This is a genomic window from Ruegeria arenilitoris (assembly GCF_013031355.1).
Lineage (GTDB): Bacteria > Pseudomonadota > Alphaproteobacteria > Rhodobacterales > Rhodobacteraceae > Ruegeria > Ruegeria arenilitoris_C.
This window is the reverse complement of record NZ_WPZO01000009.1, coordinates 57,672-114,764: the sequence shown is the minus strand read 5'-3', so window position 1 is coordinate 114,764 and position 57,093 is coordinate 57,672. Positions and strand designations below refer to the sequence as shown.

Annotated in this window: 54 protein-coding genes (2 of these 54 running past the window's edge); 28 read left to right on the top strand and 26 right to left on the bottom strand. The window is 58.2% G+C overall.

What is annotated here, in order from left to right; translation table 11 throughout:
• Positions 1–716, top strand: partial view of an FAD-dependent tricarballylate dehydrogenase TcuA gene (tcuA, locus tag GOX63_RS18350; RefSeq protein WP_170327641.1) — the 3' portion only. It extends 679 nt beyond the left edge of the window; only the last 716 of its 1,395 coding nucleotides appear in the window; its start codon lies beyond the left edge, outside the window; the stop codon is at positions 714–716.
• Positions 706–1,773: a tricarballylate utilization 4Fe-4S protein TcuB gene (gene tcuB / locus GOX63_RS18345; protein WP_170327642.1), complete on the top strand. Its 1,068-nt coding sequence runs from the start codon at positions 706–708 to the stop codon at positions 1,771–1,773. Before tcuA ends, tcuB begins: the two co-directional genes overlap by 11 nt.
• Before the next feature lie 311 nt (positions 1,774–2,084).
• Here tcuB and GOX63_RS18340 read toward each other — a convergent pair whose 3' ends face one another.
• From GOX63_RS18340 to GOX63_RS18330, 3 genes are all read right to left on the bottom strand, one after another.
• A complete protein-coding gene (locus tag GOX63_RS18340; RefSeq protein ID WP_170546719.1) occupies positions 2,085–3,083 on the bottom strand; it encodes an isopenicillin N synthase family dioxygenase in 999 nt (332 codons plus the stop codon).
• Between the two features lie 343 nt (positions 3,084–3,426).
• A complete protein-coding gene (locus tag GOX63_RS18335; protein ID WP_170327644.1) occupies positions 3,427–5,565 on the bottom strand; it encodes an ATP-binding protein in 2,139 nt (712 codons plus the stop codon).
• Entirely contained in the window at positions 5,562–6,269 is a 708-nt protein-coding gene (locus GOX63_RS18330) for a response regulator transcription factor (protein ID WP_170327645.1), read from the bottom strand. The genes GOX63_RS18335 and GOX63_RS18330 overlap by 4 nt, the downstream gene beginning before the upstream one ends.
• A gap of 321 nt (positions 6,270–6,590) precedes the next feature.
• On the opposite strand from GOX63_RS18330, the gene GOX63_RS18325 reads away from it, so the two are divergent.
• Entirely contained in the window at positions 6,591–7,217 is a 627-nt protein-coding gene (locus GOX63_RS18325; RefSeq protein WP_170327646.1) for an adenylate/guanylate cyclase domain-containing protein, read from the top strand.
• A gap of 133 nt (positions 7,218–7,350) precedes the next feature.
• Here the strand turns inward: GOX63_RS18325 and GOX63_RS18320 are convergent, their stop codons facing one another.
• Positions 7,351–8,118, bottom strand: coding sequence for a DUF5765 domain-containing protein (locus GOX63_RS18320; RefSeq protein WP_170327647.1), 768 nt, complete (start codon positions 8,116–8,118; stop codon positions 7,351–7,353).
• A 73-nt stretch (positions 8,119–8,191) separates the two neighbouring features.
• Between GOX63_RS18320 and GOX63_RS18315 the strand changes: the two genes are divergently transcribed.
• Both GOX63_RS18315 and GOX63_RS18310 read left to right on the top strand, forming a co-directional pair.
• On the top strand, positions 8,192–9,013 hold the full coding sequence (locus tag GOX63_RS18315) for a class I SAM-dependent methyltransferase (protein WP_170327648.1): 822 nt from the start codon (positions 8,192–8,194) through the stop codon (positions 9,011–9,013).
• Between the two features lie 129 nt (positions 9,014–9,142).
• Positions 9,143–10,153 carry a fatty acid desaturase gene (locus tag GOX63_RS18310; RefSeq protein ID WP_170327649.1) on the top strand — a complete coding sequence of 337 codons (1,011 nt, stop codon included), beginning with the start codon at positions 9,143–9,145 and terminating at the stop codon, positions 10,151–10,153.
• A gap of 121 nt (positions 10,154–10,274) precedes the next feature.
• Here GOX63_RS18310 and GOX63_RS24240 read toward each other — a convergent pair whose 3' ends face one another.
• Genes GOX63_RS24240 through GOX63_RS18295 form a run of 3 tightly spaced genes read right to left on the bottom strand, consistent with a single transcriptional unit; the run spans position 10,275 to position 10,859 of the window.
• Positions 10,275–10,496: a TetR/AcrR family transcriptional regulator C-terminal domain-containing protein gene (locus GOX63_RS24240; RefSeq protein ID WP_170327650.1), complete on the bottom strand. Its 222-nt coding sequence runs from the start codon at positions 10,494–10,496 to the stop codon at positions 10,275–10,277.
• Positions 10,497–10,625 (bottom strand): hypothetical protein, encoded by a 129-nt coding sequence (locus GOX63_RS24235; protein WP_170327651.1) that lies wholly within the window; start codon positions 10,623–10,625, stop codon positions 10,497–10,499. It abuts the gene before it with no gap.
• 6 nt (positions 10,626–10,631) lie between these two features.
• On the bottom strand, positions 10,632–10,859 hold the full coding sequence (locus GOX63_RS18295; protein WP_170327652.1) for a TetR/AcrR family transcriptional regulator: 228 nt from the start codon (positions 10,857–10,859) through the stop codon (positions 10,632–10,634).
• A gap of 411 nt (positions 10,860–11,270) precedes the next feature.
• Here GOX63_RS18295 and GOX63_RS18290 point away from each other — a divergent pair, with 411 nt between their 5' ends.
• Positions 11,271–12,215 carry an SDR family oxidoreductase gene (locus GOX63_RS18290; RefSeq protein WP_170546717.1) on the top strand — a complete coding sequence of 315 codons (945 nt, stop codon included), beginning with the start codon at positions 11,271–11,273 and terminating at the stop codon, positions 12,213–12,215.
• Positions 12,216–12,288: 73 nt separating this feature from the next.
• Here the strand turns inward: GOX63_RS18290 and GOX63_RS18285 are convergent, their stop codons facing one another.
• The 5 genes from GOX63_RS18285 to GOX63_RS18265 all read right to left on the bottom strand — a co-directional run bounded on the left by GOX63_RS18285 (position 12,289) and on the right by GOX63_RS18265 (position 16,803).
• The gene (locus GOX63_RS18285; RefSeq protein ID WP_170327654.1) at positions 12,289–12,543 is read right to left on the bottom strand and encodes a DUF6525 family protein; all 255 of its coding nucleotides are present in this window, start codon (positions 12,541–12,543) and stop codon (positions 12,289–12,291) included.
• On the bottom strand, positions 12,543–13,178 hold the full coding sequence (locus GOX63_RS18280) for a DUF1826 domain-containing protein (RefSeq protein ID WP_170546714.1): 636 nt from the start codon (positions 13,176–13,178) through the stop codon (positions 12,543–12,545). The genes GOX63_RS18285 and GOX63_RS18280 overlap by 1 nt, the downstream gene beginning before the upstream one ends.
• Positions 13,175–14,389, bottom strand: a complete 1,215-nt coding sequence (locus GOX63_RS18275; RefSeq protein ID WP_170546712.1) for a GTP-binding protein — start codon at positions 14,387–14,389, stop codon at positions 13,175–13,177. The genes GOX63_RS18280 and GOX63_RS18275 overlap by 4 nt, the downstream gene beginning before the upstream one ends.
• Positions 14,382–15,500: a CobW family GTP-binding protein gene (locus GOX63_RS18270; RefSeq protein WP_367647214.1), complete on the bottom strand. Its 1,119-nt coding sequence runs from the start codon at positions 15,498–15,500 to the stop codon at positions 14,382–14,384. The genes GOX63_RS18275 and GOX63_RS18270 overlap by 8 nt, the downstream gene beginning before the upstream one ends.
• 184 nt (positions 15,501–15,684) lie before the next feature.
• A complete protein-coding gene (locus tag GOX63_RS18265) occupies positions 15,685–16,803 on the bottom strand; it encodes a zinc ABC transporter substrate-binding protein (RefSeq protein WP_170546709.1) in 1,119 nt (372 codons plus the stop codon).
• A 56-nt stretch (positions 16,804–16,859) separates the two neighbouring features.
• Here GOX63_RS18265 and GOX63_RS18260 point away from each other — a divergent pair, with 56 nt between their 5' ends.
• From GOX63_RS18260 to GOX63_RS18245, 4 genes are all read left to right on the top strand, one after another.
• A complete protein-coding gene (locus tag GOX63_RS18260; protein WP_170327658.1) occupies positions 16,860–17,372 on the top strand; it encodes a Fur family transcriptional regulator in 513 nt (170 codons plus the stop codon).
• Between the two features lie 2 nt (positions 17,373–17,374).
• A complete protein-coding gene (locus GOX63_RS18255) occupies positions 17,375–18,115 on the top strand; it encodes a metal ABC transporter ATP-binding protein (RefSeq protein WP_170327659.1) in 741 nt (246 codons plus the stop codon).
• A complete protein-coding gene (locus tag GOX63_RS18250; RefSeq protein ID WP_170327660.1) occupies positions 18,115–18,912 on the top strand; it encodes an iron chelate uptake ABC transporter family permease subunit in 798 nt (265 codons plus the stop codon). The genes GOX63_RS18255 and GOX63_RS18250 overlap by 1 nt, the downstream gene beginning before the upstream one ends.
• A gap of 281 nt (positions 18,913–19,193) precedes the next feature.
• A complete protein-coding gene (locus tag GOX63_RS18245) occupies positions 19,194–19,946 on the top strand; it encodes a MipA/OmpV family protein (protein ID WP_170327661.1) in 753 nt (250 codons plus the stop codon).
• Between the two features lie 118 nt (positions 19,947–20,064).
• On the opposite strand, the gene GOX63_RS18240 is transcribed toward GOX63_RS18245, so the two are convergent.
• From GOX63_RS18240 to GOX63_RS18230, 3 genes are all read right to left on the bottom strand, one after another.
• Entirely contained in the window at positions 20,065–21,141 is a 1,077-nt protein-coding gene (locus tag GOX63_RS18240; RefSeq protein WP_170327662.1) for a hypothetical protein, read from the bottom strand.
• Positions 21,142–21,305: 164 nt separating this feature from the next.
• Positions 21,306–23,270: an FAD-dependent oxidoreductase gene (locus GOX63_RS18235; protein ID WP_170327663.1), complete on the bottom strand. Its 1,965-nt coding sequence runs from the start codon at positions 23,268–23,270 to the stop codon at positions 21,306–21,308.
• Between the two features lie 23 nt (positions 23,271–23,293).
• Positions 23,294–23,908, bottom strand: a complete 615-nt coding sequence (locus GOX63_RS18230; protein WP_170327664.1) for a helix-turn-helix domain-containing protein — start codon at positions 23,906–23,908, stop codon at positions 23,294–23,296.
• A gap of 361 nt (positions 23,909–24,269) precedes the next feature.
• Between GOX63_RS18230 and GOX63_RS18225 the strand changes: the two genes are divergently transcribed.
• The 7 genes from GOX63_RS18225 to GOX63_RS18195 all read left to right on the top strand — a co-directional run bounded on the left by GOX63_RS18225 (position 24,270) and on the right by GOX63_RS18195 (position 31,821).
• Positions 24,270–25,280: an AraC family transcriptional regulator gene (locus GOX63_RS18225; RefSeq protein ID WP_170327665.1), complete on the top strand. Its 1,011-nt coding sequence runs from the start codon at positions 24,270–24,272 to the stop codon at positions 25,278–25,280.
• An 18-nt stretch (positions 25,281–25,298) separates the two neighbouring features.
• Positions 25,299–26,219: an alpha/beta hydrolase family protein gene (locus GOX63_RS18220; RefSeq protein WP_170327666.1), complete on the top strand. Its 921-nt coding sequence runs from the start codon at positions 25,299–25,301 to the stop codon at positions 26,217–26,219.
• A 139-nt stretch (positions 26,220–26,358) separates the two neighbouring features.
• A complete protein-coding gene (locus GOX63_RS18215; protein ID WP_170327667.1) occupies positions 26,359–27,030 on the top strand; it encodes a Crp/Fnr family transcriptional regulator in 672 nt (223 codons plus the stop codon).
• A 103-nt stretch (positions 27,031–27,133) separates the two neighbouring features.
• Positions 27,134–27,346, top strand: a complete 213-nt coding sequence (locus GOX63_RS18210; protein WP_170327668.1) for a YgaP family membrane protein — start codon at positions 27,134–27,136, stop codon at positions 27,344–27,346.
• Between the two features lie 46 nt (positions 27,347–27,392).
• Entirely contained in the window at positions 27,393–28,277 is an 885-nt protein-coding gene (locus GOX63_RS18205) for an MBL fold metallo-hydrolase (protein WP_170327669.1), read from the top strand.
• A gap of 21 nt (positions 28,278–28,298) precedes the next feature.
• Entirely contained in the window at positions 28,299–29,978 is a 1,680-nt protein-coding gene (locus GOX63_RS18200) for a bifunctional protein tyrosine phosphatase family protein/NAD(P)/FAD-dependent oxidoreductase (protein WP_170327670.1), read from the top strand.
• An 82-nt stretch (positions 29,979–30,060) separates the two neighbouring features.
• Entirely contained in the window at positions 30,061–31,821 is a 1,761-nt protein-coding gene (locus GOX63_RS18195) for a SulP family inorganic anion transporter (protein ID WP_174826832.1), read from the top strand.
• A 21-nt stretch (positions 31,822–31,842) separates the two neighbouring features.
• Here GOX63_RS18195 and betI read toward each other — a convergent pair whose 3' ends face one another.
• Positions 31,843–32,457 (bottom strand): transcriptional regulator BetI, encoded by a 615-nt coding sequence (gene betI, locus GOX63_RS18190; RefSeq protein WP_170327671.1) that lies wholly within the window; start codon positions 32,455–32,457, stop codon positions 31,843–31,845.
• Positions 32,458–32,600: 143 nt separating this feature from the next.
• Between betI and GOX63_RS18185 the strand changes: the two genes are divergently transcribed.
• Together GOX63_RS18185 and betA are read left to right on the top strand one after the other, a co-directional pair.
• Positions 32,601–32,960: a cupin domain-containing protein gene (locus GOX63_RS18185; RefSeq protein ID WP_170327672.1), complete on the top strand. Its 360-nt coding sequence runs from the start codon at positions 32,601–32,603 to the stop codon at positions 32,958–32,960.
• 5 nt (positions 32,961–32,965) lie between these two features.
• Complete coding sequence (gene betA / locus GOX63_RS18180; protein ID WP_170546771.1) at positions 32,966–34,702, top strand: choline dehydrogenase; 1,737 nt, start codon at positions 32,966–32,968, stop codon at positions 34,700–34,702.
• A 59-nt stretch (positions 34,703–34,761) separates the two neighbouring features.
• Here betA and GOX63_RS18175 read toward each other — a convergent pair whose 3' ends face one another.
• Positions 34,762–37,224 carry a CoA transferase gene (locus GOX63_RS18175; protein ID WP_170327673.1) on the bottom strand — a complete coding sequence of 821 codons (2,463 nt, stop codon included), beginning with the start codon at positions 37,222–37,224 and terminating at the stop codon, positions 34,762–34,764.
• Positions 37,225–37,344: 120 nt separating this feature from the next.
• Between GOX63_RS18175 and GOX63_RS18170 the strand changes: the two genes are divergently transcribed.
• The gene (locus GOX63_RS18170) at positions 37,345–38,265 is read left to right on the top strand and encodes a LysR family transcriptional regulator (RefSeq protein ID WP_170327674.1); all 921 of its coding nucleotides are present in this window, start codon (positions 37,345–37,347) and stop codon (positions 38,263–38,265) included.
• Between the two features lie 37 nt (positions 38,266–38,302).
• Here the strand turns inward: GOX63_RS18170 and GOX63_RS18165 are convergent, their stop codons facing one another.
• Positions 38,303–38,674 carry a winged helix-turn-helix transcriptional regulator gene (locus GOX63_RS18165; RefSeq protein WP_170327675.1) on the bottom strand — a complete coding sequence of 124 codons (372 nt, stop codon included), beginning with the start codon at positions 38,672–38,674 and terminating at the stop codon, positions 38,303–38,305.
• Between the two features lie 132 nt (positions 38,675–38,806).
• On the opposite strand from GOX63_RS18165, the gene GOX63_RS18160 reads away from it, so the two are divergent.
• From GOX63_RS18160 to GOX63_RS18150, 3 genes are all read left to right on the top strand, one after another.
• Complete coding sequence (locus GOX63_RS18160) at positions 38,807–39,415, top strand: NAD(P)H-dependent oxidoreductase (RefSeq protein ID WP_170546707.1); 609 nt, start codon at positions 38,807–38,809, stop codon at positions 39,413–39,415.
• Complete coding sequence (locus tag GOX63_RS18155; protein WP_170327677.1) at positions 39,402–40,121, top strand: glutathione S-transferase family protein; 720 nt, start codon at positions 39,402–39,404, stop codon at positions 40,119–40,121. The genes GOX63_RS18160 and GOX63_RS18155 overlap by 14 nt, the downstream gene beginning before the upstream one ends.
• 251 nt (positions 40,122–40,372) lie before the next feature.
• Complete coding sequence (locus tag GOX63_RS18150) at positions 40,373–41,341, top strand: ion transporter (protein WP_170327678.1); 969 nt, start codon at positions 40,373–40,375, stop codon at positions 41,339–41,341.
• Between the two features lie 35 nt (positions 41,342–41,376).
• Here GOX63_RS18150 and uxaC read toward each other — a convergent pair whose 3' ends face one another.
• From uxaC to GOX63_RS18125, 5 genes are read right to left on the bottom strand one after another with little or no spacing between them, the layout of a single operon-like run.
• Positions 41,377–42,780 (bottom strand): glucuronate isomerase, encoded by a 1,404-nt coding sequence (gene uxaC / locus GOX63_RS18145; protein WP_170546704.1) that lies wholly within the window; start codon positions 42,778–42,780, stop codon positions 41,377–41,379.
• Positions 42,777–44,240 (bottom strand): mannitol dehydrogenase family protein, encoded by a 1,464-nt coding sequence (locus GOX63_RS18140; protein ID WP_170327680.1) that lies wholly within the window; start codon positions 44,238–44,240, stop codon positions 42,777–42,779. The genes uxaC and GOX63_RS18140 overlap by 4 nt, the downstream gene beginning before the upstream one ends.
• A gap of 17 nt (positions 44,241–44,257) precedes the next feature.
• Positions 44,258–46,642 (bottom strand): glycoside hydrolase family 31 protein, encoded by a 2,385-nt coding sequence (locus GOX63_RS18135; RefSeq protein WP_170327681.1) that lies wholly within the window; start codon positions 46,640–46,642, stop codon positions 44,258–44,260.
• A 9-nt stretch (positions 46,643–46,651) separates the two neighbouring features.
• Complete coding sequence (locus GOX63_RS18130) at positions 46,652–47,953, bottom strand: TRAP transporter large permease (protein ID WP_170327682.1); 1,302 nt, start codon at positions 47,951–47,953, stop codon at positions 46,652–46,654.
• A 9-nt stretch (positions 47,954–47,962) separates the two neighbouring features.
• Complete coding sequence (locus GOX63_RS18125) at positions 47,963–48,487, bottom strand: TRAP transporter small permease (protein WP_170327683.1); 525 nt, start codon at positions 48,485–48,487, stop codon at positions 47,963–47,965.
• 230 nt (positions 48,488–48,717) lie between these two features.
• Here GOX63_RS18125 and GOX63_RS18120 point away from each other — a divergent pair, with 230 nt between their 5' ends.
• The 5 genes from GOX63_RS18120 to GOX63_RS18100 are packed head-to-tail and all read left to right on the top strand — an operon-like array spanning position 48,718 to position 54,358.
• Positions 48,718–49,698 (top strand): TRAP transporter substrate-binding protein, encoded by a 981-nt coding sequence (locus GOX63_RS18120; protein WP_170327684.1) that lies wholly within the window; start codon positions 48,718–48,720, stop codon positions 49,696–49,698.
• A gap of 15 nt (positions 49,699–49,713) precedes the next feature.
• A complete protein-coding gene (locus GOX63_RS18115) occupies positions 49,714–51,534 on the top strand; it encodes a glycoside hydrolase family 2 protein (RefSeq protein WP_170327685.1) in 1,821 nt (606 codons plus the stop codon).
• On the top strand, positions 51,531–52,265 hold the full coding sequence (locus GOX63_RS18110) for an FCD domain-containing protein (protein WP_170327686.1): 735 nt from the start codon (positions 51,531–51,533) through the stop codon (positions 52,263–52,265). The genes GOX63_RS18115 and GOX63_RS18110 overlap by 4 nt, the downstream gene beginning before the upstream one ends.
• Positions 52,266–52,287: 22 nt before the next feature.
• On the top strand, positions 52,288–53,451 hold the full coding sequence (gene uxuA, locus GOX63_RS18105; RefSeq protein ID WP_170327687.1) for a mannonate dehydratase: 1,164 nt from the start codon (positions 52,288–52,290) through the stop codon (positions 53,449–53,451).
• Position 53,452: 1 nt separating this feature from the next.
• On the top strand, positions 53,453–54,358 hold the full coding sequence (locus tag GOX63_RS18100) for a sugar kinase (protein WP_170327688.1): 906 nt from the start codon (positions 53,453–53,455) through the stop codon (positions 54,356–54,358).
• Between the two features lie 668 nt (positions 54,359–55,026).
• Here GOX63_RS18100 and GOX63_RS18095 read toward each other — a convergent pair.
• The 3 genes in view from GOX63_RS18095 to GOX63_RS18085 are tightly spaced (at most 57 nt apart) and all read right to left on the bottom strand, a layout consistent with a single transcriptional unit that may run on beyond the window.
• On the bottom strand, positions 55,027–56,031 hold the full coding sequence (locus tag GOX63_RS18095; RefSeq protein WP_254436005.1) for a HupE/UreJ family protein: 1,005 nt from the start codon (positions 56,029–56,031) through the stop codon (positions 55,027–55,029).
• A complete protein-coding gene (locus GOX63_RS18090) occupies positions 56,031–56,873 on the bottom strand; it encodes a peptidyl-prolyl cis-trans isomerase (protein WP_170546701.1) in 843 nt (280 codons plus the stop codon). Before GOX63_RS18090 ends, GOX63_RS18095 begins: the two co-directional genes overlap by 1 nt.
• A 57-nt stretch (positions 56,874–56,930) precedes the next feature.
• Positions 56,931–57,093, bottom strand: the 3' portion of a protein-coding gene (locus GOX63_RS18085) for a DUF3604 domain-containing protein (RefSeq protein WP_170327690.1). 1,742 nt of this gene lie beyond the right edge of the window; only the last 163 of its 1,905 coding nucleotides appear in the window; the start codon falls outside the window, past its right edge — the gene reads right to left on this strand; the stop codon is at positions 56,931–56,933.

Genomic DNA, 57,093 nt, shown 5'->3' with positions numbered 1-57,093 from the left:
TTTTGGATCAAGGCGTCGAAAGCGTTGGCGACCCGACCCAATGCCACGCGGTCGCCATCGACGGGCGCGCGCCGAAATTCGATGGCGGCATCGTCACCCGTCTGGATTGTGTGCCGTTTTCAATCGTCGTGAACAAGAATGCCGAGCGGTTCTATGACGAGGGCGAGGATGTTTGGCCCAAGCGGTATGCGATCTGGGGTCGTCTGGTCGCTGCCCAGCCAGAACAGGTGGGCTATGTGATCATTGATGCCAAGTCGCTGAACCTGTTCATGCCCTCCGTATTCCCGCCGCTGAAGGCAGATACGTTGGAAGAATTGGCAGAGATGATGGGTCTGCCTGCGGACAAGCTGACCGCAACGGTCAGCGAGTTCAATGCGGCCTGCGGCGACACCAGTGGCTTTCACCCGACTGAACTGGACGCGGTCGCGACCTCGGGCATCACGCCGCCCAAGACCAACTGGGCCCGCCCAATCACCGAACCGCCCTTCTATGGCTACTCGCTGCGCACCGGTGTGACCTTCACCTACCTCGGGCTGAAAGTTGACGACACAGCGCAGTGCTCGACCCCTAACGGCAAGATCAAGAACCTATGGGCGGCCGGCGAGACCATGGCCGGGTCGATCCTGGGGCAAGGCTACCTGGCCGGTTTCGGCATGACCATTGGAACCGTTTTTGGACGCATCGCAGGACGTGAGGCCGCCGCTTATGCAAACTGATCTTATTCAAGAAGCCCGCCGTCAGGCAGAGATCTGCAACGCCTGCCGGTATTGCGAGGGCTATTGCTCGGTCTTTCCGTCGTTGCACGCCGAACGCGCGTTTTCCGATGGGGACATCACGCAATTGGCTAACCTGTGCCACAACTGCCGGGGTTGCTATTACGCCTGTCAGTATACGGCTCCGCACGAGTTTGACCTCAACTTTCCGAAAGCTCTGGCCGAGGTGCGGCGGGACAGTTGGGAAAGTTTCGCATGGCCGCAGCCGCTGGCGCGCCGGTTCCACACTCAAGGTGGAGCTATAGCGCTGGCGCTTGTGATCGGATTTGCACTGCTGTTCTGGGCAATACGCGCCGTCGGTTCCAGCGGAGGGGAGGGGTTCTACGCCGTTCTGTCGCACAATGCGATGGTCGCGATCTTTGCTCCGGCATTCTTACTGCCGCTCTTTAGCATAGCCATCAGCCTAAGGCGTTATTGGGTCGAAGTTGGCGGCAAACCCATCCGAAAGGCTGATCTGGTGACAGCCTTCAACCGCGCCGGCAGGATGCAGGATCTCGCCGCAGGCCATGGCGAGGGTTGCAATTTCGAGGATGAAGATCGGTTCAGTCAGGGTCGACGTCACATTCATCAGGCCATCATGTATGGGTTCCTGCTGTGCTTTGCGTCCACATCGGTAGCGACGATCATGCATTATGGTTTCGGGATGCACGCACCTTACGGGTTTTGGTCTTTGCCCAAACTGTTCGGAATTTCCGGTGGCATTCTGTTGACGGTCGGATGCGGTGCGATGGCTATGCTTAAACAAAAGTCCGACCGCGACCTCGGCGACCCGTCGGCATGGGGCGGGGATATCGGCTTCATCCTGTTGCTTGGCTTTGTTGGGCTAAGCGGGTTGATCCTTTATGCCCTCGGATCAACGGCCCTGATGCCTGCGCTTCTTGCCGTCCATCTTGGTTCGGTTCTGACATTCTTCCTGCTGATGCCGTATACTAAAATGGCGCATGGGTTTTATCGTATGGCCGCTCTTGTCCGGGATGCTCAAAGGAAGCGGGGCGCTTAGGTTAATTGCGACACCGTTGAATGGCTTGCAATCGATGCCTCAAAGGGCGTCGATTGTTTGTTTCCAGCTCAGCCCTTGCAAAAAGCCCAATCGTGACAGACACCGCAACCTTGCGAAGCTCCTCGGCCGTGGGTGATTGGGATCGTCCCCGAAAAGTTACGATCCCAAGTTTTCGGCGAATTGTGGGCTTGGAAGTCGGGATGACCGCCAGTTCAAGGTCTGTTCGCGAAAAACGGACCAGGGAACGGATGACTGCGTTACCGATGCCTTTCCGCCCCTTTGCTCTACCGCTGTTGTTCGAAACCTGTCGTTTAGACGGCTGCTTTCAGATGCGCGTAGCTGGCCGCGAAGCGTCCGAACTTATGTGCCCCGCATGTGACGCCCTCATAGCGGCGCGGATTTTCGTCCGAGATACATGTGTCCAGGGGCGTGAACACCGCATCATAGTCTGCATCAATGAAGAACGGGATCGAATAGCGTTCGCGACCCGATGTGTTGATGACCCGATGCATGTTGGCCAGATAGACATCATTGGTCAGACGTTGGATTAGGTCTCCGATATTGATCACGAAAGTTCCGGGGATCGGAGATCCCTCGACCCAGTTGCCTTCGCGGTTCATCACCTGAAGACCACCGACGTCGTCCTGAGCCAGAATGGTCAGGTTTCCATAATCGGTGTGTGCACCGATACCGATAATCTTTTCGTCAATCATGCCGTTTTGCGGTGGGTAGTGCAGCAGGCGTTGGATGCTGATCGGGTTTTGCATCAGGCTTTCGAAGTGGGTTTCCGGCAGGTCCAGGCTCAAGGCGATACCGCCCAGCAACTGTTTCGACAACGCGACCATCTTCTGGTGATAGCCGTAAATCAATTCCTGAAATTTAGGCAGTGCATCCGTCCATTGATTGGGGCCGAAGAACGGGCCCTCTAATGTTTCACGCTCGGGCCCAATGTCGAAACACTCTTTCAGGTCTTTGGTCTTGGTCGGGTCGGTGTTTTCTCCGTAGGGTTCGATATAGCCGCGAAGCGCCACGTCCGAGTTGCTGACATGCAGCTTCATCTTGTCTTCCAGCGGCAGGTCGAAAAAGCGGCGCGTGACGTCGAAGACCTGATCGACGAAGTCCTGCGCAATGCCGTGGTTCTTCACATACATGAAGCCGGCGTTCGACAGTGCCCAGCGAATTTCCTTCGCTACCTTGTGTTTGTCGCTGCCGTCCAGCAACGGAGCGATGTCGATCACAGGGAGTTTGTCGAAGGATTCACGCTTTGCACGCAGCTTGTCATCCAGTTGAGCAACGAGATCTTGTGCCATTGGGGTTCTCTTTTCCATCCTGAGAGAGGCCTGATTGCACGTGCAATCTGACAGGGGTCGGCCCTTTTTCAATATTTCAAAATTTCGAAGTGAGATGAATAGAATTCATCCTAATGTTCGTGCCCCGCTTCCTGTTATTGTTCCAAGGGCACATAAAAGGCTCTAAAACTGTCAATAAAATATACAATAACTAGCAAAGTTTGAGGATTTTCTTTTCTGAGGTGCGCGCTCACGATTGTAGTACGCTTTAGTATACAACACCTAATGTGGCGACCCTAAGGCTGAGCGCGCCTTGTCGCGCTCTAACTCCGACCGGAAGGGGCGACTATCGAGACCCAACCGGTCAAGCCGTTCGTTTTTTGAGGCTCTTCAACACGGTGCCACAAGAATCAATCAGCTCTTTCAACTCGGCGCCATAGTTTTCAGTGCCAGACTGCAAAAGTGCTTCGACAGATTTTGCCATGTTGGCAAGTTCATTTTCGCCAAAGCTCGAAACGCTGCCGGATACTCGATGTACAAGGAACTCGATCCGATCCCGATCCCCCTGCTTCTGCGCTTTCTTCAGCTGCGTGTGGCAATCTTCCAGTGAGTCTCTGAAGGCCAGAAAGACCTGTTCCATTTCTTCGCCACTCAGGAACTTGCTCAGGCGCGCCTTGGTGGCTTCTGACCCTTTGGACACGAATGGCTTGTCCGAGGGGTGTTTATCTATCGACGCCCGGATCGCGCCGTACAGAACACGTTCGTCCAGCGGCTTGGAGACGACGGCGTCGAACCCTGCTGCCGTATACTCATCAAGGTCTTCGGGCATCACGTTTGCTGTCACGGCGATGGTCGCGATGGTCTTTTCGGGGCGCTTGGCCTTGGCAATCCCTTTGAGGTCGCGCGCGAGTTGAACGCCCGTCGTATCGGGAAGGCGGATATCTGTCAGAATGCAATCAACGTCATCTGGTCGGAACAGTTCTTTTGCATCACGGCCGTTGGCTGCGGCGGTGACCTCATGCCCATCCCGCTCCAACAGGCTTTTGAGAATCTCCATGCTGGTGGGATCGTCTTCGACAATCAGAACGTTCTGTTGCTTGCCCACAGTAACGGCCAGTCCTGCGGCATCGGATTGGGGCGACGGCGCCGGGGCGGCCTGGAACGGGACTACCACCCGGAAAACCGTGCCTTCACCCAGGCTGCTTTTGACGGACACTTGCCCTTCCAGTGAGGTCACAAGCCCGCGCACGATCGAAAGCCCCAGCCCGGTTCCCCCTATTTTGCGGGAGTCAATGTTCGATGCCTGCGTGAAGGGTTCGAATATGCTGGCTACCTGATCCTCGGGCACCCCGATCCCGGTGTCGCTGACCGTGAAGGCAACGGACTGTTTCGATTGCTCGAACGACAAGGTCACCGAGCCCTCATGGGTGAATTTCACCGCATTGCCCAGAAGGTTCAGCAAGATGTGCCTCAGATGTCCGCTATTGCCGCTGAGGTAAACCCCATCGTCGAACTGAGGGATGATTAGTTGCAGGTTTTTCGAACGGGCCAGCGGGCGCAGAACGGCCTCAAGGTCCTGAAGGATTTCGGACAGGTTGAAGGTCTGAAATTCGTGATCTTCGGCCTTTTCTTCCAGCCTTGCGATGTTCAGAACGTCGTCGATGAGATTTCTCATCGCCAGGCTCGAGCGTTCGATTTCGTCCAGCCGCTGATCCAGCGACGCGCGGTCTTGCGGCATCAGCTTGATCAGCCGGATGTTCCCGACGATGCCGTTCAGCGGTGTGCGAAGCTCATGGCTCGCGGTTGCCAGAAACTGCGATTTTGCTTCATTTGCTTTTTCCGCGTCATTGCGCGCTTTTTCAAGATAGACGCTTTGCACAAAGTTTGCCCGCAACGTCCTTTCCGAGAAAAACTTGGCATAAAGGCCAATCAGAACAGTCGAGCACAGGACAAAGGAAGGGCCGATCCAGGTGTCGATACCGCTGCCGGAATTATCAAACACCAGATAGTAGGAGACCGGGATGAAAAGCATAAGTTGCAGCGCTGCCGAGTGAGAAAACACAAAAGGCAGAAAAACTGTTCCCGCCAAACTGATCAAAGCAAAGCGGTACAGGAAATCTTTGGACGCATGGTCGCCCGAAAACGCAAACGCGGCCCAGATCGCCAGGTACATCATGGTCCAACCAACCGAAATGATGATGGGCAGCGTGCGAGCCGGAAGCTTGTGAGAGAAAAAGAAAAGTCCAAAGATAAACGAGATGATGAACAGTCTGGCCCCCCAGACAGCCAAATCCTGTCCCGAGAATGATCGCCCGTTCAGTACAAAGACTTCAAGAAAGGCGTAAACGACATAGAAGGACGCCCCGAACAACAAAGCCGTCCTGAATTGGCCGCGCGTGGATTCGAAATACCACTCGCGGTATTTGCCCTCGACGGTCTTATCAACGAAGTTCTGGGTGACCGCATTGATGGGTTCGTCATATATGTAGGCGCGGGCTTTCAACTTCGCACTAGCCCCAGCCGATAGCCGACGCCATGGACAGTTGAGATGATCTTGGGTCCATCTTGTCCGCTGGACAGCTTTTTACGGATTTTCGCGACCAATGCGTCGATTGTGCGCTCGCCGGCGTCATGATCCGGCGACAGGGCAACCGCGTCCAACAGAACCGCGCGGGACAACACCCGCCCGTTCGCATTGACGATCGCCATCAACACATCGAATTCAGCGCGTGTAAATGGTGTTGTTTCCAGCCGTTCGTTCCAAACTTGCCTTGTGTCGAGGTCAATTTCCACTTCGCCAAGGCGCACCCGGGTCTCCCGGCGCGGGGCCGACGCATGGGCGTTCGTCCGCCGCAAAACCGCGTTGATGCGGGACAAAAGCTCATCAGGATCAAAAGGTTTGGTGAGGTAGTCGTCGCCCCCAATGTCCAACCCGCTGATCTTGTCGCTGGCGCTATCTCTGGAGGACACAAAAATGATGGGGGGATGGGCCGATTTGGCACGCATCGAACGGGCCAGAACCAGCCCGTCTTCGTCTGGCAGACCCAGATCGAGCAGAGCAATATCAACAGGTTTTGAGGCAAGGACCGCGCGGGCCTCTGCCACGTTCGAGGCCTGCAGGACACTGAAATGAGGTCTGAGAAGTGCGGACGTCAAAGCAAGCAGTGACGGGTCATCTTCTACCAACAGTACATTCAGCTTTTTCAAGTTCCAGTCCCCGACACTGTATTTCGATACGCGATTTCACATGAATGGACGTCGCGGCTCACTGTGCTCTAACCCCTTTTTGGAATATGTATCCCGTAAGGCACAAGCCTAGCGTGCGCTAAACCAGCCGCTGTTAATATCTCATTAACATTTGCGTTGCGGCTTGTTGACAATATGCAAGTAGCCTGCGGTGCAAATACCTTATTTGGTGGTGCACAAATGCTGAACACATCGTTTTCAATTATTGAACCTGTTGATTATCCCGAAATGCCTGAACCGCTGAGCCCCTGGAAGAACCTTGGTTCTATGGGTGTTCTCGACATGACCAGAGACGATCCGGCGGTTGTAAAGAGATTCCCGACCCGGCCTGCCAAGGCCCAGTCGGATCAGGGCAACCTGATCGACCAGACCTTCCAAGAGAACATTTCGCGCAACGCAGACGACAGTGAAAACGACAGTCTTCTGATCACGATCATGATGACTGACGTTGTGAACTCGACCGAAATAATCGCACGCCTTGGCGACGCGAAATGGCGGGACATCATGGATTGTCTTGATGCAGCCGCGATCCGGACGGTTGCCAGGCACGATGGCTCGCTTATCAAGCTGATGGGCGATGGGCTGCTGGCAGCATTCCCAAGACCCAGCGCCGCAATCGCATGTGCCCGCGAGTTTCAGGCCGAGGCCAAAAAATCGGGCCTCAAGATCCGCACCGGGGTTCACGCGGGCGAATGCCTGCGAACTGTGAACGACGTAACAGGGATTGCGATTGCAATTGCGGCCCGTGTTCTCAGCCTCACACCGGGCGGGCATGTCTGGGTGTCCAGCACTGTCCGCGACCTGGTTCTTGGGTCAGGTCTGGAATTTTCCAAAGTAGGGCCAAAGACATTGAAGGGGCTGTCAGAAGAATGGGTTCTTTACCAACTGGCTGAGGAAGACACGGCTTAGGGCGAGTGTCGGTTTGGGTTTTCGCCTTTCAAATGCTCGAGGGGGGTCTGAATGTTCAAAGTTGAACGCCTTCAGATCGCAAGTGCGATGAGAGGAGAAATGGTGATGCGCGGGTGAACGGGTTGTTCGGGTCCTAGAGTGTTCTTTTATGTCTACCGTTCACCCTGCGCAGCACGTTCCATAGTGGCCAGGACTTCACGAACAGGAATTCCCGCAGCGGCGTGAAGACGATTATCATCACGATCCCCAGCGAGAACAGGCACCAGATCGCGGGCATTTCCGTGGGGCTGGAAGCCGTGGCCCAGGCCAAGGTCGGTCCGACCAACAGCTGAAAGCCCGCCACTTTCCAAGCTCCAAACAGGGCCGGAAGTATGAACATCACGGTAAAGTAGACTGGGAAATTCAGATCGTATTGTCGTCCGAATATCGTGGCGGGCAGCCGTTCTCCCAGATCATTCAAGGGTAAGTGCCAGCCGATATGCCAACTTTCCTTCTTCACGCACAAATGGTCGCTGCACAACAGCCGACCGGGTCTGCACGCACCGGCCCACTCGAAGGGGTAGATTTGTATCAACAGATACGCTCCGGTCAGCGCCCCGACGATCAAAACGACCGGCATGATTATTCGGCGCACATCGCTGGGGATGAAGTAAAGCGCAAGGATACAGGTAAACAACGGCTGGAACGCGATGTGTATATAGGCCAGCAAGGCTGCGACCTGGTTCTGGGGCAGGGCGCACTGGCCTTCGACCGAGTAGGAGTATCCCTGCAGCACTTCGATGGCCGTGAAATATACCAGCGGCGACCAGAGCAAAGCGCTGTCGCCCTGACGTATTGCTTTTACGGTGGCGACGACCCCGACTGCGGCGATAGTATATGAAGCTGGTCCACTCCAACACATTGTTCTATCAATTTCCGAAACTTACCATGCCGGGGTCAGTATGCATTCGTTGAACCGCCAAGAAAGGCCTTTTTTGATTGATGAGGTTCTGGACGATTTCGCAAGGTTCGATTTTCCGCTGAAAGACATCTGGCTCAGCGCGGCCCGGTTCCATTATCACAATCTGGCCCCTGAAATTTCGGCGTTGCCGTCGGGTGCCCGCGCGCTTGAAATCGGCTGCGGTGCCGGAATCCTGTTGACTTTGCTGGGGCAAGAGAACCCAAATATCAACCTGGAAGGGATCGAACCCTTTGCCGAAGGGTTCGAGACGATGGAAGGCGTTTTGCAACATGCCCAGGGGCTGGGGACGCGAATTCATCGGTCCACCTACGAGGATTATGCCCCCTCACAGGCCTACGATTTGGTCTATCTGGTCAATGTGCTCGAGCATCTTCCGGATTGGCGGCACTTTCTGGATACGCTTCCACGGTTCCTGAAACCGAAAGGGCGGTGTCTGGTGCTGTGCCCCAACTATGGCTTTCCCTATGAGCCGCATTTCAACATTCCCGTTGTTGGTTCAAAGGCAACGACCGGCCGAATGTTCAGACGTCGCATTGACTGGGTCGAGAACACCTATGAGGTGCACGGCCTTTGGAACAGCCTGAACTTTGTCCGCCTGTCTCAGATCAAGCAGCACCTGTCGGGGTCGCAGCTGAAATTGCGTGTGCGTCACGAGATAACGGATCGGATGATCGACCGGTTCAACACTGATCCCGTGTTCCAGAAGCATATCGGAGTGTTCAACAAGGTTGGGCGCGCCGCAAAGACCCTTGGCCTTACACAAGTGTTTCGCCTCGGGCCTTGCGAGAACCTTCAGCCTTACGTGTTTTTAGAGTTTTGCCGCGCGTCCGAGTGACAATCGGGGATGTTATGGCGCCAAGGTGGGTGGGATTCCAATTGACCATAAGCTGGCTGACCCTTGCTAAGGTCAGGCTGTTGATGACAAAGTGCCTTCAAATTAGCAGATTTCGACAAGCGATTAAGAATGAACTCGATCAAAGTTCCGCGTGAATTTGCACGAGCAGACGATTGGTTGGCCTGCAAAGCCCTTGCGATCAGTGTGGTCATCGTCGCGCTTGGGCTGGGCGTTCCCGCCGCCTTTCCCGGATCCTGGCTGGCACTGTTTGGTGGTGCGTTGCTTTTTGGCTCCGGGATTCTGAGGCTTTATTCAATCCAGCATGATTGTGGGCATTACAGCTATTTTTCGGATCGCAAGTTGAACAATCTACTCGGCAACTGCTTGTCCATTTTTTCAGGCATTGCGCACAGCGTTCTGAGGTACAATCACAATCTGCACCACCTGCATCTCGGGGACCTCAAGCACCGGGATGTCCATGAGGTTTTTGTTTTGACACGGCGTGAATACGAAGCTGCGCCCATTTCCAAAAAGCTGTTTTATCGCATCTACAGGCATCCGATCACATTGTTCCTTCTTGGGCCTCTGCTGGTCTATTTCGTGCAATACCGCTGGCCGAGAAACACGTTGAAAGTCAGTGTCCGGGACGTGCTTCTACAGAACATTGCAATGCTTGGCTTCTGGTTTCTGGTGGTCACATTCCTAGGGTGGTGGTCATTTTTTGCCCTGATCCTCGGAAGCGTCTTTGCCGGCAGTTTTGGTATTTTCGTTGTCTATGTCGGCCACAATTTTGAGGAAACCTATTGGCGGGACACGGGTGAAAAAAACGCTCATGCTGCGGCATTGAACGGCGCAAGCTCACTGCGACTGGGAGTTCTCGTCGACTTTGTGCTCTTGAATTTCGGGTTTCATGATCTTCACCACTACAACGCTAAAATCCCGTGCTATCGCCTGAAGGAATGTAATGCGGCAATCGCCCAGGATTGGAACAGCGCGGCCATTGGGTTCAAAGAGTCCATTGAATGTTTGCGGTGGCGGCTTTGGGATGAAGAGGCGAACAGAATGATTCCGTTCCCCCAGTCTTTCCGAAACGATATCCGTTCTGGTTGGACCACTTCACCGCGATCACGTGAGTTGTAATCTCACCGAATGCGTAGGGTGGTCATCAAAGCCACAAAACCTGTTGTTCCGGCGCCCGCGGCACAAAGCGCGTGCAAGCCCCTAAAGCTGTGTAAGGCACAAGCTGGGTGATCCGCGCGTCTTAATCGCGTGCTCCAAATTTGACGAGAAACATATCGACGCAATCTTTCAACACAATTGACGTGTCGCCCAGGCTGTCCTGTCCAACAAGAAACTTTGGCCAGAAGAAGACCGCCTTTGCGCCTGTGGTCAACAACGCGGTTGCATAGTCGGGATCAACCTTCCGAAGGTCTCCGGTTTCGATAGCGCCGGAAATGATGCTTTGCACAGGATTGTTGTTCATTTATGCGCGCGCAAACACGCGACGTGTCAATTTAACGTCGCGTAGGAATTCGGTCATCACGATCCGGTTCAGGCCCATGTAATCGTCATCCGTGACCGCATCCAAGAAATCGGTCAGCGCAGCGATCAACTGGTTTCAAAGCGGCTTTGCTGGGTCGTAGGGTTTGCTGGGGATTGCGCCCGTTTCGGCGACGTTAATCTCGACGAATTCGTCGAGTTGTGCGTCTTTCGTCGGGAAGTGACTATGAAGCGTGCGGGACGAAACATTTGCAGATTTTGCAATTCGCGTCGTGCGTGCGCCCTCAAACTCGTGAAGCCTGAACTCCTCTTCAGCTGCGTCGATAATGTTTTTTGCGAGGTACACGGCTTCCACTTAAAATGTAAGATTAAGTGTTTACTTTTGTCGTCGCCATCAATAAGTAAACAGTGCGATTTACTTTAGCGAAATCAAGCGACGGTCAACCCTGAAGGTTAATTCCGATGTTAAAAACTGCTTCGCAGCAGGCGTCAACAAGGTCAGCTCCAATAGCAAAGGTATCAACGTCTTTAGGAACCTTTTTCTTCCGGCATAATCGTTGGGTCAGAGCCTGACACGGCAATCAGTGCCAAGGCGTGTTTTGACCGTGTGACCGCGGAAAAAGAGCTCCACAAGAATATCGCCCAGGTGGTCGAGATCGTGGATGCCATCTTCAAAAAGCACCTTAACGCAATCGCTTTACTGAAACGCGTTGGTAGGTGTACCTGCCGGCCCTCCCGAAATCGAAAGAGCATGACAATGGCGAAGACAAATCCCTTCGGCCCGAAGGGCTGGACCCCCGAGCGTGTCGGCGATCTGACCGGCAAAACTTATGTGATCACCGGTGCCAACGCCGGCGCAGGTTTTGAAGCGGCCAAGATCCTTTTGTCCAAGGGCGCGGCCGTTGTGATGCTGAACCGCAGCGCACCCAAATCCGAGGCTGCTATCGCAAAGCTGAAACAGGACGTAGGTGCCGATGCGGATGTCCGGTTCATCCTGATGGACCTGGCCGATCTGGCTTCGGTCCGGCAGGCTGCAGAGCAGCTTCTCACCGAGGTGCCCCAGATCGATGCTTTCATCGAAAACGCCGCGATTGCTCAAGTTGCAACGCAGAAGCTCACCAAGGATGGCTTTGAGAGCCAGCTTGGCACCAACCACTATGGCCATTTCCTGTTGATCCGGTTGGTCTTTGACCGGCTGGTGGAAAGCAAGGCCCGTATCATCATCGTCGGCAGCGGCGGCCACAAGATGGGCCTGAAACGTCTGCAACTGTACGACATGAACTTTGACAAGAACTACAACCCGCATGTCACCTACTGCCACAGCAAGTTTGCGCAGATGATGTTTGCCTATGACCTGGAGCGCCGGGTAAAGTCCGCAAACCTGCCGGTGTCGGTGCATGTGTGCCACCCGGGAATGGCCAAGACCACGCTGGCGCAAGAGGAGTCGGCAGGGTTCATCAAGTTCATGCTGACCATCTCCGCGCCATTTGCCCAATCCGCCGAGCGCGGCGCCTGGCCCGAAATCCTGTGCGCGACCGAAGAGAACCTGAAGCCGTTCGCCTATTACGGTCCAACCAAGCGCAATGAGATGGGTGGCCCTGTTGGTGAATGCGTTCTTGAGGCAAGCGTTCTGGATGCTGAGCAAGCGCAAAAGCTGTGGACCTTGTCCGAGAAAGAAACCGGGGTCACCTGGGCGCTGTAACTCCCGTTCCGGTCTGTCGCCAAGGCTGCCCGAAGGCAAATTGGCGGCAGGCTACACCACTCACCGGTCGAGATCACATGACCATTGCTCTGGCGTCTTTCGCCAATTGCACAGACTCGAGGCGTCTAAGCTCATCCAGTGCGTGCCTTTGGTCACCCGTTCGGGCCAGTGCATTGTTATAGGCGCGAAGAACCGAGCGTGGACGCCAGGGCAGGGCGGCTTGCGCCACCCATGCGCGCAAAACTGGGGGAAGGCGGTCAAATTCGCGCATCGGATCCTCTCGGCGGCGCCGTTTCCGCAGATTTGTCTGACCGAGATTGCGGCCCATCAGTCGGTCTCTTCGATGTCAAAAACCGGGTCCAAAACAAGAACCAGACGCGTTTCTCCCGTACCCGCGATTGGTGGTGAGCGGTGTACCAGACCCGCTGGCGGGTCCTGCGGCCAATGCGTGCCGCGCATGACCATCGGCGCGCCGGTCGGGACGGTGAAAACCCTCTTTGGGTCTTTGCCATCTGTCGAAATTCCGTATTGCGTACCGGTGCCCCGATAGGTGCAGATCAGGCGCGCATAGATGGCATCAATGTGGAACTTCCGACATGCGTTGGTGTTGATCGCGTCCAGCCGGAGGCGCAGATAAGGCGCGCGCATCATCTTGGCAAATTGTGCTGCCATATCGGAGATATCGCTTTCGAACCAGCGGCGTTCTGCCGTGTCTTCCATGCCTGCGATGTCGCACAGATGCTTTATGGCACTTGGGATGGCCCCGGGGCGCAGAACAAGCCGCGCAGTTGGCAACTGTGATGGATCAAGCGCGTCGACCCATGCCTGAAACTCTGAACTCAGCTGACGCCGCCAGATAGTTGCTGCACATCCCGGCATTTCAATCTTTGCCAACCCGTCCAATGTGTCGACAACACCGACACCCACCGATGCGTTCCTCAATTCTGCCGGAGCCAATTTCATGCGGCATCCTCCACCCTGCGCCAGATCGGGAACGGGTCCGGCAGGTCCGTGGGCAGAGCGTCTGGGCTGGGCGCGACGGTCTCGGGCAGCAAGCAGGCATCGAGCCGCGATTTCAGAACAGGCCAATCAATGCCTGCACCGATAAAGACAATCTCTTGCCGCCGATCGCCCCATGGCTCTGCCCAGTGCTGTTTGATGTAGTCCAGCACCGAGGGGTGTTCAGGCCACCGTGTTTCGGGCACGGAGGCCCACCATGTCCCGATCGGCTGAACGCTTGACAGCGCACCGGCCAGCGAAAACTCGGCAACCCAATGGGGGCGTGTTGCAATCCAGAAATGCCCCTTTGCCCGGATCACGCCGGGCAAGTCGCCGTTCAGCAGGGCCAGAATCTTTTCGGGCTCAAACGGCTGGCGCGCGCGGTAAACAAAAGACGCAACGCCGTATTCTTCAGTTTCCGGCACGTGATCGGCAAAGCCGTACAGCTCCTTCGCCCACATCGGATGTTCGTGGGCCGCTTCGAAATCGAACAAGCCGGTGTCCAGAATGGCGTCGCTGACAACCTCGGAATGGTTTGTTTCTATGATCTTTGCGTCTGCGTTCAGGCTGCGGATGATTTTGCGGGCGGCATCGGTGCGTTCCGGCCCGGCAACGTCGATTTTGTTGAGGATAATCACGTCGGCAAATTCGATCTGGTCTGTCAGCAGGTGAACCAGCGTGCGTTCATCGCCTTCTCCCATCGTTTCGCCGCGATCGTGCAGGAAGTCATGGCTTGAAAAGTCCTTGAGTAGGTTCACCGCATCGACGACCGTGACCATCGTATCAAGGCGGGCAACGTCCGACAGGCTCTGCCCGTCTTCGTCGCGAAAGTCGAAAGTTGCTGCGACCGGCAGGGGTTCCGAGATACCTGTGGACTCGATCAGCAGATAGTCGAACCGGCTTTCCGCTGCCAGCCGCCGCACTTCGTCCAGCAGGTCGTCGCGCAGAGTGCAGCAGATGCAGCCGTTCGACATCTCAACCAGCGTCTCATCGGTGCGGCTCAGCTCGGTTTCGGCGCGCACCAGGTCGGCATCGATATTCACTTCGGACATATCGTTGACGATGACGGCAACACGCCGACCTTCGCGATTGTTCAGAATGCGATTCAGCAGTGTGGTTTTGCCAGCCCCGAGAAAGCCGGACAGGACGGTGACGGGAAGACGGGTATCAGTCATGGGTCAGAAATTCTTCTTTCATGGCGGACTTGGGTTGATGCGCCCGCAGCATGTCGAGGCTGCGCCGCAGTTCGGGACGGCTGAGATCACGGGCGATGACCACGATGCGCGAGCGGCGGTCGTCCCCGATCCAGTTTTTCAACGGCACGGGCGAGTCGAAAATGTGCTGCACGCCGTGAAACACGAACGGTACGTCGATGCCCTGAAGAAATACGATGCCTTTGACGCGCAGAATGTCCGGACCCTTGAGCGCGATCAGTGAGTCCAGCCAATAGTCAAAGGTGGAGTCCTTGATGGGCGCGTCTAGCACAATGGACTCGGAACTGATCCGCGTGTCATGCGGTGTCACCGCACGGGGTGTGGCCTTTGGCTTGGAAAATCCGGACAGGTTGGCCAGCGGGTCGACTTCGGGCGGGGCAGGGGTCGTCCAGGTAATGGCATCGCTTTGGTCAACATCCTTCCGCAGGCCGCTCAAACCCCAGAGCTTAGTTGGATCAAATTGCGCGGCCACGGGCCGCTCGATCCGGGCGGTGGGGTTCAGGTCGCTTAGCCGCTGAGCAAGGGCGTCTGCCTCGGGCTTGGTGACCAGATCGGTTTTGCTGAGAAGGATCAGGTCCGCCATTGCGACCTGCGAGACGGCCTCGAACTGAGCATCCAGGGTCCGGGCGCCGTTGGCCGCATCGACAAGCGTAACCAAACCGTCCATGCGGGTATTGCGCGCCAATTCGGGGTCGACCAACAGCGTTTGCAAAATCGGGGCAGGGTCCGCAAGTCCGGTGGTTTCGATGACGATCCGCTCGAACTGTAGAAACCCGTCGTCTCGTCGCTCGATCAGATCTGCAATAGTCCCTGCCAAGTCGCCCCTGATGGAGCAGCATAGGCAGCCGGATTGCATCAGGACGATCTCATCCTCGACGGACTCGATCAGATCGTGATCCAACCCGGCCTCACCGAACTCATTCACGATGACAGCGATTTTGCCTGCAGAAGTGCCTGAGAGAACTGCGTTCAGCAGCGTCGTTTTTCCGGCGCCGAGAAAGCCGGTCAGAACAGTGACCGGTACGCGTCGGTCTTTGGTGTGGTCGGTACCATTGGCTGTGTGAGGAATCACTGCTCTCTCCCATTTTTAATTATGAGATAACATAACAAAACGAGAGAGAAGAACACAAGCTGCCCAAGTCATTACTATGGCCTGTTCGGAAAGTTGTCGGAGTTAAGCCGGCCAGAGACGTCAGCGTCTCAAGCAGGGATCGGCCCGGTCGATGTTTCAATTTCGACCGAGCCGATCGTGAGGATTAAAGGCAATCGGCCAGTGTCTTGGCCATGTTGCGGATGACTTGCGGGTACAGCGCCGCGCCGGGTTCAAGATCGGACCCTAGCGGATCAATCACGCCGGTTTTGGCTTCGGTCCCGTCCAGCACGGTGTCCACAATTCCAGGGTTGAACTGCGGTTCTGCCAAGACACAATTGACACCCTCTTCGCGGATGCGGCCCTGAATCTCAGCGATGCGTGCCGGGCTTGGGTCGGCCGCGTCACCGATTGAAATTGCGCCTGAGGCCGGGAAGTCGAACGCGTTCTCGAAATATTGGTAGGCGTCGTGGAACACGATGAAACTGCCGCCACGAACCGGCTCCAGTGTCTCGGAAACTTCGGCGGACAGCGCTGCCATCTCCTCGCGCGCGGCGGCAGCGTTTGCAAAATACGCGCCCGCGTTGTCCGGGTCTGCGGCCGACAGTTGCGCCGCGATCGTATTCAGCCAGGTTTCTGCGTTTGCCGGAGACAGCCAAGCGTGGGGATCATGGTCGCCATGTTCATGTCCTTCATGGTCATCATGCCCATCATGATCGGCGTGATCTTCGTGGCCATGATCGTCATGCTTTTCGTGATCCTCTTCTTCATGCGCGTGCTCTTCGTCATGACCGTGATCTTCATGATCGTGGTCGTCATGATCCTTGTCTTCGGCATGTTCCTCATGACCATGATCGTCATGGTCCTCGCCTTCAGCATGTTCATCATGCCCATGGTCGTCTTCGTCACCATGTTCATGCGCCTCGAACAGGGCGTTTTCACGGAAGTCCAGACGAACCGTTCCGTCCGATTCCAGCAATGAGGTGACGATTGCGCCGCTGGCCAGCGTATCTATTGCACCGTCCATCCACGGCGTCAGGTCTTCACCGATCCAGAACACCAGATCAGCCTCTTGCAATGCAGCGGCTTCCGAGGGGCGCAGGTTGTATTCATGCGGCGAGGCGCCGGGCGGAACAATCAGATTAGGTGTCCCAACACCTTCCATGACTCGGACCACCAGCGAATGAACCGGTGCGATATCGACCGCGACGTTCGGAACTTCCGCCATGGCCGTTCCACCCAAAAGTGCGGCCGAAATCGATACTGGGAGAAGCTTTCTGGACATCAGGCCCTCTGTGTGATTTTATAACGTTACGAGCCGCATACATGATATGGAATAACATGACAAGTGACACGCACCCCATACCGGTCGACGAGACGGCCCCGGTCGGGTTCCAGAAACATGACCACGAACATTGCGTCGAAACTGCGCTGGCGACAGCGGAAGCTCGCTGCAAAGAGGAAGGGCTGCGTCTGACCCCGGTTCGGCGCAAGGTTCTGGAGATGTTGCTACAGGAACATCGGGCACTTGGCGCCTATGCCATCCTTGATCGTTTGCGGGATGAAGGGTTTGGATCTCAACCTCCGGTCGCCTATCGCGCGCTCGATTTCCTTGTCCAGAACGGGTTCGTGCACAAGATCGAACGTTTGAACGCGTTTGTCGCCTGCTCTCATCCCGGTGCTGCGCATTCCCCGGCCTTCATGATCTGCAGAAAGTGTGATGCGGTGGCCGAGGCTCAGTCCGCTCCGGCGAAAGGTGTTTTGGGCGCGGCGGCGCGTGCGGCGGGTTTCGAGATCGAGCGAACGGTTGTAGAAGCCGAGGGAATCTGCCCCGACTGCACCAAAAAGGCGTAGAGATGACCCTGATCACCGTTGAGAACCTCAGCGTGCGCTATGGCGCAAATACCGTTCTGAGTCATGTGGACATGGCCATCGAGCCCGGAGAGATCGTGACCATCGTCGGCCCGAACGGTTCCGGCAAGACCAGCCTGTTGCGGGCGATCATCGGTGCAACCAAGCCATCCGTCGGGAAAGTGTCCCGCAAGCCCGGACTGAAGATCGGATATGTTCCGCAAAAACTGCATATTGATCCGACCCTGCCAATTTCGGTCGAGCGCTTCATGGGGCTGACTCATCGTGTTTCACGCAAGAGCTGCGCCGAGGCGCTTGAAACGGCTGGGGTGCCTGATCTTTTGCAGCGCCAGATGTCACAATTGTCCGGCGGGCAGTTTCAGAGGGCGCTTTTGGCGCGCGCGCTGATCAATCGGCCTGAGGTTCTGCTTTTGGACGAGGCGACACAGGGGCTCGATCAACCGGGATCGGCAGCGTTTTATCGCCAGATCGAAGATGTGTGTCGCGAAACCGGATGTGCCATTCTGATGATCAGCCACGAATTGCATGTGGTCATGAGTGCCTCGGACCGGGTGATCTGCCTGAACGGCCACGTGTGCTGCGAAGGGTCCCCCGCCGTTGTGGCCTCGGCTCCGGAATACCGTGCGCTGTTCGGCACCGGTACTGGCGGTGCGCTGGCACTTTACCGTCATGATCATGACCACGATCACGACCACTGTGATCACTCTCAGGAAGCCGCAGAATAATGCTTGATGATTTCATGACCCGCGCCACACTTGCGGGTGTTGGCGTGGCCTTTGCCGCAGCCCCTCTGGGGTGTTTTGTCGTCTGGCGCCGGATGGCCTATTTCGGTGATGCAACAGCACATGCGGCCATCCTTGGCGTAGCGCTTTCGTTGGCGCTGCAAATGTCCATTTTTCCGGGCGCATTGGTTGTTGCGTTGATCATGGCGCTGACCGTGACCCTGTTGGCCGGGCGGGGCTACGCCATGGATACACTTCTGGGCGTCATGGCCCATTCATCGCTTGCGTTCGGCCTCGTCGCGGTGTCGTTTTTGTCGGGCGTTCGCATTGACCTGATGGCGTATCTCTTTGGCGATATTCTTGCGGTTTCCCGCTCTGATCTGTTGGTGATCTGGGGCGGTGCAGCTCTTGTTGTGGCATTGATTACATGGCGGTGGTCTCAACTGCTGACCGCGACATTGAACGAGGAACTGGCCTATGCGAGTGGTTTTGATCCTAAGCGCGAGCAGTTGATCCTGACGCTTGCGCTTGCCGTTACCGTGGCCGTGGCGATCAAGGTGGTGGGCGTTCTGCTGATTGCGGCCATGCTGATCATTCCAGCGGCCGCCGCGCGCAGCCTGGCAAAGTCCCCGGAAACGATGGCTTTGATCGCTGCCGTGATCGGTGCGGTTTCCGCCATCGCCGGGTTGAGGGCCGCTTACGTGTTTGACACACCTGCAGGCCCTTCAATTGTCTGCGTCGCTGCAATCCTGTTTGCGGGCTTCAGTCTGGTTGGTTGGCAGACACGGCACCAGACCTAACTCATCGGCGCCAGAGCGCACTCGGCAAAGCCTGCATTTCGGCGTGAGGAGCGCGTCGGTTAAAGCTTGTGAGGAGTCTGTGGTCGCTGCCGCGGCACTGTTAGGTCTGTGGGCTACGATTGGGGTTGAGTGACTAAGTCGTGGCTGTAGATGTTGACACTTTTCAATGCGTCAACCACACCGGGCACACAATTAGACCCAAACACGTTACAAGAAGGCCCCTCTTGCCAACGCCCTTACTAAGCCGCAGCCTGCTTTTTCTCTGTCTTTCTGCCAGTGCAGTGGCCGCGGATTCTGAGTTTCTTTCGCTGGCTCCAACCTATCTGCCGTCCTATGTCGGGCTCGGTATCGGGCCATATCCTGAGTATATCGGGGCAGATGAAACCACTGTCGGGGCCGCTCCGATCGCGCGCTATACATTTGGCGAACAACGCTACATTGCTCTTGAGGTCAGCTATGCAAGGATAAACCTGCTGGAAAACCGCAATTGGCGGTTTGGGCCTGCTGGTATGTACCGATTTGGCCGGGAGGATGTGAAAGACGATGTCGTCGCCAAACTGCCGGACGTTGACGGGTCGCTCGAGCTGGGCGCTTTCGTGGCCTATGAAGATGTGGGCAAAGATCCCCGAAATAGGTGGGTAGCCGGCGCCAGCTTTTTGCATGGTGTTTGGGGCGACAACGACGGCTATACAATCTCCGTCAATTTCAACAGATGGGTCCCGGTTGGGCGCTATGCGGCACTGGGTCTGTACACGGCGGCATCCTTTGGGTCTTCCGAGTATATGAGCACCTATTTCTCTGTCACACCTGCGGGCGCGGCGGCCAGTGGGCTGCCCGTCTTTGACGCGGGTTCGGGTGTGCGTGATCTGCGTTTTGGTGCCGTGTTCATCCAACCTCTGAGCCGGGAATGGCAAGTCGGCACCGGTTTTTTGTACAGTCGCCTGTTGGGTGATGCTGCGGACAGTCCCATCGTCTCGGAACGCGGTGACCGCAACCAGTTCGTCTATGGTGTCGGGTTCACTCGCGCATTCTAACCCTTTCGCCCGCATAAGCCTTGGGCAGGGAAGAGCAAGGTGCCACAATTGTAGTATTTCGTTTGACACCGCAAATCTCTAGCCCCGCCGGGCTATCAGCAAATTCCGCAACGCCAGTTCATTCTTGCGGCGCAAGCCAGGTTTCAATGACAAAGCGTGTCGCCGGGTCGGTGTCTTCCAGCTCCAAGAGCGCTTTGAATTGATCATCCAATAATGTTTCGCCCCAGTCGCGCGACGCGATTGCGATATCCAACGCCAACGCGCTGTCGTGGTTCAATATCCGAGAGAAAATCTGGATGATCTGTCCTCGGAGCTTTGGTGAGACTGAACCGCCCTCAGCCAAAGCACGAACAAGCGCGCGCCGGTCTTCCATTTTTCGGTTGCCCGTACCTAGCACGCCATCGATGGCCGCGACCGCATTTGATCCATCCACCTCGATCCCGGCCAAAGCCCATTCGTATAGGTAGCTGCTGCCTGTGCTCAATGCGTGCCGATAACGTGACCGAACAATCGAGACGGCCTCGGTATCGTCTGTTTGCAGACCCAGCAGGCGGATGGAAACAGGGACAAAGCCGATGCGATTGATATCGCGGAACTCTTGCAACATCTGCTCTGTGGGAACTTTGATGCGCAGAGATCGAACAAGGTCATACGGTGCGCGGTCGATTTCGATCAACGCGGTATCGCGCAAAACTCTGTCTTGGTGCGAAATATACGCGGCAAAAAACGCGATACGGTCAGCTGAGCGGATATCGCCCAACTGCCAGGTTTCCTCTGCGGAATTCAGCACCTGCAGAAAGCGTGTTCTTTCCGGGGTGAGCATGAAAATCCTGCGCCATTTGCGCGACACGCTTCGCCCCGCAGCATCTTTGTCCGTGGCTCCATATGTCAAAAGAACGGCCTTTTGCGGATCGGCTCGAAAGGCGGCCCGTGTTGTGCTGTCGATTAGGAAGGGAATCTCGGGCAGCCTTGCGATGTCCTGTGCCGTGCCTTTCAGAATTTCCTTCGGAACAAACATGAACGGGTTGTCTGGTCCTGGCCCGGCCAACACAATGGCATCCGCAGAAAGCAGGTGATCAGCAAGGGATGTTTCGGGCATCTCGATGCACACGGCACAGGCTTCAGCCGGTCGGGGCGCCACAATACTTGCGGTCAAGGTGCCAATGACCAGAAGGAGCAATCCTGATAAGCGCATCAAGCCATCCCGGTATGAGTGTCAAAATCGTCTAGCCAGCAGATCGAACGCCGACCAAATCTGCCTGGGTCAACTGAATGATCGCAGACCCTTATGCTTTTTCATATCCCTTATCTATCAGGCCCGACGCAGCTTCGGAGGTCTGGATGGCACCGTTTTTTCGGCTAGACTGCCAGCCCGGCCCGTAACCCTTCCAGCACAGCCTCTTCGGCGGTGCGCGGGGCGACGCAGTCGCCGATCAGGTGGTGTTCCAGTCCTAGTTCGCGGACCAGATCCTCGACAGTGTTACGGGGGGTGTGACCCTGACACAAAACCAGCGTGTCGACGCCTTCACAGATCACCGCTTCGTTGCTCATGATGTGTTGAAGATAGACGCTGTCCTCATCTGCGCCGAACAGGCGCATGAAGGGCAGGGTTTCCACGCCGAGACCGTGCAGGCGCCCGATGCTGGCATCGCGGACATACATCTGGATGGATTGCCCTGCCATGTAACCGTTGACCGCCAGCCGGACCGAGTGACCGTTCTGCGCTAAAAGCTCCGCCATTCCGATGCCAATCCAATCGGCTCGCCAATCGGCGACGACAACTGATTTGCCAACGTCTGCATCCCCTTGCAGGACTTGCCATGCATCCACGACATGCGCGTCATCGCGCCCTTCGAATTCCGGCCAACGCGGGGTGGCGCCCGTCGCGACAATGACGGTGTCGGGGGCATAGTCGGTGATCGAGGCTTCGGTGACTTCGACGCCCTTGCGGATGTCGACCCCGGCCAGTTCCATCTCGCGCGTCAGATTGGTGATGATGCCGCCGAACTCGGCCCGATGCGGCAAGAGTTGCGCCAGCCGGGCCTGACCGCCAAGCTGGGCGTTCCGTTCAAAAAGGGCAACCTCATGCCCGCGTTCGGCTGCGATTGCGGCGGCCTTCATGCCACCCGGCCCGCCACCGGCAACAAGCACCCTGCGTTTCGGTGTGGCCAACGCGGGGGCGCCAAAGTGCAGCTCCCGTCCGCTGACAGGGTTCTGGATGCAGGAAATCGGGTATCCATCGTGGAAATGCCCGATGCAGGCCTGATTGCAGCCGATACAGGCGCGGATGTCATCCACCCGGCCCGTTTGCGCCTTGTTGGCCATGTCCGGATCGCAAATCATCGCGCGGGTCATTCCGCACAGATCCGCCTGCCCCGAGGCGATGATCTTCTCAGCATCCTGTGGCTGATTGATCCGTCCGGTAACGATGGTTGTCAGGCCGGTGCGCGCGCCAATGGCCTGACCCATCGGAGCGGTATAGCCAACCTCTTCGAACATCGGAGGGGCAATGTGGACCGATCCGGCCAGCGTGGCGGACGACCCGGCCACGACGCTGAAGTAATCCAGCACCCCGTCTGCTGCGATCATTGCGCAAGCTTCGAGCATGTCGGATTGCTCCAAACCCTCATGGCTGCGTTCATCGCCGGACAGGCGCAGGCCGATGATAAAATCCTTGCCCGCCTTGGCACGAATATCTGCGGCAATGTCCCGGATGAACCGTGTCCGGTTTTCCAGTGAACCGCCGTAGGCATCCCCGCGCCGGTTGACCTGCGGATTGAGGAATTGCGCTGGCAAATAACCGTGCGACGCCACGATCTCGACCCCGTCGAGACCGGCCTCGCGCATCCGGCGGGCCGCGTCGCCATAGGACGAAATCACCTCGGCGATCATCTCCAGAGGCATCGGTCGGGGCATCACATGGAACCGCTCGTTCGGTGTGGGCGAGGACGAATAAGACACCGGAGCCGTACCATCCTCGGAAGCCAGCATTTCGCGGCCTGGGTGGAACAGCTGTGCAATCAGACCGCTGCCGTGGCCATGAACGACTTTTGCTAGTTGTCGGTAGCCGGGAATGCACTCATCCGTGTCCACCCGGATCGGGTCAGCGACGAATACTGCGCTGGGATGCACCAGAGCGACCTCGGTGACGATTAACCCCGCACCGCCGCGCGCGCGGGCCTCGTGATAGGCAATCATCCGGTCGCCGATACGGCCCTGGTCGTTTAGATGGGTCTCATGCCCGGTGGACACGATGCGGTTGCGCAAGGTCAGGTTGCCGATGGTGATTGGCGAAAACAGGTTGGGGAAACCGGCTTGGCTCATGAGGCGTTTCCTGGCTGGTGCGGTCAGAAATTCGGCGGAGTGATCGCCCAGATCACTACGGTGTCTTCCTGTGTCGGGTTGCGGTAGCGGTGCGGCGTCGTGCTGTCGAAGGCAAAGCTGTCGCCTTCTTTCAGGTGGTACAGCGTATCTCCGATCCACAGATCCAACGCGCCGCGGACCACAACGCCGGCCTCTTCTCCTTCGTGGAAATACACGGTTTCGACGCCGCTACCGGGGGGAAACCGGCAGGACAAAAGCTCGAGCTTTCCGCCCAGACCCGGTGTCAGCAGCTCGTCGCGAATGCCGTCATCATATTCGATGGAACGCCGTTCCTTTTGGCGCACGACATGGGCGTTTTTAGCGGTATCCGAGGTCGAGAAGAACCAGCCCACTGACACTCCCAGCGCGCGGCTGATCTTGAACAGTGCGGTCACCGAAGGGCGGTTCTGGCCCCGTTCGATCTGGCTGATGAAGCCGTTGGACAGACCGGTCGCCTGACCTAATTGGCCAAGCGTCATGCGTTTCGCTTTGCGCAGCGCCTTGATCTCTTCCCCCAGCAGCGGATCAAACCGGGAGCTTTCCACTGTCTCGATGTCCAGTGGAGCAGAGATCACATTTCCTTCGTAGTGATTGGGCATTCTCGGGCACTCAGGTTGTAAAAATATATCATCCATAATTTACATCTATAAATTTAGTCAACTGATTCTAGCCTGCATTCAGGATTGCCCTGAGCCATTCACAACCAGACTACTTGAATGTTTTTGACCTCAAGCGGCTATCAGAACGACCAGCCGGTCTTCGCAGACAACAAGGATAGTCAAAAAAAACCGGCCCGTTCCGTATGGGGATCAAAAGGACCCTGTTGGGCGATGCGCGCCAGAGCCAGTATTGGTCTATCGCACGGGATTGGCGCGTTCTGCCATAAAATTGGCGGGCGCTGCTAATTCGTTTCGGCCTTTGGTACCCTATGTCGGCAGCAGGCAGACAAGGAAACACATCATGACGCCCCCTGACCGCATAAAAACCCCAGATGCGTTCTGGCAGGCCGCCGAGCGCCTGTCTATCAGGCGTTCAGCCCTTATTCATGAGGCTCAGCTGCCGCCCGGCATCGTTCAGCGGGATGCGCGGATGTCGACGGCACAACTGTTTGCATTATGGCACGCGCTTGAGGTGCTGGGTGGGGCGGATGTCGGCTTTGATCTGTCTACGCAAATGCAGGGGGCGACCATGCCGCCATCGCTCATGGTCGCTTTTCACGCCAGCAATCTGGGCGAGGCACTGCGCCGGGTCGCACGGTTCAAGGCGTTGACTGCGCCGGAAGAGTTTCAAATCACCTCCACCGCCGAAGAATGTGTTGTCATCACCAATTGGCCTCATGCGAATGAAACACAACCGAATGCCCTGACCGATGCGAGTTTCGCTTTTCTGGTCAGCATGGCTCGGGTCGGGACGGAAACAGAGATTACGCCCGATCGGATGGATCTGTGCCGAGACCGTAGCGAAAAGATTGAGACTTGGTTCGGCTGCCCCGTGAACTGGAACGCGCCCACCGCCCGGCTGGTGTTCCGCAAATCCGATCTGGACATCCGGTTTGTCAGCTATAACCGAGAGCTTCTGGAGATGCTGGACGAGGCTCTGGATCAGGAGCTGAGCCGACATCAGACAAAGGGTTCGCTGTCCGATCAGGTCCGCTGGCATCTGCGTCGCTGCCTCACGGCTGGTCGCCCGGAGCTGCGTAGCATCGCCCGCCAGATGGCGATCAGCGAACGGTCACTGCAACGCCGTCTCAGGGAAGAAGGCCAGAGCTTTCAGGCCCTGTTGTCGGACACACGCCACAGTCTGGCCTGTGAATACCTATCCGAACCCGCGTTCGACATCACCGAAATCGTCTGTCTGCTGGGTTACGAGGACCAAGGGTCCTTTTACCGTGCCTTCCACAAATGGGAGGACAGAACGCCTGCCGAATGGCGCGAGGCGCATTTTCAGACAGACCAGCCAAAAACGAACTGAATCCCTAGGAGACTTCATATGACGGCGCTACCCACGGCAGAGCAAATGGCCATCATTCAAGGCATGGCCCAAGGCAACACCGTCATCAACCGCACCCCGGTTCTGAAAACACCGGCTGACTATGGCATGGAGTATGAAGATGTCTTCTTTCCCGCTCTGGACGGCATCCCGCTGGAGGCCTGGTTCATCCCCTGTGACGGCAGCGACAAGCTGATCATCTGCAACCACCCGCTGACCTTCAGCCGTTATGGCTTTCCCGGGCACTTGGAGCCGTGGTCCCAATTCGCGCCGGTTCAGGTCGAATTTAACAAGGTCTACAAGGCGCTGCATGACGCAGGCTATAACGTCCTGACCTATGACATGCGCAACCACGGCCATAGTGGTGCCGCCAACGCCGGTCTTGCCGCCTACGGTCTGTTCGAATGGCGTGATGTGGCTGGTGCTCAGGTCTATGTGCAGAACCACGAAAAACTGAAGCACATGACCGTGGGCCTGTTCAACCCGTGCAATGGCGGCAATTCTGCGATGGTCGCCATGACCAAACGCCCCGATCTGTTCGAAGACGTCAAGGCTTTTGTCTGCCCGCAACCCTGTTCATCCCGGACCGCAGCTGAAGAGATTGGCAAGCTGCGGGGCATCGGAGATTTCATCGATATTCTCGATCAGGAACAGCAGCGGCTAGGTTCCTTCCCGATGGAGAAAATGACGCCGCATCACTACGCTGCCAACGTGAAGGTACCGACCTACATCATTCAGGTGCGGGATGACATCTGGACCCGCCCCGAAGATGTGCAGGGTACTTTTGACCGTCTGACATTGCCGGAAGAGGACAAGAAACTTGTCTGGATCGAAGGCACGACGGTGCGATTCGACGGGTACAACTATTTCGGCGAAAACCCCGAAACCATGATCGCGTTCTTCGACAAATACATGAAGTAGCATGATGACCCGCGAGACCAGACCATCCGGTCTCGTTGCCCCTGAATTCTGTCTGAGCGGTTTACAACGGGCAGCAGATACGCTTTCACCTTTGTGAATGCGTTATTTGAAACGACCCGCCTTGGCTGAGCAGGACAACATGGATCATACGTGGATCGAAAAATTTAAAGGCCTGAGCCGTTTGCCCGATGACATTCGGGCAGAGCTTGTTGCAGGCAGTAAGGTCGTTTCCCTGCCCGCAGGCACTCAGGTCTTTGCGCCGGGTCAGACGGCGGACAATCTTTTGTTGTTGCTGGACGGCACCGTTCGGGTGCAACAGAAATCGGATACCGGGCGAGAGGTCTTTCTGTACCGGGTTCATGCCGGTGAAAGCTGCGTTTTGACCACCGCCTGCATGTTGGCGTTCGAGGATTATTCGGCCGACGGCATCGCCGAAACCGACATCACCGCCGTGGCCATACCGCGAAACACTTTTGACGGGTTGGTCGCGAAATCGACGGTGTTCCGCGAGTTTGTCTTTACCGCCTATTCCCGACGGATCACAGATCTGTTCACACTGATCGACGAAATCGTTTTTCAACGCATGGACGTGCGACTGGCCGCACGATTGTTGGAACTTGCCGACGAAGACAACATTGTGCACGCAACCCACGCCATTCTGGGAACCGAGTTGGGAACTGCGCGTGAGGTGGTTTCGCGCACTCTCTCTGAATTCCAGCGCCGTGGTTGGATCGAGCAGGCCCGAGGCGAGGTCCGCCTGACCGAACGCGAAGGGCTGGAGCATATGGTAAAGGCTGCCAGCGCCACCTGACCCTTGCCGGATTACGAAATTACGCAGCTTTGGTGACCAAGTCACCAAAGCTCGGGTCCCGGCTGTGCGATTGAAAGCCCATCGATTCTCGATGGAGTGAGACATGACCACAAATATGGGAAAAATTGACCGCGCCCTGCGTATCGTGATTGCAGCAGCCCTGGCCTATGCCGCCTTTGGAACAACCGTGCTTGGCACCGGTGGCCTGTTTTGGCTGGCGTTGATCATCGCGGCGGTCTTCATGCTGACGGCCTTTGTGGGGAACTGCCCGCTCTACCGCATCATCGGCCTGAAAACCTGCAGCGACTGCGGCTGACTGGAACGGTGGCCACACCCTGAATACGACCCGGAGGAGACAACACATGACGACATATCCAGTGAACATGGCCGTAAAACCCGACGTTTTCGCGTTTTTTGACGAGGCCACGAATACTATCAGCTATATCGTCAAGGACCCGGGTTCGAACGCCTGCGCCATTGTCGACAGCGTTATGGACATCGACTACGCGGCGGGCCGTATCACCTTTGATCACGCGGATGAGCTGATCCGGGTGATTACGGAAAAAGGGCTGAAGCTGGAGTGGATCATCGAAACCCATGTCCACGCCGATCACCTTTCCGCCGCGCCGTATATTCAGGAAAAACTGGGCGGCAAGATCGGGGTCGGATCGAAGATCACCGTGGTTCAGGATACGTTCGGAAAGGTCTTCAACGAAGGCACTGAATTTCAGCGCGACGGGTCGCAGTTCGATGCGCTGTTCGAGGATGGCGACACCTACATGATCGGCACGATGCAGGCCTTTGCTATGTATACGCCCGGTCACACGCCGGCCTGCATGGTGCATGTGATGGGCGACGCGGCCTTTGTTGGCGACACCTTGTTCATGCCCGACGGCGGTTCGGCCCGCGCCGATTTCCCGGGCGGGGATGCAGGCATTCTGTATGACTCGATCCAGAAGGTTCTGGCCCTGCCAGATGAAACAAGGCTGTTCATGTGCCACGACTATGGGCCGAACGGGCGCGATATCGCCTGGGAAACCAGCGTGGCCGAGGAAAAAGCCCAAAACATCCATGTTGGCGGCGGTAAGACGAAGGAGGAGTTCGTCAGGTTCCGCACCGAACGGGATGCCACGCTTGCCATGCCCAATCTCATCATCCCCTCTCTGCAGGTCAACATGCGGGCCGGCGAGGTGCCGACCGACGCGGACGGCAAACCGATGCTTAAAGTGCCGGTCAACGGGCTGTAAGCCGCAATAGGGAGGAGAGCCATGGAACTTCGTACCATATCGCCCAAGTTCACGGTCAGCCCGCAGATCACGATCGAAGACGTACAGGTCATCGCGTTACAGGGATACCGTTCGATCATCTGCAACCGGCCGGATGGCGAAGGCGCCGACCAGCCATCGTTCAAGGAGATCGCAGCAGCTGCCGAGGCTGCAGGGATCGAAGCGCGCTATGTCCCGGTGCAGTCCGGCATGGTGAAAGATCAGGACGTTGCTGCGTTTGGAGAGGCGTTGGAGGACGTACAGCGCCCGGTTCTGGCCTATTGTCGGACCGGAACACGCTCGGCGACGCTGTGGTCGTTTCACGAGGCCAAGAAACGCCCCATGTCCGAGATCCTGATGGCCACCAAGGCTGCGGGTTATGACATGAACGGTGTTGCCCGCCGCATCGCTAATGGCGGGAAAACCCCGACCGATACAGGCGACGCGCATTTTCAGGTTGTGATTGTCGGCGCGGGCGCGGGCGGCATTTCGGTCGCCGCCAGCCTCAAATCGCGGCAACCTGATTTGGACATCGCGGTGATCGACCCCGCCGATATTCACTACTATCAGCCCGGCTGGACCATGGTGGGCGGCGGCATCTTTGACGCTCAGACAACGGCGAAAACCATGGGCAGCCTGATCCCGAAAGACGTCCACTGGATCAAGGCCGCGGTCGCCGCGTTTGAGCCGCAGAACAACGCCGTCGTTCTGGACGGGTGCCGGGTGGTGAAATACGACCGCCTTGTCGTATGCCCCGGGTTGAAGCTGGATTGGGGCAAGGTCGAAGGGCTGGAAGAGACCTTGGGCCGTAATGGCGTGACATCGAACTACCGGTATGACCTTGCGCCCTACACCTGGCAACTGGTGCAAGAGATGAAAGAGGGCAGAGCGTTGTTCACACAGCCGCCAATGCCAATCAAATGCGCTGGTGCGCCGCAAAAAGCTATGTACCTCTCGGGCGACGCCTGGTTTCGAAACGGTGCGCTAAAGGATATCGATATCCAGTTCATGAACGCGGGTGGCGTGCTGTTCGGGGTCAAGGATTATGTCCCGGCGCTAGAGCGGTATGTCGAGAAATACGGCGCCACGCTGAATTTCTTCCACAATCTGGTGTCGATCAACGGGCCAGCTAAAAAGGCGGTTTTTGAAGTGATCAAACCGGATAGCGACCCGGATACGGTCGAGGTCGAGTTTGACATGATCCATGTCTGCCCGCCCCAGACGGCGCCCGATTTCGTGCGCGTCTCGCCGCTGGCCGATGCGGCCGGCTGGGTCGATGTGGATCAATCGACACTGCGCCACAAAACCTACGACAATATCTGGTCGCTCGGTGACGTGATGAATGCTCCTAATGCAAAAACTGCCGCCGCGGCACGCAAACAGGCGCCAACCGTGGCGGGCAACATCGTGGCCGACATCGCAGGGCGTTCGGCTGTGGCGCAATATGACGGGTATGGCTCCTGCCCGCTGACGGTCGAGCGCGGCAAGATCGTGCTGGCCGAATTCGGCTATGGCGGTGCGCTGAAACCCAGTTTCCCGCGTTTCCTGATCGACGGAACGGAACCAAGTCGCATGGCATGGTTCCTGAAGGAAAGCCTGCTACCGCCGATCTACTGGAAGGCCATGTTGCGCGGCAAGGAATGGATGGCGCGGCCCGAGAAGCTGAATGTCGCACCAGAATAAGAACTGGGTTTGTGTGTTTTGCGCTCAATGACAAGCGGGGGGTGCTGACCGCACCGCCCGCTCTGAACACCGGAAAGTCTAAATGATCAAACGACTCCGCCAATTTGTCCCCGTTCTGGACTGGGGCCGAACCTATACGCGCGGCGCCTTTTCAAACGACCTCATTGCGGCCCTGATCGTGACCATCATGCTGATCCCGCAATCACTGGCCTATGCCTTGCTGGCCGGCTTGCCGCCCGAGGCAGGAATTTACGCATCTATCGTGCCCATTGTGCTATATGCGATCTTCGGCACTAGTCGTGCGTTGGCGGTTGGGCCCGTAGCGGTGGTTTCACTTTTGACGGCAACAGCCATCGGGCAGGTGGCCGAACAGGGCACGGCGGGCTATGCGGTTGCGGCGCTGACGCTGGCCTTTCTGTCCGGCGGGTTTCTGGTGCTGATGGGGATTCTGCGCCTTGGGTTTCTGGCCAATTTCCTCAGCCATCCGGTCATTGCCGGGTTCATCACGGCCTCGGGCATCCTGATCGCGACTAGTCAGGCCAAACACATTCTGGGGATCAGCGCGCATGGGCACACGTTGCCGGAAATGCTGGGTTCGATCTTTCGGCACCTCCCTGAGATCAATTGGGTAACCGTGGCAATCGGAACCCTGGCGACAGGGTTTCTGTTCTGGGTGCGAAAAAACCTCAGACCGTTTCTGAACCGTCTGGGGGTGCCGCCGGTGCTGGCCGATATTTTGACCAAGGCCGGGCCTGTTGCCGCCGTGGTCGCCACGACCGTTGCTGTTTGGAGGTTTGATCTGGCCAATGAGGGCGTGCAGATCGTCGGGAGCGTCCCCCAAAGCCTGCCGCCCCTGTCGCTGCCGGGGTTTTCCCCGGATCTGATCAGGGCGCTTGCGGTTCCCGCAATCCTGATTTCGATCATTGGTTTTGTCGAAAGCGTTTCGGTGGCGCAAACTCTGGCGGCCAAGAAACGTCAGCGGATCGATCCGGATCAGGAGTTGATCGGTCTTGGCGCAGCAAATCTGGGTGCTGCCTTCACCGGGGGTTATCCGGTCACCGGCGGGTTTGCCCGCTCGGTCGTCAATTTCGACGCCGGGGCGGAAACGCCAGCGGCGGGTGCTTTTACCGCCATCGGTCTGGCTATCGCGGCGGTCGCCTTGACGCCATTAGTCTTCTTCCTGCCCAAGGCCACGCTGGCGGCGACCATCATTGTCGCAGTGCTCAGCCTTGTGGACCTGTCCATCCTGAAGAAAACCTGGGGCTATTCCCGCGCCGATTTTACCGCCGTTTCCGCAACCATTCTGCTGACGCTGGGGCTGGGGGTCGAGGTTGGAGTGGCGTCGGGCGTGGCGATCTCCGTACTTTTGCACCTCTACAAGACCTCGCGCCCACATGTGGCCGAGGTTGGGCTTGTCCCCGGAACCCAGCATTTCCGGAACATCCTGCGTCATGAAGTCGAAACCGTGCCCTCGCTGGTGACACTGCGCGTTGATGAAAGCCTGTATTTTGTGAATGCGCGTTTTCTGGAGACATTGATCCAAAGTCGCGTGACCGAAGGAAGCGCGGTTCGGAACGTGGTGCTGATGTTCTCGGCGGTGAATGAGGTGGATTTTTCCGCCCTCGAAAGCCTCGAGGCGATCAACCACCGGCTGACCGACATGGGGATTGGTCTGCATCTGTCCGAAGTCAAGGGACCAGTTATGGACAGGCTGAACCGCACGCATTTCCCCGAGGTGCTGAACGGTCAGGTGTTTCTTTCACAATATGACGCCTGGACAAGCCTTTCCCACAGCGAAACTTGCGCGGATGGCGCGACTAGACTGTCGTCGGTCGGCGGGTAACTCCCGACGCCGGGTCATCCATCAAGTCGCGCGGGCAGTGTCCGTTTTGTCTGACTGGCGCGCCGAAAGCGCCTGTTCCGTCAGGGTTGCCACCAGATTTTGCGCGGCATTCAAGTCGACGGGTTCAACACGGGTTGCGTGTTGCAGCCACACCCCGTCAATCAGAGCAACAATCATGCGCGCAATATGCCCGGCCTCGTCATCGGAATAAAGCGGTGCAATGGCCGAGCGAACAACGTCCAGGTTCTGCTGCTGATAGCGCAGCAATTCCTGATGATACTCGGCGTCCGACCCGGCAAGGCAATAGAGCGTCAGCCAGACCGACGACAGTCGCTTGTTCGACTGCTCGGGCGCAAGTGCCATGCGCACCAGCGCCAGCACCTTGTCCCGGGGCGGAGTGTCCTGTTCCGCGATCAGGTCCAGCTGCTCCCCGTAAGATGTCACCGCGTGGCGGATCGCCGCCAGCAGCAGCCCCTGTTTGGTGTCGTAGTAGTGGCAGACCAATCCGGCAGAGACACCCGCCTGATGCGCCACATCCCTGATCTTCAGCGCACAGAACCCCTGATCATTCAGCACGTCCATGGTGGCTTCAATGATCTGAAGTTTGCGGATTTCAATATCTGACAATCGGGACACGGGCTGAGATCTCCTGACTTGGGGTCGTTTTAGACGGCGCTTGGGTTGAAGGCCAGAGGCATCATTGAACCGCTGTTCAATATTCCGTTGAACGGCTGTTCAATCAGTGCTAGCCGTTCCGAAACACAAGTCCGGAGGTCCAAATGATCCGCGCAATCAACCTGACCGATGCCGGGGCACATGCCCTGATGGCTGACCCTCGTCAGATGGTCATGAGCTCGCCCGAGGTGGCCGCGCCGTTGGAATGGGAAAACCTCGTGATCGATCGTGCCTCGGACGAGGTGCGCGTCGGTACCTGGAAATGCGAACCCTACACCGATGAGATCGTCGATTACGCCTATGACGAGTTCATGTACATGATCGCCGGCACGGTCGAGTTGATCTACCTCGACGGCAGCTCTGACAGGTTCGGGCCCGGCCAAGCGTTCCTGCTGCCTAAAGGATTCACAGGCACGTGGAACCAGCCCGACACGGTCGTCAAATTCATGGCGATGATCCGCTGAATCGGATGGAGCATTACGACTATATCATTGTGGGTGCAGGGTCCGCGGGCTGTGTGCTGGCGAACCGGTTGGGCGAAGATATACGCAAGCGCATTCTGGTGCTTGAGGCCGGGGGCAGCGACAATGCCTTGATCGTGCGGATGCCGTCGGCCCTGTCGATCCCGATGAATACCAAACGCTTCAACTGGGGGTTCGTGACCGAGCCAGAGCCGCATCTGGATGGGCGTGTCATGAACCTGCCACGGGGCAAGGGGTTGGGCGGGTCGAGTTCGATCAATGGCATGTGCTATGTTCGCGGCAACCCAATGGATTATGAGCTTTGGGCGGATCACGGGGCCACGGGATGGAACTGGGCCAACGTGCTGCCCTATTTCAAGCGACTGGAAAGCGCATCGGACGCGGGCGCGTTTCGGGGGCGCGGCGGCCCGATTAAAGTGACAAGGGGGTCGGAAACCAACCCGCTGTATCAGGCGTTCATCGAGGCGGGCGTTCAGGCCGGATTTGCCCGCAGCGCCAACATGAACGACCTTCAACATGAGGGCTTTGGCCCGATGGAAATGAATGTCGGCGGGGGTGAGCGCTGCAGCGCCGCTGTTGCCTATTTGCGCCCGGCCATGGCGCGGGGCAACGTCCGGGTCGTGACCCACGCTCATACAACGTGCATCCTGACAAAGGGGCGCAAAGCGGTCGGCGTTGAATACGATCATAAGGGACACCGGGTTCAGGCGCGGGCCTCAGAGGTGGTTTTGTCCGCAGGCTCGATCATGTCCCCCGTCATTCTGCAGCGGTCGGGCATCGGGCCGGGGGGTGAACTGCAACAGGCCGGGATCGATGTTGTCCATGACCTGCCCGGCGTTGGCGGTAATCTGATGGATCATCTGGAGTTGTACGTGCAGCAGGAATGCACGCAGCCGGTATCTCTCTACCCGCATATGAGCCTGATGGGCAAAGCCCGGATTGGGCTGCGCTGGCTGCTGCGCCGTGATGGTCTGGGGGCCACCAATCACTTCGAGGCGGGGGCTCATATCCGCAGTCGTGCCGGTGTCCTTTACCCGGACATTCAGTTTCATTTCCTGCCGCTGGCCATTTCCTATGACGGGAAATCGCTGGCCAAGGGCCATGGGTTTCAGGTGCATGTCGGCACCAAAAGATCGAAAAGCCGGGGCAGAGTGCGGCTGAATGCGTCGGACCCGCTGGGTGCCCCCCGCGTCCGGTTCAACTATATGAGCCACGAGGACGATTGGCATGAGATGCGCACCTGTGTCCGCCTGACGCGCGAGATATTCCAGCAGCCAGCCCTGGCTCCATTTGCCGGTCAAGAACTTGCTCCGGGACCGGATTGCAACAACGACGTGCAGATCGATCAGTTCATCAAGGACAAGGTCGAAAGCGCCTATCACCCCTGCGGCACCTGCCGGATGGGCGAGGATTCGCAATCCGTCATCGACCCCAAAACGATGCGCGTTCACGGGATGGACGGCTTGAGCGTCGTAGACGCCTCGGTCATGCCGCAGGCCACGGCCGGAGATCTCAACGTGCCGACACTGATGCTGGCGGAGCGCGCCGCTGATCTGATCAGAGGCACCAACTTACTCGCCGCCGATCCGGCGCCGGTGATGGTGGATGAAAACTGGAAGAGCCGTCAGAGATCGGGGACAATTGATATGGACCTAAGCGGCAAGGATACCGGCGCGTTATTTGCTGAAGAACGCAATCTTGTGGGTGGCACAAGGTACCAATAACCGAGCATTGTCTTCAGGCCGGCAAGCGGGTCCGCACGGACCCGCCGCCTCAATCCCGATTATTCGGGCAAGTATTTATCCGACCAGCTTGTGCCCGCTGCGCCTGCAGCGATCAGGTCGTCGATCTGCCGGTCCTCATAACCCAGTCGTGCCAGAATGGTCCGCGTGTGCTGCCCATATTTCGGCATGGGCCCCGGAATGCTGATCTGTCCGGATTTTGGCCGCACTGCGTTCGGGGCGACCAGATCGCACCAGCGTCCCATCGGGTGCTGGTCGTGGCGAATGACGCGGAAAGTTGCATCGGACAGATCGATGTCACCCGCGCTTTCATGCTGCAGCGCCTTGTCGCGCGTTTCATGTAGGGACGCGAGCGGGACAACCGTGCTTTGACCCTCGGAGAATGCCGTTCGCCAGAAGGAGAGGGGCTGTGTTTTGAACCGCTCTGCCAAGGCGTCATGCAGACCATCCAGCGGCACTTCTGTAAGGTCAGCCAACTCCGGGACACGGGCTAGCGCGGCCTGCCGCTCGGTCGGGGCGGCGAAGAACATCCACTGATCCGCCGCTTCATAGCAATGATAAAACGGGCCCCAACCCAGCGCCTCGCGGCCTGCGGGTTCGTCAAAGGGCGCGCGACCGTCATAGTCATACATGAACTGCGCCTGAATAAGGTTGCCCGCCCCCGCCAGAGACGCCCGCGCGATACCGCCCTTTCCGGTCTCGCGCAGGCGCAGCAAGGCGCCACCCAGCGCCACGCAGGCGCAGAAACCGGTCAGAACATCGATGGTTCCGAAATGCGCGTGTTCTTCGGGCGTGCCCATGCCGCCACCAAAGCGCAACATCACACCGGTGGCCGCCTGCGCCAGATCGTCATAGCCCAGATGGTCGGATTTCGGCCCGCGCATCGGCCCACCGAACGCATCCAGCTGAACCAGAATGAGACGCGGATTGATCGCGCTGAGGCGTTCGGGAGAAAGCCCCAGCTTGTCGCGCTGCTCGTCCGTGCCGTTCATCGTTATCACGTCGGCTTCGGCAATGAGTTTGGCCAAAACCTCTTGCCCTTCGTCGCTGCGCAGGTTCAGCAGGATGTTTTCCTTGCCCCTTTGGGCGTGAATGCCAAAGACCACAGTGTTCCAAGGGTCGACCGAGGGCTCAACCGGTTGCACCAGTGTCACCTCGGCCCCATAGCGCGCCAAAGTTGATCCGATGGTCGGCCCTGCGATGACATTGGTCAGATCCAAAACCTTCAGGCCGTCCAGCCAGCCGCCGCCGCCTGAATTGCCGCTAGCGCGTGGGTCATCGGCCAGCAATGCGTCCAAGTCAGCAGTTGTCGGACCGGTCTTTTCTGCCGCCGCCTTATCCCCGGACAACCAGGCCACGTTGCCCATCTGGCGCATCTCGCCGTGGCGGGCATCTTCGACCTGCAGAACCAGACCAGACGCCAGCGCGTGGGGATCAGCCAACCATTCCTTGCTGAACCGCTGCGCCGTCGCCGGGGCTTTGGCGGTGCCGAACAGCTCTTCCCACTCATGCGCGGGGCGGGACAGAAATGCCTCTTTCATCGCCGAGGACACGCGCGCCCGATCAGAGGCTCCGACCGGGTAGTTGCGCATCGACCATTCCGCAGGCCAGTCCTTGGTGTCCAGATAGGCCGAGAAATCGGGCATCTCATCCGCTAGATCCTTGAGCCCCAGCGTCTCTAGCACGCGGCGCGGATGCGTGGCGACCGAGCCAGAGACCACATAGAACCTCCGCCCGTCGGCACAGGTATATGTGCGATAGAACGGGTCGAGGAATTCGGACAGCTCATCGAATTCAAGATTCATCGGCAAGCCTTCGGCGGCGCGCCGATCCAGTTCGACCTCGCGCGGGGACTTGTAGCGTTCCGGGTAATCCTCGATCTGCTCGCAATTGTAGATCAGGCCTTCCAGCAGCGCGGCGGCCAGGGGGACCTCGATATGATCCCCGCCATTGCGCTCGCGCGCGTTCAGGGCGAACAGAACGGCCATGGCGCCAAAGCTTGCGCCGTAGGCCGAGGCCAGGGTCAGCGGTGTGAAGGACGGGTTGATGCCCATCAGTCGACGATTCAGGCCCATATCGGTGAATTGCCCGGTATAGGCGGCGATCACGGCCTCCCAGGCGGGCAGCGCGGCCAGTTCGGTATCGGTCGACGCAAAGCCGGGCATGGAGAGGTAGACCAGTTGGTCATTTGCCGCCCGTAAGACATCCGGCCCCAGCCCAAGGCGATCCATTACGCCCGGCCGGAAATTCTCGATCACTACATCGGCGCGTTTGGCCAGTTCGATCGCGGTACCGCGCCCCTCATCCGTTTTCAGATCCAGCGTCAGGGTTTTCTTCCCACGTGAGATCATCCGAAACGCGGGATCGTCAAAGGCAGGGCCGTTAGGTGGGTCAATCCGAATGACTTCGGCCCCCATGTCGGCCAGCATCATGCCAACAAGAGGGGCCGCCAGGTATTGCCCGAAATCAAGGACGCGGATGTGGGATAGTGGGCGATGGGTCATGAGAGTTTCACACAGACTTTTCGTTAGGGGCTTGCGATTCACGAACAGATGAAAGGCAAACCCGCTGAAAGTACACTGGCCAAAACATAATGCAGTGTATAACAATTTGTTATGGAAAGAGTGATACGTCCCATCTCTGGTTCACTGAACGCCTTGCTGGTTCTTGAGGTCGCGGTGCGCCATGCCAGCCTGTCCCGCGCGGCCGAGGAACTGGGGCTGAGCCAACCAGCTGTTTCACGGCATATTTCAACACTCGAAAGTCGGCTGGGGCAGGTGCTGTTCGAACGCAACAACAATCAGATCGTTCCTTCTGCCGCCGCTGTGCGCCTGGCTGATGCCGTGGCTTTGGGGTTTGGCCACCTGGATCAGGTCTGGACCGAGATTTCGGCGCCCGCCGACCGGCAGGAGGTGACGCTGGCCTGCTCGTTCGGCTTTGCCGACCAATGGCTGATGCCACGTTTCTCGGAACTTCGCGAGCATCTGGGCGGATCAAAAGTGCGGGTCGTCACAACAGATCAGCTGGGTGACATCGACCTGAGCCGTTTGGACGCCGCCGTGGTCTGGAACACCGCTGGATTGCCGGACCGGCCGTTCATCCCGTTGATCAAATCCGAAGTGTTCCCCATCTGCAGCCCCGATTTCCTGGCCGCGCACCCGGAAGCTAAGGACAATATTTCTCAGCTGCCGCCGTCGCTGTTCCTGCATTTCGATGTCAGGGAATCTGGCTTTCTGACGTGGCAGGGATGGTTCGAACGCATGGGTCTGCAGGCGCCGCCCTTTGATCGGAAATCCGAATTCGACGCCTATCCTTTTCTACTGCAATCCGTCCGGCGCGGAGAAGGGGTGGGCCTGGGCTGGCATGGTCTTGTCGATCAAGCGCTTGCGAAGGGCGAAATTCTTCGGCTTGGGCCGAGCATATCCGACCGAGACTATTCCTATTTCCTGCAGCATCGACCGTTCCGCGATAAAGAAGGCGCTCTGGCGCGCTTGGCGGATTGGTTCGAGACGGCGACTTCGGAAGATTTGGAAGGCATGGCGTAGGGGCTAAGCAATCAATCCGTGACGCGTTTCGGCGCGGTCAGGTATCGACCACACCCTGAGGCAGGCCCTCGCTCCAGTTCCGCAGTGCGTCCAGAAACCCAAGTGCGGTGCGCCCCAATTCGGTGATTTCGTACTGGACCGAGACCGGCGCGGTATCCATTACCTCGCGTTTCACCAGACCGTGGGCCTCTAGCTGGCGCAGGCGTTCTGTGATCATCTTCTTGCTGGCGCCTCCAATCAGGCGGGACAGATCGTTGAAGCGCACCGGACCGTCCTTCAGATGCCACAGGATAGACCCCGTCCATTTGCCGCCAATGATCCGCATTCCACGCTCAATCGGGCAAGGCTCTGAACAAGCGTCATAGACCTGTCGCCGCCCTTTGCCATCGTCTTCTAGACGTGCCCGCATCCTGCACCTCCGTCGCTCAGGGACTAGGTTACCAAAAGTAAACTAGTTGCATTTCCTCTATTGGGAACACAATTTCATCACGACGCCGCGCAAAGTCAAGCGGCATCCGAGACAATGAACAAGGAACCAGACATGAGCAACGTTCTGATCATCAATGGCACACAACCCTATGAATTCGCCCCGGGCCGGTTGAACGCAAGCCTGGCGCAAAAAGCGCGGGATGCGCTAGAAGCCAAGGGTCATGCGGTGCGCCTGACAACCATTTCGGACGGTTATGACATTGACGCCGAGGTGGACGCGCATGTCTGGGCCGATTTGGTCATCATGCAATTCCCGGTGAACTGGATGGGAACCCCCTGGGTTTTTAAGAAATACATGGACGAGGTCTATACCGCCGGAATGAACGGCCGCCTGGCCAACGGCGATGGCCGCACCACCGAAGCGCCGAAAGCGAATTACGGTATGGGCGGAGCGCTGAAGGACAAAAGATACTTGCTGTCCGTGACCTTCAACGCACCGCAAGAGGCGTTCGACAACCCGTCAGAACCCTTCTTTGCAGGTGACAGCGTCGATGATTTGCTGCGCCCGGTGCATCTGACCGCCAAGTTCCTTGGTATGCAGCAGCTGCCGACCTTCGCCGCGTTTGACGTGATGAAAAACCCGGCGATCGAAGCCGACTTCAAACGCTTTGACACCCACCTGACCACTGTTTTCGCCGAGGCCGAACATGTCCCAGCCTGATATACATCTCTATACCGCGGCCACCATGAACGGCTACAAGCCGGTGATCTTTCTGGAGGAGGCGGGTGTTCCATATGACCTCACCGCCATTGATTTTTCAAAGCAGGAGCAGAAAACGCCGGACTTTCTGAAACTCAATCCCAATGGCAAAATCCCAACGATCGAAGACCGGGCTGAGGGGCGGGCGATTTTCGAAAGCGGGGCTATCCTTTGGCACCTGGCCGAGAAATACGGGAAGTTTCTGCCCGCCGATCCGGTTAAACGGTCCGAGGTAATGCAATGGATGTTCTTTCAGGTCGGCCATGTCGGCCCGATGATGGGCCAGGCGATGTATTTCCAGCACATCGCCGCGCCAAACGGCCATGAGGAACCGTTTTCGATCAAACGCTATGTCGACGAGTCTCGTCGGCTACTTGAGGTTCTCAACACCCATCTTGAGGGCCGCGAATGGTTAGCGGCGGGGGAATACACCATCGCAGATATGATGATCTATCCTTGGGCGCGTGCGTATGTCTGGGCACGCGCCAGCGTCGAAGGCCTACCGCACCTTCAGGCATGGTTTGACCGGATCGACGCCCGCCCGGCGGTGCAAAAGGCCCTGACCATTCCAAAAGCAAATCCGCATTTTTGGGACACGGAGGCCGATGCCAGCGCCTTTGCCAAGGAAAATGCAGCCCGATTTGCCGGGGATGTCAGGAAAGACTGAGTGCAGATCCGCCATTGATCCCAACGATCATGGCGGAACGCCGCCCGAACGGTAATGCGCCGCATCAAACGCTGTGCCCTGTAATTTGGTACCGTCGGCGGTAGAAATTTCGTATATACAGCGTCGTTACAACCATTGCCTGTTTCCTTATCCGGCGGCATATGCCTTCTTGGGTAGGTAACTTGATCTTGGGGAGAGCATTGCGTCAGCGACCGCAATCCCCAAGACCCGGGCCTGGAAGACGTATCGCCATGATTGAAACTATATCGGAGCACAAAAACCTGCGCGCGAAACTTTATTGGTGGCTGGAGCGGCCAGACCGAAGCGCGACCGGGCCATGGCTGCTTGAGATCGCTTTGATCCTTCTGATCTCACTCAATGTCACCGCTGTCATCCTTGAGACGGTCGCATCCATCTACACGCGCTGGCACCTTGCGTTCGATCTGTTCGAAGGGGTTTCTCTGATTGTTTTTGTGGCGGAATATGCCACGAGGCTCTGGGTCGCGCCGGAAGATCCAAATTACAAATCCCGTTTGGATTGGATCAGATCTCCGCTGGCCGTGATTGACCTGCTGGCGATATTGCCAGCGCTGCTCTACCTGTTTTTCCCGATGGATCTGCGTATCCTGCGGACATTCCGGATGTTGCGGCTACTCAAACTGACCCGCTATTCTCCGGCGCTTGGGATGTTGTTTGCCGTTTTCGAGGAAGAGGCCGGGTCCTTTTTTGCTGGGTTCTTCATCCTGATGGTCATGCTGGTTTTTGCCGCCAGTGGCGCGTGGATCGCCGAGCACGACGCGCAGCCCGAAGCGTTTGGATCAATCCCCGCGGCGATGTGGTGGGCCATGGCGACATTGACGACCGTAGGCTATGGTGACGTGACGCCGGTCACAGTGGCCGGAAAGTTGTTTGGCGCTTTGATTACGGTGATCGGCATCGGTATGGCGGCGTTGCCCGCAGGGATCCTTGCCAGCGGCCTCAACGATCAGCTGCACCGGCGCCGCGCCAGGATGGAACGCGAATTTCGCGCCGCGCTGGAAGATGGCGATATCTGCGATGATGATGAAAAGGATATCGAAGCCCTGAGAAAACAGTTGGGCCTGTCGCATCGCGCCGCCAATCACATTCGCGAACACATCCATTCCGAGGCGCAATCAGAGGCAGGCCGCTGTAAAGCCTGCGGTCAGTCCCTTCCGGTGCCGGAGGGGACACAAGACTAAGCTGCCGGGTTTTTCCGATTCACTGGTGACCGACCTCAGTTCAGAAACCAGTCGGCCGGATTGCCGTAACAAACGCGCGTGACCAGATCCTCTGCCAAGGCCATGTCGTTGGGCATATGTCCCTCGGCCATCCAACGGCCGATCATCTGACAGAGCAGGCGTCTGAAATACTCGTGCCGCGGGAAGGACAGAAATGAGCGCGAGTCGGTCAGCATTCCGACGAACCGCGACAGCAAGCCCATCTGCGCCAACTGGGTCATCTGGCGCTCCATCCCGTCGAGCTGGTCGTTGAACCACCAGGCCGTGCCCGCCTGTATTTTCCCCGGTTCGCTGCCGTCCTGAAAGTTCCCGGCTGTGGTCACCAGTATTTCGTTCTGTGAGGGGTCTAGCCCATACAGGATGGTCCGCGGCAGGCCGCCGTGGTTTTCAATGGCGTTCAGCAGCGCATTCAGCGGCGCCGCGATTGCAGCATCGTTGATCGAATCGCAGCCGATATCCGGCCCAAGTAGATTGAACAGGCGCGTGTTTGTGTTACGCAGCGCCCCGATATGGAACTGCATGACTAGCCCACGCTGTGTATAGGCGCGGCCCAGTTCGACCAGGGTGGCAGCCTGAAAATCCGCCTGTTCCTGCGCGGTTGTCGGCTCGCCCCTGCGGGCGCGGTCCAGAATGGCGTCGCGGTCCGATCTTGTAAGGGGTTCGAACGCGGCCAGCCGGTCCAGCCCGTGATCCGTCGCCTTGCACCCGGCTTCGACGAAGGCGTCCAGACGGACAAGCAGCGCGGCAATCAGATCGTCGAACCCCCGGATCGGGGTGCTCGAGATATCCGACAGCCGGTCGAGATAGGTCCCATAGTCGGGCTTTTCGATCTTGAAGGCCGCGTCGGGGCGGAAGCTGGGGGCCACTGTGAACCCCAGATCGGGAGTGGCAGCCAGCGCCTTGTGCGCGCTCAAGTCGTCACAAGGATCATCCGTCGTTCCGACAAAGCGCACATTCATTTGCCGCAGCAATCCGCGCGCCGAGCAATCGTGCTGAGACAGTTTGGAACCGGCAACCTCCCAAACCTCTTCTGCGGTGTCGGGGCTCAGCACCCCCTGCCAGTCGAAGTAGCGGGACAGTTCAAGATGACTCCAGTGATACAACGGATTACCCAGACAATGGGGCAGCGTTTCGGCAAAGGCGCGGAACTTGTCGCGGTAGCTCGCGCTGCCGGTGACATGTGCCTCGTCGATCCCGTTCCAGCGCATTGCCCGCCATTTGTAATGGTCGCCTTCCAGCCAGATCTCGCCCAGATCGGACCAGACCCGGTCCTGCAGGATCGCCTGCGGGTCGAGGTGGTTGTGGAAATCGACGATAGGCAGCGGGGCCGCGACGTCATGATAAAGCCGTTCGGCCTGCGGAGTGGTCAGCAGGAAATTGTCGCTCAGAAATTCGGTCACGGGTTGGGGCCCTCCAGCTGCATGGCCTGGGACAAAGCGTCCCGTGCGCCAAGTATTGAAAGTGCCTGATAGGCGCTATGAAGCGTGGCTTGGAAACCGGGAGTGACCACGAGATCGGCGGGAAACACCTGCTCAATATCCAAAAGAGCGTCGACATAGGCGTCTCCGTCGGGGAGATTGGCGCATTGTGCCAACGTATCGGCCAACGGGTCCTGAACGGTCAGGGCCGAACCGTCCTCCGTCTGCCCACGCAGAAACCGCATCCATCCCGCGACGGCCAAGGCTGAAATAGGCCAGGGCGAGCCGTCGCGCAGGTGATCAGCAATCGGGGCCAGCAGGCGCTGCGGCAATTTCTGGCTGCCATCGGCCGCGATCTGGATCGTCCGGTGATGCAGATGGCTGTTGCTGAACCGCTCGATCAGGCGATCGGCGTATGCGGTCAGGTCAATATGATCGGGCATGCGCAGGGTGGGGGCCTGCTCGTTCAGCATTAGGTGTCGAGCTGCTGCGCGGAACACCGGGTCCTGCATACAATCCGCCACAGTCTCATGCCGGGCCAGCGCCCCAAGATAGGCCAGACAGGAATGTGCGCCGTTCAGCATCCGCAGCTTCATCTCTTCGAACGGGGCGACATCGTCTACAAACTCGGCCCCGGCCAGATGCCAGTCAGGACGACCAGCGGCGAAATCATCCTCGATCACCCATTGGCGAAACGGTTCGCACAAAATGCCATTCGGGTCCGGGTGCCCCAGTATTCGTGTCAGCAGAGCTTGGCCCTCGTCAGTCATCGCGGGCACGATCCGGTCGACCATCGAACAGGGAAAGGTGCAGGTGTCGGCGATCCATTCCGCCAGCGCGGCGTCCCGCATCCGGGCGAGCGCCAGAACCGCCTTTCGGCAGGCATGACCATTTGCAGGAAGGTTGTCGCAGGACAGGATGGTCAGCCCGCCATGCTCTGCCGATCTGCGGCGATGCAGTCCCTCGACAATGGTTCCGATGGCGGTTTTGGGGGCTTGGGGGTTTTCAAGGTCGTGGCGGATGCCCGGCAAGGTCAGGTCAAGCCGATCCCCGGCAAGGCAATACCCTTTCTCGGTAATGGTCAGCGTGACGATACCCAAGGCCGGGCTGGCCATCAGGTCCGGTATCGCGTCTGAGCCGTCCCGCCCGGGATGCAGGGTCTGTGTGATACAGCCGACCCGGCGGGCCGAGGCGCCCTGATCGGATGTGGTGACAACGGTGTACCAGCCCCCCGCCTGATCCAGTGCGCTCAGCTGATCGGCCCCGGTATTCAACCGCGCCGCAACTACGCCCCAATCGGCTTGCGTTTCCTCCAACGCAAGATCGGTATAGAGCAGCGGATGCGCCCGGGCGAAAGCACCAAATCCAAGGTGCAGAATGCGTGGTCGTAAGGCGGTGCGGTAATATCCGGCCTGAACCACCGGGATGTCTGGGCTTTGCAAAACGTCCTCCTGTGCCCTTATTTCAGCATCTGAAAACGGTGGAGCCCACCGGACTCATGGCGTTGCCCCTGCACGGTCAGAGCCTGCCCCAGAGGAGTGCGAATTTCCACGTGATCGAAATGGGGCGGCCTGTTACCAGACATTGACCATGACAGGGTCGCTTCCTGTGCGCCGCCGCTAAGCTCAATCCGGGTCAGGCAGAATTGCCCGTCCGTCGCGGCGGTGCTTTTGCCGTCATCGTCATACATCCATGAGGTGTAGGAGGCACCGTGTTGCGCAGCGGGAAAGGCCATCAAAACCCTGCGGCCCTCAAGCTCCGGCGTGGCCCGGCTGGTGTCTTCCGACAGCGGCAGCACCGCACCGCCCTTCACGAAAACCGGGATGCTGGACAAGGTGACCGGCAGCTCGAGGCGGGTTCCACCCGGGTGCCAGGTATTGGTCTCCAGATGCCACCAGCCGCCGGGCCACTCGGGAAGAACAACGTCGCGGTGCGTTGTGCCCGGTTCAAAGACCGAGGCCACCAGCAGGTCCGGCCCCAGCATGAAATCGAACTGACGGTCCCGACAGGCGGGGTCGTTAGGAAAGTCCAGAAACAGGGGCCTTAGGATCGGCTCATGCTCGGCCACTGCGCGGTAGAGTTGGGTATAGAGGTAAGGCAGTAGGCGATAGCGCAGCCGGATCGCGTCGCGCACGAGGTCAGTAACCTCAGGGTGCATCCAGGGTTCGTTGACCGTGCCGTCGTCATTCCAGGAATGGATGGTGAAGCGCGGGTGGAAAATCCCGTTCTGAACCCAGCGTAGGAACAGTTCCGGATCGGGTTTCGCTCCGGCAAACCCGCCGACATCATGGCCGATATTGAAAAACCCCGACATACTGAGCCCCAGCCCCATCGGGATATTCCATTTCAACGTCTCCCAACTGGTTCGGTTGTCTCCGGTCCAGGTCTGGGCATAGCGCTGTGTGCCCGGCGCGGCACAGCGGGAAATCAAGTAAGGCCGCGTGTTGGGGTCAAAAGCACGCTGCGCCTCGTCCGAGGCGCGGGTCATGAGCTGGCTCATCAGAGGGCGGATCTGTTCAATGCCGCGTTCTTCCCCAAAACCATTGCATCGGGCAGCACTGTCCCAGATTTCATATTCGTTATTGTCATTCCAGGTCGAGCCGATCCCGCGTTGCAACAGCGCGTCAGTGACATTCGATTGCCACCAGCGGATGGTGGCCGGGTTGGTGAAATCCAGATGGCTGCCTTGCCCGTCCCAGAATTGCGAGGTCTCGGGGGCGTCGGTGTCTGCGTCCCGCACAAACAGGCCGTCTCGGGCTGCTGCACCATATTGTGGGTGATCGTCCAGAAGCACCGGTTTGATATTGGCGATCAGGTGGATGCCTTCCGCATTAAACTCATCGGCGACCGTCTGAAAGCGGGGGAACTTGTCGGTGTTCCAGTTGAAAACGTAGCGGCGGTTTCCAATCGAGGTGTAGCCTGACGACATCTGAAAACTGTCGCAGGGAATGTCGTGTTCTCGCAGTTGGCCCAGAAACCCCAGCATCTGATCCTGAGCGTTTTTGGCATCGGTGTAAGCCATCGAAGACGCAGAGTAACCCAGGCTCCAGCGCGGCAGAAAGGCTGTGCCGCCCGTCAGCGCTGCATGTTGTTTGATCACGCCGCGCAGGTTCGGTGCCCAACTGACATAGAGGTCCAGATCGCCGGCCTCGGCCCTCCAGAGCCGATAGGGGGCGTGGTAGTTGTCCAGTTCGTTCCCCAGATCGAGCCAGCTGGTCGACAGGTTGTCGTAGAACAGCGCCAATGCTCCCGAGTCGGGGCGTTCGGAGATTGTGAAGGGGATGTGCTTGTACAAAGGGTCCGTGCTGCGCGCGTCATATCCCATTGCATCTAGATTGCGCATCTCGAACCGGCGGCCGTTGCGCTCCAGTGGCCCGGTTTTTTCACCCAGCCCGAAGTACCGTTCCTCCGGAAAACGGTGCATGAAATGTGCCACTTGCCGACCGTTCCGGGCGATCTGATAGGCACCGGTGGTGCGATCCTCGGCCAGAGGCTGCCAAGGCTGCGCCGGATCGGTCCTGCACTCCCATCGCAATGCCAGCGGTTCCAGAACGCTCAGGCGCAGTTGGTCGGTTTCCAGAACCAGACCGTTGTTCAGATCAACCCTGCAACCCGGGCACGCGAACCCGCTGCGATCCTCGCGGTGTCGCCCCTGCCAGGGGACGTCGCCCGCAGGCGCCACCGACCAGCTTTTGTCCATCTGCCATTGCCCATCTCGCAATAGCTGCACACGGATCAGATTGTGCTCCAACACCACGATCTTCATCAGGTGCTGACCCTCAACCAGCAGGGTCAACCCGTTCTGGTCATGATGCTGTAGGGTCCAGTGACGCAGAGTTTTCATGGCGCGACCTCAATACCCAAGCAGCAAACGCGGCAAGAACAGGCTTATCTGCGGAAAGTAAGTCACGATCAGCAGCAGAACCACCAGCACCGCATAGAACGGAAGCATGGGGCGGATGACCTCGCCAATCTTCACTCCGCCGACCGAGCAGCCCACAAACAGGGCTGATCCGACCGGAGGTGTGCAGATCCCGATACACAGGTTGAAAGTCATCACCACGCCGAAATGCACCGGGTCCATACCCAGATCGCTGACCACCGGCAGGAAGATCGGCGTAAAGATCAGCAGGGCAGGGGTCATATCCATGAAAGTGCCGACCACCAGCAGGGCGATGTTGATGATCAACAAAAGCACCAGCGGATTCTCGGACAGGCCCAGTAGTGCATCCGAGATCGAATACGGGATATCGGCAAATGCCATCGCCTTGGACATCGCAATCGAACACCCGATCATCAGCAGCACGATCGAGGTAGTCACCGCGCTTTCCAGAATGATCCCCGGAAGCTCTTTCACCGTGATCTCGCGATACCAGACCAGCGCCAGGAACAGCGTATAGACTACCGCCACAGCCGAGGCTTCGGTGGCGGTGAAGATGCCTCCGACGATGCCGCCCATCACGATCACGATCAGGCCCAGCGGCAACATCGCGTTCAGGGCTTTCTCGGAGGTTTCGCGCAGCGACGGCCGTTCGGCCACGGGGTATCCGCGCCGTTTGGCAATGAGGCCTGCAACCACCATCAGGCAGACCCCCATCAGAATGCCGGGCAGGTACCCCGCCACGAACAACGCCGCGACCGAGGTGCCGTTGGTGATCAGAGAATAGACAATGAAGGTTGAACTGGGCGGGATCAAAAGGCCCGTCGGGCACGAGGCGACGTTCACGGCCGTTGAGTAGGCCGGGTCATAGCCTTCCTTGCGTTGAAGCGGGGACATGACCCCGCCCACCGCCGCCGCTGATGCCACGGCCGAGCCCGAGATCGATCCGAACATCATGTTGGCGATGACGTTGCAATGGGCCAAAGCCCCCGGCAGTCGTCCACCAAGGACCTTGGCAAACTCGATCAGGCGGAGCGCGATGCCACCGCGGTTCATGATGTTGCCAGCAAGGATGAAGAACGGGATCGCCAGCAGGGTGAAACTGTCCAACCCCGACGCGACCTGTTGTGCCACGATATAGACAGACTGGTCGAAGGACATGAACAGCAGGAACGTGGCCAGAGCCGAGATGCCAATGGAAAACGCAATCGGAACGCCCAATGCCATGAGCAGGGCGAAAGTTCCGAAAAGTGTGGCGACAGACTGAATATCCATGCCAGGCTCCTAGTCCAAAGGCCCGCCGGGGGCGCTCGGCTCTAACCGTTCATTCGGGCCTTGGCCTGTGCTCGCCAAATCAACCACAAACCCCAGACAATAAAACAGGATGGCCAGCCCCGATGCCGGGATGGCGATGTAGACCACCCCCATCGGCAACCGCAGCGCAGGCGAGACCTGCCCGGTTTCGAGTGTGCGAGAGACGAGGTTCCAGCCGCCATAGAGCATGACCACACAGGCAAACAGTGCGATCGCGCCAATGATGGCCGCGTTGACCACTAGGCGCGGCACCCCATGGGTGATCGTTGGCAGCAGATCGATTGCCAGGTGCCGACGCTGCCCCAGTGTGTAGGCTCCGCCCAGTAGAGCCACCCAAATGAACAGGAAACGCGCCATTTCATCAGTGACAGTGCTGGGGGTGCCCAGAACGTACCGCGAAAAAACCTGCCAGATCACGCAGGTCACCAGGACCGCGAATGCGATCACGATGATGAGGCGAAGTACGGTGTCCACCGCCGCAGTCATTTGTTTCATCAATTTCCTCCCATCGGGGCCGGGGTCCTCACCTGGATCGTTTCGTCACTGCTCTTGCCCTATAAAACAAAATTGGTCAACCAATTAGTGATTTTTGGTTGACTAATTTTAGTTATTGGGCGATCACATTGCCTGTCACAGGCCGGCGGGCGGTCCGTGGCGCCGAATCAGTTCTTATTCATGCAGGTTCCGAACAGCCTGCCGCACCGGCCCGCGATTGGGAGGAGACTATGTCCAAATTCTCGAAGATCACCGCCGCCATGGCGGTCAGTTTCATGGCCCTGTCGGTTGCGGCCGAGGCCAAGACCCTGCGGCTGAACCACAACAACCCCGAAGACCACCCGTTGCACAAGTCGATGGAGTTCATGGCGGACCGGGTCGAAGAACTGACCGACGGCGATCTCAAGATTCGCATCTTTGCCAACGCACAGCTTGGCACCCAGCGCGAATCGATGGAGTTGATGCAGAACGGCTCGCTGGATATGGCGCGGTCGAATGCCAGCGAACTGGAGGCGTTCGAGGAATCCTATGGCGCGCTGAACCTGCCCTATATTTTCACCAGCGCCGATCATTACTTTGACGTTCTCAGCAGCGATGTGGGCGACGACATTCTGGCCTCTTCGGCAGATAAGGGCTTTATCGGGCTGACCTATTATATCGAAGGTGCGCGGTCTTTTTATGCCAACAAGGAAATCCATTCACCGGCCGATCTGGCAGGCATGAAAATCCGGGTGCAACCCAGCCCCTCGGCCATTCGGATGGTTGAGCTGCTGGGCGGCAACCCGACACCGATTGCATGGGGTGAGCTTTACAGCGCGCTGCAGCAGGGTGTGGTCGATGGGGCTGAAAATAACCCGATGGCGCTGACCAGCGCGCGGCACGGCGAGGTGTCCAAGGTTTATTCCGATGACGGTCACACGATGATCCCGTCCGTGGTGATGATCTCGACCGAAAGCTGGAACGACCTGAACGAAGATCAGCAAGCGGCTTTGCGTCAGGCGGCCAAGGATTCGATGGTGTTCCACCGCGAACAATGGGACGCCATGAGCGCCGCTGCTGTCGAGCAGGCGAAAACCGAACTGGGCGTCAAGTTCATCGAGGTTGAAAAAGGCCCCTTCATCGAGGCGGTTCTGCCGATGCATGAAGAGGCTGCGGCGAACTCTCCGGTGGTGGCGGACCTGATCCAGCGCATCAAGGCAATGGCCCCTTAAGGTAGGAACGGCGCGATGCTTGAACGGTCGGAATTGGCGGAAAACGCACTTCAGGCGCTGCATGACGAGGCCTATGATGTGCCTCTTAACCCGCAGAACTTGAACGCCGATACGCTGCTGTTTACTGGCGGCCGGGCATCGCGCCCCCTAGATGGGTACTGGAAATTCTGTGTCGATCTATTGGACACCGGACTGCGCCAGAAATGGTATGCGATGCAGCCCGCAGCCCCCGAAGACCGGACAGAGCCCTGGGACTATGACCCGTTTGATGGCGAGACCGTGCGAATCCCTTCGAACTGGGCCATGCTGAAAGAAAAATGGTATTTCTTCGAAGGCAGTGCTTGGTACACGCGGGCGCTGGATATCGAGGAAATTGAGCCCACACGGCGGCAATTCCTGCGTATCGGCGCTGCGGCCTATGCCTGCAAGATTTTCCTGAACGGAGAGTTCCTCGGCAATCACTACGGTGCCTCGACACCGTTTTGCGTGGAACTGACCGGAAAGCTGCGGCGGGGGCGCAACTGGCTGATGGCCTGCGTCAACAACACCCGGACGCTGGACCGCGTGCCGATGCGCAACACCGACTGGTTCAACTATGGCGGCCTCTATCGTGAGGTGGCGCTGTATGACACACCCCAGACCGTGATCCGGAACTTCGCGATCCATCTGGTGCCCGATGACAGCTATTGCCGCATCAAGGTCGAACTGGAGGTAGACGGCCCCGATGCCGGACCGGCCCGTGTGGACATCCCCGAGCTTGGCCTGTCGCAGGATATCCCGATCCAGAACGGGCAGGGTGAGGCCAAGATTCCTGCCCACCCGGTGCTTTGGTCGCCTGACTCTCCGAAACTCTATGATGTCAGCGTCACTCTGGGCGCGGATCAAGTGACTGATCGGGTCGGGTTCCGTCAGATCGAACGGCGTGGCACGGATATTCTGGTGAACGGAGAGCCGATTTTCCTGCGTGGAATATCCGTTCACGAAGACGATGCCACTTTGGGCAAAGTCACGAATGAGGCCGACCTGCGCCGCCGTTTCGAGCACGCGCGGGAACTAGGCTGCAACTTCCTGCGCCTGGCGCATTACCCGCATCATGAACGGGCGGCCGAAATTGCCGATGAGTTGGGCTTTTTGCTGTGGGAAGAAATTCCGGTTTACTGGGCCATCGATTTTGCCAACCCCGCCACCTATCGAGATGCCGAAAATCAGCTGCGTGAGCTGATCCAGCGCGACCGCAACCGCGCCTCGGTCATCATCTGGTCGGTAGGCAATGAAAACCCTGATACCGACGCGCGTCTGGACTTTATGCGCCGTCTGGCCGAAACCGCCAAGGCGCTGGACCCCACGCGCCTGACTTCGGCCGCCTGTCTGGTCAACCACAGCCAGAACCGGATCGAAGACCGTTTGGCCGACCATATCGACGTGATCGGGCTGAACGAGTATTACGGCTGGTACGAAGAAGATTTCGAGGACCTGGCCCGGATCGGCGCCAATTCAGCGCCGGAAAAACCGGTGGTGATCTCGGAAACCGGCGCGGACGGGGTGATCGGCCCTAATGGTCCCAAGACCGGGCTGTTCAGCGAGGATTACATGGCCGAGGTCTATCGCCGCCAGATCGATACCCTCAGGCGTCTGGACTATATCAAAGGCATGTCGCCGTGGATTCTGTACGATTTCCGGGTAGAACGCCGCCAGAACAAGTTCCAGAACGGCTATAATCACAAAGGCCTGATCGCCGCCGACAAGAAAACGAAAAAGCAGGCGTTTCACATTCTGGCTGAGTATTACCACCAGATCGCCGACACGACCGAAGACAACAAGACGGAGACCGCATGACCGACGCCTCGAAACGCCCCTATCAGGAAGTGGCCGCGCAGCTGGTTGAACGGATCGCGCAGGATGGCTTCAAACCGGGGGACAAGTTCCCGACCGAGCGCCAGATCTCGAAAGAGATGGGGATTGGCCGGTCGCTGGTGCGCGAGGCCTTCATCATGCTTGAGATCGAAGGCTACCTGGACGTCCGCAAGGGTTCGGGCAGCTACGTGCGGGACCGTCAGCCCGGCCGGTCGGGCCTGACCGGTGGCGATTATGGCCCGTTCGAGCTGTTACAGGCACGGCAACTGTTGGAAAGCAGCATCGCCGGGTTCGCGGCGACCACGGTGACCAAGGGCGATATCCTGTCGCTGCGTGAAACGCTTGAGTTGGAGAAACGCTCAATCGAAACCGGCGAAGACGATTACAGCGCGGATCGCCAGTTTCACCTGCAAATTGCCGAGGCCACACAGAACTCGGTTCTGGTCAACCAGATCGATACGCTCTGGCATTTGCGGGAATCCAGCCCGATGTGGGACAGGCTGCATTCGCGGATTTTCGACATCGGTTATCGCAGTCAATGGCTGGACGATCACGCGGCCGTCCTTGAGGCGTTGCGCCGCCGAGATGCAGAGGGTGCGAGACAGGCGATGTGGCAGCATCTTGAAAATGTCCGGCTGACACTTTTGGACCTTTCGGACGTCGAAGATCCCGAGTTTGACGGGTTTTTATATTCCAAAACGGTCTCGGGTTAAGCGCGGGGAACAGGGGGCAGTCATGTTGGAAAGTTGGCGTTGGTTTGGGCCGAAAGATCCTATTCCGCTTGCTCATATCCGTCAGACCGGCGCGAAAGGGATCGTTACCGCCTTGCATGAGGTTCCCAACGGTCAGGACTGGCCGGAAGAAGCGATCAAAGCTCGCCGCGAGTTGATCGAAGCGGCGGGGCTGCGCTGGGTCGTGACCGAAAGCATTCCGGTGCATGAGGACATAAAAACCGGTGCGCCTGGCTGGGAGCGCTATGCACAAATCTGGGCCGAAAACCTGCGCCGTCTGGCCCGTCAGGGCATTCGCAACATCTGTTACAACTTCATGCCGGTGTTGGACTGGACGCGCACCGATCTGAACTACGCCCTGCCCGACGGGGCGCTGGCCTTGCGGTTCGATTTCACGGCCTATGCCGCCTTTGACCTGTTCGTTCTGCAGCGCGACGGAGCGCAGGACAGCTATACGGCACAGGATCTGGCGGCGGCGGAAGACTGGTATGCGAAGGCTGATCAGCCGATGCTCGACAAGTTGACGCGAACGATTATTGCTGGCCTGCCGGGGTCTGAGGAAAGCTATACGCTGGATACCTTCCGGGCCTGCCTTGCGGCTTATGACGATCGCGATCATGCGTCGCTCCGGCAACAGCTGGCCGCGTTTCTTGAAATCGTTCTACCGGTGGCCGAAGCCGAAGGAGCAAAGCTGTCGATCCATCCTGACGACCCGCCCATGGACCTGTTCGGTCTGCCGCGGATCGTCTCAACCCAGGCCGATCTGGAGGCCATTAATGCAATCTCTGCGTCCCCGGCGCTGGGATTCACCTTGTGCACCGGATCGCTGGGTGCGCGTTCCGAAAATGATCTGGTGGCAATCGCGCGTCGACTCGGGCCTCGCATCCATTTTGCCCATCTGCGCGCAGTGAAACGGGAAGACGATCCCCGGAGTTTCCACGAAGACATGCATCTGGCAGGTGATCTGGACATGATTGGGGTCGTGCGGGAACTCATGCGTGTGGAGCGTGAAACAGGCGTTGAAATCCCGATGCGGCCAGATCATGGGCATCGCATTCTCAGCGATCTGGAACGGCATTCGGTTCCCGGCTATCCCGCAATCGGACGGCTGCGCGGCCTTGCCGAGCTGCGCGGGGTCATGCACACTCTAAGTGCTGTCGGCATCTGACATGGTGGCCGCATCCAATACGCTTCTGTGCATCGGAGAGTGCATGGTTGAGATGTCGCCGCGGGGCGACGGCGTGTTTCAACAGGGGTTCGCCGGGGACGTATTCAATACGGCATGGTATGCGCGCAAACGGATGAGCGAGGACTGGCGCGTTTCGTTTTATTCCCGGGTCGGGAGCGATGCGTTGTCTGACCGTTTTGTGGAATTCACCAAGGCGCATGGCATCGACCCCAGCATGATCCGGCGCGATCCTGACCGGACCATGGGCCTGTATCTGATCGAACTAAACGAGGGCGAGCGGAGTTTCGTCTATTGGCGCAAGCATAGTGCGGCGCGGATGCTTGCCGCTGATCCTCAAGAACTGGAACATGCGGTCACGGGCTGCGACCTAGTTTATTTCTCCGGGATTACTCTTGCCATTCTCTCGGAGCCGGATCGAAAGACTCTGGTAGAAACGCTGGAAGCCGCCCGAAAACTGGGGAAACAGGTGGCGTTCGATCCCAACATCCGGCCAAGGCTATGGCAAAGCGCCGCAGAAATGCGCCACTGGATCGAAGCTGGCGCGCGGATTGCAGACATCATCCTGCCGTCTTTCGAGGATGAGCAGACGGCTTTCGGCGACACTGATCCCGAAGCCACCGCAAGGCGATACAGCGCGCTCGGCGGTGGTCTCGTCATCGTCAAGAACGGCGGGGGCGACGTCACATGTCTTGAAACGCCAAACGCTCCTGTCATCCGGGTGCCAGTGCGGCAGGTGCAGCAGGTTCGCGACACAACCGCCGCCGGGGACAGTTTCAACGGGGCATTTCTGGCGGCCTGGGGAAATGGCGAACCTCTCGAGACATCGGTGCACCAAGCCGCAGACAATGCAGCGGAGGTCATCGGCAGCTTTGGCGCGTTGGCTTAAGGTCCAGGCCTTAAAGGGTTGGCAATCGCATTGAACTCATGCGCGTTGTACGTCCGTGTCGACGGATCAGATGCGGTCAACTTTTGGGTGAACTGTTAGGGGCGACCGACAGCTTTCGAAACCCGGTTGGAATTCCGACGCCGCGCGTATTGTGCAAATTGCAAAACAGGCTTCGCATCCGATTAATGTGGAACGGAATTTACTCACGGTTTTTCCTATGCCCGACCAACTTGGCGGTATGATGCCTTCAGTTGCTTGCTGCATCGCGCTGGCGGCCGCTCCTGTACTTTCTAAACAGTCTCTGGAAAGTGAGGCAAGTGATCTAACCGCGTCCCTCATGGCGTTCCAGTTGCAAAATTTTTATTCGCCCGCGCTGCATAACAGATCGGGGTCGCAAAACGTCCGTCAGTTCCGTGGCGCTATCCCTTTCCAGCTAGGGGGAACGAATAACATCGCACGCCTCACGCTGCCTTGCTGCCAACAGGAACCGGCGGGCTGAGCGCGGAAAAATGGGCTCTCGGTCCTGCAGCCGGGCCGTTTGCCGGTGCAATGGCAATTGAGCTACGAGCGTGACTTTTATGACTCGGGGACCGGCCCACGCGACACGATTGGTCTGACGGCTAAGCTGCTGGTTCCCAAATAATGGCCCCGTCCGGGTGTCGCGCGGTTCAGAAGGACATGACCCGCTCGACAAACCAGAAGATTGCCACCGCACCGATCCCATAGCTGATGGCGGTTGCGGTGAAATCTCCGGGGGTGCGCCAGTGCGCGGCGACACGGGGCAGGGCAAAGCGCAGGGTCATAGCGGCGATCAGTACAACACCGACAAAGGCCAACTGACCGGCCTCAACGCCCAGATTGAAGGCCAGCAAGGCAGTGGTGATGTCCTGCTCTGGCAGCCCGATTTCGCGCAAGGCACCGGCAAAGCCCAACCCGTGCAACAGGCCGAAAGCGAAGGCGATCAGCCAGGGGTAGCGTTCGGACAGGCGGATTTTACCGGCATTGGATTTCAGTGCCTCGACGGCCAGAAACACGATAGACAGCGCAATGATCGCCTCGACCGGGGGGCCGGGCACCGAAAGGTGACCCAGCGCTGCCAACGCCAGCGTAATGGAATGCGCCACCGTAAAGGCCGTGATCGCGCCGACCAAGCGCCAGAAGTCGCGGATCAGCACCAGCAGGGCGAAGACGAACAGAAGGTGATCCCACCCTTCGAGAATATGTTCAAAGCCCATCGCCAGATAGCTGCCGAAAACGCTCCAACCACCCACCTGCGCCGGGATCAGGTGGCTCGGATGGTCCGGGGTCAAACGGATGGTGTCTGTCGCCCCGCTTTGCATTTGAAGACGCAACAAAACATCGGTGCGCTGGCCCGAGAGACCTTCGATAGACACCGTGCCATCGGCAAGCCCTTCGGGACAGTCGGCAACCCAAACCGAAATCCAGGCGGAGCCGTCGAACAAGGGTTCGGGGCCGGTTTGCGGCGTGCACGTGGCGGGCAACTGAAGTGCAATGGCCATGGGTTGGCCCGCGACATCCGGCTTGCGCCAGAACACCTGCCAGGTTTGAGAGGTCAGCTGCCGGATATCCGCAAATCCGGGTTCCAATGCGTGGCCAAAAGCCTGGATGGCAGGCAGCAGAACCAGCAACAGGGCCAGCAGCAGGCGTTTCATCACTGGTCCAGCCTCCAGGCGATGTCTTCCGGCGTGGGGGTGATCAGGTCATATTTTTCTTTCAGCGCAACAAACTGCGCCTCGGATAGGTCGGACTTTAAATTGCGCCGCCAATCGAACAGAACATCTTCGCGAATGTCCTCAAATGCCGGGAGTCGTGCCGGTTCACGGGTGTTGACCCGCACCAGATGATAGCCAAAGCCGGATGCGACTGGACCAACCCACTGTCCCACAGGTAAGTCGTTCAGCAGGGCATGGAACCCACGCCCCATAGTGGCATCAACCTTCTGCGCCGGGCTAAGCGGCAACGCAGCCGGCAGCAGGCTTGGCCCAGCGAATTGCGCAGGGTCCGCGCCCCCATTCAAGGCGCCCAGCATTTCGTTGATCTGAGCGGTCTCGGGCGTTGGTCCCACTGCGACTTGCTCAAAGGCCACCCGTTCGGGCCGCAGGAAACGCTCTTTGTTTTCGTCCAGATGCGCCTGCAGGGTCGCGTCGTCGGGTTCTGAGGCCTGGGCCAGCGATAGGGTCAGAAACTCCATCTTTTGGGCCAGTCGGTTGCGGACGATGCTGTCGCCCTGGTCCAGACCAAGCGCGCGGGCTTCGCGCACCAAAACCTCTTGCCGTAGAAACGCGTCCTGCAGTTCGGCCAGTTCTTCCGGTGTGGGCGGGCGTTGCCAAGTTGATTGGAATTGGTCGATGAAGCGGTTGATGTCCTGCATGTCGACAACGATCTGGTTTCCGTCATCGGGCGTAGACGGCGACGGATTGAGATAGCTGAACCAGCCGAAGATCGCGCCGCCCAGCAGGAAAAAATGAAACAGGGGTTCTTTGAGAACGGACATGCGAGACCACGTATTGAAAGGCAGCTGGGGCAGATGCAAAACACCTGCCCACTCAGGTTAACTTGGTGTGTACCAGATTGGCGATGTGTATGCGCGGTCCTGCACCGACGTCGGAATGTCGTCTGGCACCAAGACCCCGAACACCTTGGCGTCGTAGGTTGTCCAGCGCGGCGTCGGAATCTCGATCACGCGCACATAGTAGAAAGCGTGCTGGTTCGGG

What these genes read in the sequence shown, in the direction of transcription:
- GOX63_RS18090 (WP_170546701.1), bottom strand. Translation starts at nt 56,873, where the DNA reads ATGTCCGTTCTCAAAGAACCCCTGTTTCATTTTTTCCTGCTGGGCGGC.
- GOX63_RS18340 (WP_170546719.1), bottom strand. Translation starts at nt 3,083, where the DNA reads ATGGCACAAGATCTCGTTGCTCAACTGGATGACAAGCTGCGTGCAAAG.
- GOX63_RS18230 (WP_170327664.1), bottom strand. Translation starts at nt 23,908, where the DNA reads ATGCCCAATCACTACGAAGGAAATGTGATCTCTGCTCCACTGGACATC.
- GOX63_RS18165 (WP_170327675.1), bottom strand. Translation starts at nt 38,674, where the DNA reads ATGCGGGCACGTCTAGAAGACGATGGCAAAGGGCGGCGACAGGTCTAT.
- GOX63_RS18235 (WP_170327663.1), bottom strand. Translation starts at nt 23,270, where the DNA reads ATGAGCCAAGCCGGTTTCCCCAACCTGTTTTCGCCAATCACCATCGGC.
- GOX63_RS18260 (WP_170327658.1), top strand. Translation starts at nt 16,860, where the DNA reads ATGACAAGTGACACGCACCCCATACCGGTCGACGAGACGGCCCCGGTC.
- GOX63_RS18125 (WP_170327683.1), bottom strand. Translation starts at nt 48,487, where the DNA reads ATGAAACAAATGACTGCGGCGGTGGACACCGTACTTCGCCTCATCATC.
- GOX63_RS18280 (WP_170546714.1), bottom strand. Translation starts at nt 13,178, where the DNA reads ATGAAATTGGCTCCGGCAGAATTGAGGAACGCATCGGTGGGTGTCGGT.
- GOX63_RS18240 (WP_170327662.1), bottom strand. Translation starts at nt 21,141, where the DNA reads ATGCGCTTATCAGGATTGCTCCTTCTGGTCATTGGCACCTTGACCGCA.
- tcuB (WP_170327642.1), top strand. Translation starts at nt 706, where the DNA reads ATGCAAACTGATCTTATTCAAGAAGCCCGCCGTCAGGCAGAGATCTGC.
- GOX63_RS18195 (WP_174826832.1), top strand. Translation starts at nt 30,061, where the DNA reads ATGATCAAACGACTCCGCCAATTTGTCCCCGTTCTGGACTGGGGCCGA.
- uxuA (WP_170327687.1), top strand. Translation starts at nt 52,288, where the DNA reads ATGTTGGAAAGTTGGCGTTGGTTTGGGCCGAAAGATCCTATTCCGCTT.
- GOX63_RS18200 (WP_170327670.1), top strand. Translation starts at nt 28,299, where the DNA reads ATGGAACTTCGTACCATATCGCCCAAGTTCACGGTCAGCCCGCAGATC.
- GOX63_RS18135 (WP_170327681.1), bottom strand. Translation starts at nt 46,642, where the DNA reads ATGAAAACTCTGCGTCACTGGACCCTACAGCATCATGACCAGAACGGG.
- betA (WP_170546771.1), top strand. Translation starts at nt 32,966, where the DNA reads ATGGAGCATTACGACTATATCATTGTGGGTGCAGGGTCCGCGGGCTGT.
- GOX63_RS24240 (WP_170327650.1), bottom strand. Translation starts at nt 10,496, where the DNA reads ATGAACAACAATCCTGTGCAAAGCATCATTTCCGGCGCTATCGAAACC.
- GOX63_RS18220 (WP_170327666.1), top strand. Translation starts at nt 25,299, where the DNA reads ATGACGGCGCTACCCACGGCAGAGCAAATGGCCATCATTCAAGGCATG.
- GOX63_RS18130 (WP_170327682.1), bottom strand. Translation starts at nt 47,953, where the DNA reads ATGGATATTCAGTCTGTCGCCACACTTTTCGGAACTTTCGCCCTGCTC.
- GOX63_RS18095 (WP_254436005.1), bottom strand. Translation starts at nt 56,031, where the DNA reads ATGAAACGCCTGCTGCTGGCCCTGTTGCTGGTTCTGCTGCCTGCCATC.
- GOX63_RS18320 (WP_170327647.1), bottom strand. Translation starts at nt 8,118, where the DNA reads ATGTGTTGGAGTGGACCAGCTTCATATACTATCGCCGCAGTCGGGGTC.
- GOX63_RS18205 (WP_170327669.1), top strand. Translation starts at nt 27,393, where the DNA reads ATGACGACATATCCAGTGAACATGGCCGTAAAACCCGACGTTTTCGCG.
- GOX63_RS18150 (WP_170327678.1), top strand. Translation starts at nt 40,373, where the DNA reads ATGATTGAAACTATATCGGAGCACAAAAACCTGCGCGCGAAACTTTAT.
- GOX63_RS18250 (WP_170327660.1), top strand. Translation starts at nt 18,115, where the DNA reads ATGCTTGATGATTTCATGACCCGCGCCACACTTGCGGGTGTTGGCGTG.
- GOX63_RS18185 (WP_170327672.1), top strand. Translation starts at nt 32,601, where the DNA reads ATGATCCGCGCAATCAACCTGACCGATGCCGGGGCACATGCCCTGATG.
- GOX63_RS18255 (WP_170327659.1), top strand. Translation starts at nt 17,375, where the DNA reads ATGACCCTGATCACCGTTGAGAACCTCAGCGTGCGCTATGGCGCAAAT.
- GOX63_RS18285 (WP_170327654.1), bottom strand. Translation starts at nt 12,543, where the DNA reads ATGGGCCGCAATCTCGGTCAGACAAATCTGCGGAAACGGCGCCGCCGA.
- GOX63_RS18225 (WP_170327665.1), top strand. Translation starts at nt 24,270, where the DNA reads ATGACGCCCCCTGACCGCATAAAAACCCCAGATGCGTTCTGGCAGGCC.
- GOX63_RS18290 (WP_170546717.1), top strand. Translation starts at nt 11,271, where the DNA reads ATGGCGAAGACAAATCCCTTCGGCCCGAAGGGCTGGACCCCCGAGCGT.
- GOX63_RS18110 (WP_170327686.1), top strand. Translation starts at nt 51,531, where the DNA reads ATGACCGACGCCTCGAAACGCCCCTATCAGGAAGTGGCCGCGCAGCTG.
- GOX63_RS18175 (WP_170327673.1), bottom strand. Translation starts at nt 37,224, where the DNA reads ATGACCCATCGCCCACTATCCCACATCCGCGTCCTTGATTTCGGGCAA.
- GOX63_RS18215 (WP_170327667.1), top strand. Translation starts at nt 26,359, where the DNA reads ATGGATCATACGTGGATCGAAAAATTTAAAGGCCTGAGCCGTTTGCCC.
- GOX63_RS18115 (WP_170327685.1), top strand. Translation starts at nt 49,714, where the DNA reads ATGCTTGAACGGTCGGAATTGGCGGAAAACGCACTTCAGGCGCTGCAT.
- GOX63_RS18310 (WP_170327649.1), top strand. Translation starts at nt 9,143, where the DNA reads ATGAACTCGATCAAAGTTCCGCGTGAATTTGCACGAGCAGACGATTGG.
- GOX63_RS18120 (WP_170327684.1), top strand. Translation starts at nt 48,718, where the DNA reads ATGTCCAAATTCTCGAAGATCACCGCCGCCATGGCGGTCAGTTTCATG.
- GOX63_RS18265 (WP_170546709.1), bottom strand. Translation starts at nt 16,803, where the DNA reads ATGTCCAGAAAGCTTCTCCCAGTATCGATTTCGGCCGCACTTTTGGGT.
- GOX63_RS18325 (WP_170327646.1), top strand. Translation starts at nt 6,591, where the DNA reads ATGACCAGAGACGATCCGGCGGTTGTAAAGAGATTCCCGACCCGGCCT.
- GOX63_RS18160 (WP_170546707.1), top strand. Translation starts at nt 38,807, where the DNA reads ATGAGCAACGTTCTGATCATCAATGGCACACAACCCTATGAATTCGCC.
- GOX63_RS18100 (WP_170327688.1), top strand. Translation starts at nt 53,453, where the DNA reads ATGGTGGCCGCATCCAATACGCTTCTGTGCATCGGAGAGTGCATGGTT.
- GOX63_RS18275 (WP_170546712.1), bottom strand. Translation starts at nt 14,389, where the DNA reads ATGACTGATACCCGTCTTCCCGTCACCGTCCTGTCCGGCTTTCTCGGG.
- GOX63_RS18155 (WP_170327677.1), top strand. Translation starts at nt 39,402, where the DNA reads ATGTCCCAGCCTGATATACATCTCTATACCGCGGCCACCATGAACGGC.
- GOX63_RS18210 (WP_170327668.1), top strand. Translation starts at nt 27,134, where the DNA reads ATGACCACAAATATGGGAAAAATTGACCGCGCCCTGCGTATCGTGATT.